The 57,671-nt window shown below is 68.9% G+C and carries 44 protein-coding genes (2 of these 44 running past the window's edge); 18 read left to right on the forward strand and 26 right to left on the reverse strand.

The window, feature by feature from the left end; all coding sequences use genetic code 11:
- Positions 1–1,960: the 3' portion of a UvrD-helicase domain-containing protein gene (locus tag KBX08_RS04350; protein WP_210781233.1), read on the forward strand. The gene continues 230 nt to the left of window position 1, outside the view; 1,960 of the gene's 2,190 nt are visible here — the last part of the coding sequence; its start codon lies off the left edge, out of view; it ends in the stop codon at positions 1,958–1,960.
- A gap of 733 nt (positions 1,961–2,693) precedes the next feature.
- Here the strand turns inward: KBX08_RS04350 and KBX08_RS04355 are convergent.
- Positions 2,694–3,449 (reverse strand): alpha/beta hydrolase, encoded by a 756-nt coding sequence (locus tag KBX08_RS04355; RefSeq protein WP_247668851.1) that lies wholly within the window; start codon positions 3,447–3,449, stop codon positions 2,694–2,696.
- Between the two features lie 103 nt (positions 3,450–3,552).
- Between KBX08_RS04355 and KBX08_RS04360 the strand changes: the two genes are divergently transcribed.
- On the forward strand, positions 3,553–3,690 hold the full coding sequence (locus tag KBX08_RS04360; protein WP_210781235.1) for a hypothetical protein: 138 nt from the start codon (positions 3,553–3,555) through the stop codon (positions 3,688–3,690).
- A gap of 99 nt (positions 3,691–3,789) precedes the next feature.
- A complete protein-coding gene (locus KBX08_RS04365; RefSeq protein ID WP_210781237.1) occupies positions 3,790–4,398 on the forward strand; it encodes a TetR/AcrR family transcriptional regulator in 609 nt (202 codons plus the stop codon).
- Positions 4,399–4,495: 97 nt separating this feature from the next.
- Here the strand turns inward: KBX08_RS04365 and KBX08_RS04370 are convergent, their stop codons facing one another.
- The 4 genes from KBX08_RS04370 to KBX08_RS04385 form a co-directional block, all read right to left on the reverse strand.
- Entirely contained in the window at positions 4,496–5,935 is a 1,440-nt protein-coding gene (locus KBX08_RS04370; RefSeq protein ID WP_210781239.1) for an NAD(P)/FAD-dependent oxidoreductase, read from the reverse strand.
- 1 nt (position 5,936) lies between these two features.
- Positions 5,937–6,494: a hypothetical protein gene (locus tag KBX08_RS04375; protein WP_210781241.1), complete on the reverse strand. Its 558-nt coding sequence runs from the start codon at positions 6,492–6,494 to the stop codon at positions 5,937–5,939.
- Between the two features lie 77 nt (positions 6,495–6,571).
- Positions 6,572–6,871, reverse strand: a complete 300-nt coding sequence (locus tag KBX08_RS04380) for a hypothetical protein (protein WP_208646694.1) — start codon at positions 6,869–6,871, stop codon at positions 6,572–6,574.
- 247 nt (positions 6,872–7,118) lie between these two features.
- Positions 7,119–8,354, reverse strand: coding sequence for a low temperature requirement protein A (locus tag KBX08_RS04385; protein ID WP_210781243.1), 1,236 nt, complete (start codon positions 8,352–8,354; stop codon positions 7,119–7,121).
- A gap of 236 nt (positions 8,355–8,590) precedes the next feature.
- On the opposite strand from KBX08_RS04385, the gene KBX08_RS04390 reads away from it, so the two are divergent.
- A complete protein-coding gene (locus KBX08_RS04390; protein WP_210781245.1) occupies positions 8,591–9,004 on the forward strand; it encodes a hypothetical protein in 414 nt (137 codons plus the stop codon).
- 44 nt (positions 9,005–9,048) lie between these two features.
- Here the strand turns inward: KBX08_RS04390 and KBX08_RS04395 are convergent, their stop codons facing one another.
- On the reverse strand, positions 9,049–9,558 hold the full coding sequence (locus KBX08_RS04395; RefSeq protein ID WP_210781247.1) for a hypothetical protein: 510 nt from the start codon (positions 9,556–9,558) through the stop codon (positions 9,049–9,051).
- Between the two features lie 229 nt (positions 9,559–9,787).
- Between KBX08_RS04395 and KBX08_RS04400 the strand changes: the two genes are divergently transcribed.
- Both KBX08_RS04400 and KBX08_RS04405 read left to right on the forward strand, forming a co-directional pair.
- On the forward strand, positions 9,788–11,032 hold the full coding sequence (locus KBX08_RS04400; protein WP_210781249.1) for a sorbosone dehydrogenase family protein: 1,245 nt from the start codon (positions 9,788–9,790) through the stop codon (positions 11,030–11,032).
- A 767-nt stretch (positions 11,033–11,799) separates the two neighbouring features.
- A complete protein-coding gene (locus KBX08_RS04405; protein ID WP_210781250.1) occupies positions 11,800–12,363 on the forward strand; it encodes a DinB family protein in 564 nt (187 codons plus the stop codon).
- 96 nt (positions 12,364–12,459) lie between these two features.
- Here KBX08_RS04405 and KBX08_RS04410 read toward each other — a convergent pair whose 3' ends face one another.
- Entirely contained in the window at positions 12,460–12,696 is a 237-nt protein-coding gene (locus KBX08_RS04410; RefSeq protein WP_247668852.1) for a VOC family protein, read from the reverse strand.
- A 132-nt stretch (positions 12,697–12,828) separates the two neighbouring features.
- Here KBX08_RS04410 and KBX08_RS04415 point away from each other — a divergent pair, with 132 nt between their 5' ends.
- The gene (locus tag KBX08_RS04415; protein WP_210781251.1) at positions 12,829–14,400 is read left to right on the forward strand and encodes an LPXTG cell wall anchor domain-containing protein; all 1,572 of its coding nucleotides are present in this window, start codon (positions 12,829–12,831) and stop codon (positions 14,398–14,400) included.
- 146 nt (positions 14,401–14,546) lie between these two features.
- Here the strand turns inward: KBX08_RS04415 and KBX08_RS04420 are convergent, their stop codons facing one another.
- The 3 genes from KBX08_RS04420 to KBX08_RS04430 form a co-directional block, all read right to left on the reverse strand.
- A complete protein-coding gene (locus KBX08_RS04420; RefSeq protein WP_210781252.1) occupies positions 14,547–15,368 on the reverse strand; it encodes an alpha/beta fold hydrolase in 822 nt (273 codons plus the stop codon).
- Between the two features lie 19 nt (positions 15,369–15,387).
- The gene (locus tag KBX08_RS04425; RefSeq protein WP_210781253.1) at positions 15,388–15,957 is read right to left on the reverse strand and encodes a DJ-1/PfpI family protein; all 570 of its coding nucleotides are present in this window, start codon (positions 15,955–15,957) and stop codon (positions 15,388–15,390) included.
- A gap of 89 nt (positions 15,958–16,046) precedes the next feature.
- The gene (locus KBX08_RS04430; RefSeq protein WP_247668853.1) at positions 16,047–16,790 is read right to left on the reverse strand and encodes a GntR family transcriptional regulator; all 744 of its coding nucleotides are present in this window, start codon (positions 16,788–16,790) and stop codon (positions 16,047–16,049) included.
- A 328-nt stretch (positions 16,791–17,118) separates the two neighbouring features.
- Between KBX08_RS04430 and KBX08_RS04435 the strand changes: the two genes are divergently transcribed.
- The 7 genes from KBX08_RS04435 to KBX08_RS04465 all read left to right on the forward strand — a co-directional run bounded on the left by KBX08_RS04435 (position 17,119) and on the right by KBX08_RS04465 (position 25,620).
- Positions 17,119–18,525: an extracellular solute-binding protein gene (locus KBX08_RS04435; RefSeq protein ID WP_247668854.1), complete on the forward strand. Its 1,407-nt coding sequence runs from the start codon at positions 17,119–17,121 to the stop codon at positions 18,523–18,525.
- 90 nt (positions 18,526–18,615) lie between these two features.
- Positions 18,616–19,440: a carbohydrate ABC transporter permease gene (locus KBX08_RS04440; RefSeq protein WP_247668855.1), complete on the forward strand. Its 825-nt coding sequence runs from the start codon at positions 18,616–18,618 to the stop codon at positions 19,438–19,440.
- Positions 19,440–20,351 (forward strand): carbohydrate ABC transporter permease, encoded by a 912-nt coding sequence (locus KBX08_RS04445; RefSeq protein ID WP_210781256.1) that lies wholly within the window; start codon positions 19,440–19,442, stop codon positions 20,349–20,351. The genes KBX08_RS04440 and KBX08_RS04445 overlap by 1 nt, the downstream gene beginning before the upstream one ends.
- On the forward strand, positions 20,351–21,418 hold the full coding sequence (locus KBX08_RS04450; RefSeq protein ID WP_210781257.1) for an ABC transporter ATP-binding protein: 1,068 nt from the start codon (positions 20,351–20,353) through the stop codon (positions 21,416–21,418). Before KBX08_RS04445 ends, KBX08_RS04450 begins: the two co-directional genes overlap by 1 nt.
- Complete coding sequence (locus KBX08_RS04455) at positions 21,418–22,494, forward strand: ABC transporter ATP-binding protein (RefSeq protein ID WP_210781258.1); 1,077 nt, start codon at positions 21,418–21,420, stop codon at positions 22,492–22,494. The genes KBX08_RS04450 and KBX08_RS04455 overlap by 1 nt, the downstream gene beginning before the upstream one ends.
- Positions 22,495–22,770: 276 nt before the next feature.
- Positions 22,771–24,231 carry an NAD-dependent succinate-semialdehyde dehydrogenase gene (locus tag KBX08_RS04460; protein WP_210781259.1) on the forward strand — a complete coding sequence of 487 codons (1,461 nt, stop codon included), beginning with the start codon at positions 22,771–22,773 and terminating at the stop codon, positions 24,229–24,231.
- Between the two features lie 135 nt (positions 24,232–24,366).
- The gene (locus tag KBX08_RS04465) at positions 24,367–25,620 is read left to right on the forward strand and encodes an iron-containing alcohol dehydrogenase (protein ID WP_210781260.1); all 1,254 of its coding nucleotides are present in this window, start codon (positions 24,367–24,369) and stop codon (positions 25,618–25,620) included.
- Positions 25,621–25,677: 57 nt separating this feature from the next.
- Here KBX08_RS04465 and KBX08_RS04470 read toward each other — a convergent pair whose 3' ends face one another.
- The 5 genes from KBX08_RS04470 to KBX08_RS04490 all read right to left on the reverse strand — a co-directional run bounded on the left by KBX08_RS04470 (position 25,678) and on the right by KBX08_RS04490 (position 31,279).
- Entirely contained in the window at positions 25,678–27,804 is a 2,127-nt protein-coding gene (locus KBX08_RS04470; RefSeq protein WP_210781261.1) for a radical SAM protein, read from the reverse strand.
- A 10-nt stretch (positions 27,805–27,814) separates the two neighbouring features.
- Entirely contained in the window at positions 27,815–29,209 is a 1,395-nt protein-coding gene (locus KBX08_RS04475) for a TfuA-like protein (RefSeq protein WP_210781262.1), read from the reverse strand.
- Entirely contained in the window at positions 29,202–30,368 is a 1,167-nt protein-coding gene (locus tag KBX08_RS04480) for a YcaO-like family protein (protein WP_210781263.1), read from the reverse strand. Before KBX08_RS04480 ends, KBX08_RS04475 begins: the two co-directional genes overlap by 8 nt.
- A 27-nt stretch (positions 30,369–30,395) precedes the next feature.
- The gene (locus tag KBX08_RS04485) at positions 30,396–30,770 is read right to left on the reverse strand and encodes a class IIb bacteriocin, lactobin A/cerein 7B family (protein WP_210781264.1); all 375 of its coding nucleotides are present in this window, start codon (positions 30,768–30,770) and stop codon (positions 30,396–30,398) included.
- A 146-nt stretch (positions 30,771–30,916) separates the two neighbouring features.
- Entirely contained in the window at positions 30,917–31,279 is a 363-nt protein-coding gene (locus KBX08_RS04490; RefSeq protein WP_210781265.1) for a hypothetical protein, read from the reverse strand.
- Positions 31,280–31,636: 357 nt separating this feature from the next.
- Here KBX08_RS04490 and KBX08_RS34345 point away from each other — a divergent pair, with 357 nt between their 5' ends.
- On the forward strand, positions 31,637–32,383 hold the full coding sequence (locus tag KBX08_RS34345; protein ID WP_210781266.1) for a MerR family transcriptional regulator: 747 nt from the start codon (positions 31,637–31,639) through the stop codon (positions 32,381–32,383).
- 8 nt (positions 32,384–32,391) lie between these two features.
- Here the strand turns inward: KBX08_RS34345 and KBX08_RS04500 are convergent, their stop codons facing one another.
- The 9 genes from KBX08_RS04500 to KBX08_RS04540 all read right to left on the reverse strand — a co-directional run bounded on the left by KBX08_RS04500 (position 32,392) and on the right by KBX08_RS04540 (position 50,700).
- On the reverse strand, positions 32,392–35,424 hold the full coding sequence (locus KBX08_RS04500; RefSeq protein WP_210781267.1) for an ATP-binding cassette domain-containing protein: 3,033 nt from the start codon (positions 35,422–35,424) through the stop codon (positions 32,392–32,394).
- A 24-nt stretch (positions 35,425–35,448) separates the two neighbouring features.
- Positions 35,449–37,629 carry an NHLP family bacteriocin export ABC transporter peptidase/permease/ATPase subunit gene (locus tag KBX08_RS04505; protein WP_210781268.1) on the reverse strand — a complete coding sequence of 727 codons (2,181 nt, stop codon included), beginning with the start codon at positions 37,627–37,629 and terminating at the stop codon, positions 35,449–35,451.
- Positions 37,626–38,435, reverse strand: coding sequence for an HlyD family efflux transporter periplasmic adaptor subunit (locus KBX08_RS04510; protein WP_210781269.1), 810 nt, complete (start codon positions 38,433–38,435; stop codon positions 37,626–37,628). The genes KBX08_RS04505 and KBX08_RS04510 overlap by 4 nt, the downstream gene beginning before the upstream one ends.
- Positions 38,432–39,895: a SagB family peptide dehydrogenase gene (locus KBX08_RS34585; RefSeq protein WP_210781270.1), complete on the reverse strand. Its 1,464-nt coding sequence runs from the start codon at positions 39,893–39,895 to the stop codon at positions 38,432–38,434. Before KBX08_RS34585 ends, KBX08_RS04510 begins: the two co-directional genes overlap by 4 nt.
- An 80-nt stretch (positions 39,896–39,975) precedes the next feature.
- On the reverse strand, positions 39,976–42,252 hold the full coding sequence (locus KBX08_RS04520) for a TOMM precursor leader peptide-binding protein (protein WP_210781271.1): 2,277 nt from the start codon (positions 42,250–42,252) through the stop codon (positions 39,976–39,978).
- A 151-nt stretch (positions 42,253–42,403) separates the two neighbouring features.
- Entirely contained in the window at positions 42,404–43,429 is a 1,026-nt protein-coding gene (locus KBX08_RS04525) for a hypothetical protein (RefSeq protein WP_210781272.1), read from the reverse strand.
- Between the two features lie 151 nt (positions 43,430–43,580).
- Complete coding sequence (locus tag KBX08_RS04530) at positions 43,581–46,460, reverse strand: AAA family ATPase (protein ID WP_247668856.1); 2,880 nt, start codon at positions 46,458–46,460, stop codon at positions 43,581–43,583.
- Positions 46,461–48,764: 2,304 nt separating this feature from the next.
- Entirely contained in the window at positions 48,765–49,160 is a 396-nt protein-coding gene (locus KBX08_RS04535; RefSeq protein WP_210781274.1) for a hypothetical protein, read from the reverse strand.
- A gap of 991 nt (positions 49,161–50,151) precedes the next feature.
- The gene (locus tag KBX08_RS04540; RefSeq protein WP_210781275.1) at positions 50,152–50,700 is read right to left on the reverse strand and encodes a hypothetical protein; all 549 of its coding nucleotides are present in this window, start codon (positions 50,698–50,700) and stop codon (positions 50,152–50,154) included.
- Between the two features lie 37 nt (positions 50,701–50,737).
- Here KBX08_RS04540 and KBX08_RS04545 point away from each other — a divergent pair, with 37 nt between their 5' ends.
- Positions 50,738–50,905, forward strand: a complete 168-nt coding sequence (locus KBX08_RS04545) for a hypothetical protein (RefSeq protein ID WP_210781291.1) — start codon at positions 50,738–50,740, stop codon at positions 50,903–50,905.
- A 954-nt stretch (positions 50,906–51,859) separates the two neighbouring features.
- On the opposite strand, the gene KBX08_RS04550 is transcribed toward KBX08_RS04545, so the two are convergent.
- The gene (locus tag KBX08_RS04550; RefSeq protein WP_210781276.1) at positions 51,860–52,351 is read right to left on the reverse strand and encodes a hypothetical protein; all 492 of its coding nucleotides are present in this window, start codon (positions 52,349–52,351) and stop codon (positions 51,860–51,862) included.
- Between the two features lie 5 nt (positions 52,352–52,356).
- Entirely contained in the window at positions 52,357–55,878 is a 3,522-nt protein-coding gene (locus tag KBX08_RS04555; protein WP_210781277.1) for a polymorphic toxin-type HINT domain-containing protein, read from the reverse strand.
- Between KBX08_RS04555 and KBX08_RS04560 the strand changes: the two genes are divergently transcribed.
- Together KBX08_RS04560 and KBX08_RS04565 are read left to right on the forward strand one after the other, a co-directional pair.
- Positions 55,816–56,994 (forward strand): IS701 family transposase, encoded by a 1,179-nt coding sequence (locus KBX08_RS04560; protein WP_247668857.1) that lies wholly within the window; start codon positions 55,816–55,818, stop codon positions 56,992–56,994. The genes KBX08_RS04555 and KBX08_RS04560 overlap by 63 nt on opposite strands.
- Positions 56,995–57,275: 281 nt before the next feature.
- A protein-coding gene (locus KBX08_RS04565) for a hypothetical protein (protein WP_210781278.1) crosses the window boundary here: on the forward strand, positions 57,276–57,671 show its 5' portion. It continues 153 nt past the right edge of the window; the window shows 396 of its 549 coding nt (coding positions 1–396); the start codon lies at positions 57,276–57,278; its stop codon lies beyond the right edge, outside the window.

Here is a 57,671-nt window from a genome sequence, read left to right on the forward strand (position 1 = left end):
GCTCCGCCAGCAGTACGACGAGCTACGGCGCGCAGAGGAAGGGCTGGTCTTCGGCCGCCTCGACGGCCTCGACGGCACAGTGCGCCACGTGGGCCGTATCGGTCTCCGTGACGACGGAGAGGGCAGTGAGCCACTGCTGGTGGACTGGCGCGCTCCGGCAGCTCGGCCGTTCTACACCGCGACGGCTGTCGACCCCCAGGGTCAGGCACGGCGCCGGCACATCCGTACGACGGGATCGGCCGTCGTCGGGGTGGACGACGAGCCACTGGACGGGAGCGCAACGTCGGAACTCGTCGGCGAGGGCGCTCTCCTGGCCGCCCTCGACCAGCGCCGCACCGGTCACATGTCGACGGCGATCTCCACCCTGCAACGCGAACAGGACGACATCATCCGGGCCGCGGCGACCGGCCCGCTGATCGTCCAGGGCGGTCCCGGCACGGGCAAGACGGTGGTTGCCCTGCACCGCGTCGCGTACCTGCTGTTCACCCACCGAAAGATGGCCGACCAGGCGGTCCTGGTCCTGGGCCCCTCACCGCGGTTCCTCCAGTACATCGCCCAGGTGCTGCCGGCGCTCGGTGAGACCGCCGTCGTCTCGGCGACCTGCGACACCCTGCTGGCCGACATCCACGTGGGCCGCGACGAGAGCCGACTTCTCGCCGAGATCAAGGGCCGCGCCCTCTGGCAGCCCACGCTCGAAGGCTACGTCGCGTCGCTGCTCCCCCGACCGCGCGAGCTGAAGCTGCGCTGGGAGGGCGATTTCTACGTCATTCCAGCCCCGACTGTGGCGCAGGCGTTCGCCTCGGCGGTGCAGGGACGCCCGTACCACCGTGCCCGCGCGGCGTTCGTCGAGCAGTTGCACCACCTCCTGGCCGATGTCGTCGCCGAGCAGCGCGAGGCGCTGATGGAGGAGATGGAGGAGGGCTTCGAGGACATCCTCGCCCGCGTCGACAAGAGCATGGCGAACGACCACTCCTCCACCCGGACGTCCACCGGCAGCGACATCGACGGGTTGCTGTCCGAGGAGGAAGTGGAGCAGCTTCGTTGTCGTATCGCCGAGAACGCCACCATCGCCCGGTTCATCGAGGCATGGTGGCCCACCCTCGACCCCGAAACCCTGCTGGGTGACCTCCTGACCGACCGCACCCTGCTGGCCAGGTTCGCCCCGCAGCTGTCCCCCGAGGAGATGACTGCCGTCGCCGCCGAGCCCACCCCATGGGCATCAAGCGACATCGCCCTGCTCGACGCCGTCGCCGACCTGCTCGGCGAGGTCGACACCCCGCAACCACAGGGCGAGTTCCTCGCCGAACGTGCTCGCCGCCAGCGCGGCTGGGTGTACGGCCACGTCGTCATCGACGAGGCGCAGGAACTGTCCGAGATGCAGTGGCAGATGGTCCTCCGGCGCTGTCCCAGTCGCTCCATCACCGCCGTCGGCGACATCGACCAGGCCGAGGCAGCCCACCGGCACACCAGTTGGGCGCAAGCGGTGCGGGCTGCCTTCGGAGACCGCTGGACCGCCGCGGAACTCACCATCTGCTACCGGACCCCGCGCGAGGTCATGGACCTCACCGAACCGGTCTTGAAGAAGGCTGGCAGCCGGAACACTCCGCCACGAGCGGTACGCTCCTCCGGCATCGCCCCCTGGGAGCGCACGATCACACACGCTGAGCTTGCCGGCACCGCCGTGGAGGCAGTGCGACAGTTACGGCAACGGTGGCGGGGCGGCACGGTCGGCGTCATCGCCCCCGCGGAGCGCATCGCCACACTCCAAGCCTTGCTGAGTGGTGTGCCAGTGCTCACCGCGACCCAGTCCAAGGGACTGGAATGGGACGCGACGCTCCTCATCGACCCTCAGGGCATCGCCGCCGAACCGCGCGGTTGGAACGGCCTCTACGTCGCGCTCACCCGATGCACCCAGGAACTCGGGCAGCTCACACTCACGCAGCAATCGGCACACCCATGACGGCTGTCGGATGCTGTTCGAGATGCGGGCTTTTCTGCTGAACCAGGAACGGTCGCTCACCTCCTGGCGAGCGTTCGAACAAGTCCGAACAGGCCGGTGAGCAGCCTGGACAAGCGCGCTCGTGTTCGGGACAGCCATCGGCGGTAGCGACCGCCTATTCAGCGCCCATACGGTGAAATCCCATCACCCGTGACGTTGGTCAATCGAAGCTGGGTAACCAGTTTCACCCACACGGGTGCGAACCTCGGACGTGTTCGGCAATCCGTCATCGCTGCCGGCTCATTCAAACGGCAGCCGCGCAGAGAGTGAGGCAAGATCTTGAGGAGATCACTGCTAGCGCTGGCAGCAGCCATCGTACTTCCGCTGAGCACGCTGGCCGTGCCGACTCCCGCGTTCGCTGCGGGTTGCACGACTACGAAGTACATAGAAATGCGGTTCGCCGAGGCCCCGTGGCGCTACGGCTACAGCAGTTCGTCCGGGGTGGCAGGATACGCGTACCCCGAATACACCTACATCATGGACGGACGCTGCGTCAGCCCAGCCGGCCTCTTGTGGTACCGAAGGGCTGCGGATCCAAGTGTGCTGTACATCTACAGCGCGCACCGGATCAACTAGCCTCGCACCTTGAGAGGGCATTCGGGGTGGTCACTGCGTTGAAGCGCGTCCGTGCCGGGATGATCGGGCCCTTCGCCCGGGCGGGCTACCCCGCAGCGGCCGATTCGGCGAGCCCTCGTCAACCTTGACGGCTCTTTGACATCTGCATCGAGCGGGCGGTGGCGCGGGCGGCGGTGTCGATGAGGTCTGCGACCGGGCCGGGTTGCGAGACTGCCACCGCGTGGGAAGCGGCGATCTCAACCGCCGTGGACCCCGCCCGGTCGGCCAGGAAGCGCTGCAGGTCCGGCGGAATGCCCTGGTCCTGGGTGGTGATCAGGGTCCAGGAGGGGATCGTCTTCCAGGCGGCCTTGGTCACGCTCTCCTCCTGGGCGCTCGCAGAGGCGGGCCGTTGCGTTGCCGCCATGACTTCGGCGGTGCCGCTGTCGACGTCGGCGGCGAACACCTCGGGGAACTTGTCCTGGAAGATGTACTGATCCATTGTCGTGCCGCCGTCGTCGGAGGGGATCGACACCATGTTGATGCTGGTGGCGAGCTGACTCCCGGGGTACTTGGTGAGCAACCCGATCACACTTTCGCCTACGTCCGGGCTCACGCTGGCGACGTACACCAGGGCCTTGACGTTGGCGGCACCGGCGGCGGCCTCGGTCATGACCAGCCCGCCGTAGGAATGGGCGGCCATCACCACCGGTCCGGGCAAGCTGTCCAGAAGGGCCCGAACGTAAGCGGCGTCCTTCTGCACACCGCGCAGCGGGTTGGCGACGGCAATGACCGGGTAACCCCGGCCCTTGAGGTTGGCAATCACCCCATTCCAACTCGACGAGCCGGCGAATGCCCCGTGGATCAGCACAACTGTCGGCATCTCCTGGGCAGACATGTCAGAAGCAGTGCTCATCTGGAGTTCCTTTCGAGAGGCCTCGCCATCCGCTGCCTGCGGTTGCAGGCCGGACGGACGAGGACGGTCGGCGGAGCATTTCCCCGTGAATCAGCCCGCGATCCCGATTCAGATGGGGTTGCAGCATCCAGAATTCAGCATTGATGAGGCCACTGTCAGCGAGATCGAAGAACGAAGCGCCTCGCCAAACGCCTGGCCGGTATCCGACTCGGACACGACCTGAGCTGTCGGTCGCTGTCCGCACGCTGGGCGGCCACCGGAGTGCCACGCCAAAACCCTCCGACAAGGGTAAGACCGAACGTTCTGTCGCTAAGATGGTGGGATGGCGAGCGACGAACCCACTGCCCGGCCCTCCGAGGCACGCCTGAAGCTTCTCCGCACGGCGACCAGGATCTTCTACGCGGAGGGAATTCACGCCGTCGGCGTCGACCGGATCATCGCCGAGGCGAAGGTGACCAGGGCTACTTTCTACCGACACTTCCCCAGCAAGGACGACCTCATCCTGGCCTACCTGCGTGAGGTGCATCAGCTGGAGCGCGGCATGGTCGACGAGGCCCTCGCCGCCAACCGATCGCCGGTCGATCCGCTCCTGGCCATCGCCAATTCCATCGCCCAGAACATCCAGTCCCCCGGGTTCCGTGGGTGCGCGTTCCTGAACGCCGCGGCGGAATATCCCGACACGAACCATCCGGTGCACCAAGAACTCGTGGCCCACCGGCAATGGTTCCTGGACACCATCACCACGCTCATGGCACAGGTCCACGAAGGAACGGCGGATCCCGCAGCGCGCCACTTCGTCATGCTCCGCGACGGCGCCATGGCAGCCGGATGCCTCTCCGACCCCCCAATGGTGTCCGAGACCTTCCTGCGCGGTATCGAAGGACTGCTCAGGATCAACTCGGAGCGTCAGTCGGCGGAGTCAGCCGGTTAGCCCCTGCGCGACCAGCCCGCACGACTAGAGCTGGGCCACCCCGGGTGAGGGATGACCCAGCTCGTCGGCGATGGCGCGGACGGCCGCACGGCTCAGATCAGCGGCCGTACGCCTCCAGCAGGCGCAGCCAGACCTCGCTGACGGTCGGGTACGCGGGCACGGCGTGCCACAGCCGCTCCAGGGGGACCTCACCGACGATGGCGATCGTCGCGGCGTGGATCAGCTCCGCGACGTCCGGGCCGACGAGGGTGAGGCCGACGATCACCCGCCGGTCCTCGTCCACGACCATCCGGGCCTGCCCCTGGTAGCCGTCGGCGTGCAGCGCGGCCCCGGCGACGGCGGCCATGTCGTAGTCGACGACCCGGATCCGCAGCCCGGCGGCCTCGGCGGCGGCTGCCGTCAGCCCCACCGACGCGATCTCCGGGTCGGTGAAGACGACCTGCGGCACGGCGCGCTCGTCGGCGGTGGCGACGTGCCGACCCCACGGGCGGTCGTCTGCCGCTTCTCCCCTGGCCCGCGCCACGATCACGTCGCCCACCGCGCGAGCCTGGTACTTGCCCTGGTGGGTCAGGAGCACACGCCGGTTGACGTCCCCGGCCGCGTACAGCCATCCGTTGCCGACCAACGCGCCGGCATCGTCGACCACCCGCAGGGTGTCGTCGACAGTGAGCCAGGCGCCCGGCTTCAGGCCGATCCGGTCGAGGCCGATGTCGTGCGTGTTCGGTGTGCGGCCGATCGCGACGAGGATTTCGTCGGCCTCGACCTGTGCGCCGTCGGTGAGCGTGAGGTGCACCGTGCCGTCGCCGTCGCGTTTCACCGACGTGACCTCGGCACCGAGACGCACCGAGACGCCAGCTTCCCGCAGAGACTGCGTGACCCGCTCGCCGACGAACGGCTCCGCCAGCGTGAGCACTCCGTCGCGCACCAGCACCGTCACCGCCGATCCGAGGCCGGCGTACGCGGTCGCCATCTCCGTGGCCACCACGCCACCACCGATGATGGCGAGCCGGCCGGGAACCGCGCTCGCGGCGGCTGCCTCACGGCTGGTCCACGGTGCCGCCTCGCGCAGACCGGCGATGTCCGGCACCAGTGCGCCACTTCCGGTCGCGATGACCACCGCGTGTCGGGCGGTGAGCGAGGTGGTGGCGCCGTCCGCGCCGGTCACCTCGACGATCCGGTCGGCGCCGATCCGCCCCTGACCCCGATACAGGGCGATCCCCGCGGAGTTCAGCCAGGACACCTGCCCGTCGTCCTTCCAGTGCGAGGCGAAGGCGTCCCGGCGGCGCAGCACGGCCGCCGCGTCCAGCTCGCCGGTCACCGCCTCCCGCGCGCCGGGCAGCTGACGAGCCGCCCGCAGCGCGGTCTGGCTGCGCAGCAGCGCCTTGGTCGGCATGCAGGCCCAGTACGAGCACTCGCCACCCACCAGTTCCCGCTCGACGATCGCGGCGGTCAGGCCGCCCTGCACGACGCGGTCGGCGACGTTCTCCCCCACCGGCCCCGCACCGATGACAACGACGTCGTACGTGGCGTTCTGCACGTCAGTTTCCCTTCGCGGCGCGGCCGAGGCGGATGGCCGCGATGAGGAAGAAGATCGCGCCGGGGATGGCGTAGCCGATCGCGTTGGTAAGCGCCGGGTTGTCCGCGGAGGCGGCCGCGACGAACGATCCGCCGGCGATGACGGAGATGCCACCGCTGATGATCATCGGCCATTGGCCACCCATCTTGCGGCGGGTGACGGCCACGATCAGCTGAACCAGTCCGGCCACGACCGCCCAGGCGCCCCAGACGCGCAGAACCGCAGGGATGCCGGACGCGCTGGCAACGCCCAGGCCCACCGCGGCGAGCAGGCTGATCGCGACGTTCACGTACAGCAGGGTGGGCGATCCGGTGGCCCGCGACGCTCGGACGTCGACGATGGCGGCGGCCACGTCGAACAGCGGGTAGAGCACCAGCAGCGCGGCGGTGAGGGGGTTGAGGTGCTTGGCGAGTGGGAACGTCACGGCAGCCCAGACGATTGCGAAGGCGAAGCGACCGAAGTACAACCGCCGCAGGGCAGCGGCCGTCGTCGAGATGCCGGGAACGGCAACGGTGGTCATGGTCATCCTCTCGGTGATTCCGGAGCGAAGGGACTCCCAGCGGGGGGCGAGCCACCGCTGGAAGGGGAAGGGCGGTGCTACTCGATGTTCGAGAACAGCCCCGTGATCTCGACCTGGGCGCCCTGGAGCCCACCGAAGACGGCACCGGCGGCGGGCGTCGCTACTGCGGCAGCGGCGTCCTCGTAGCTGGCGAAGTACAGGTCGAGCGTCCGGTACGCGGGAGTGGGCGTGCCGTCCTCCTTCGGCCACACCTTGGCCGACTCGACCCGCTGAAGCTTCGGGAACGTCTCCGCGGCCCGGCGTACGTCGGCGTAGACCTTCTCGAACTCGTCCGGGTCGGCGGGGTTACCGATGACAATGGTGATCTTGGTGGGCACGGTGCTCTCCTTCAGGCACAGTCGTCCACCCCGAATAGCAGCAGGTGGAACGAACGTTCTGTCTGCAAGAACCGTACCTGCACAGCTTTCCGCCGTCAAGACCGACCGTTCTATCTAGTCGGCGCGATGGCGATTGAACTCGCCGCCAGCCCGCGCAAAGAGGCACCCTTTCGACGCGAACGCGCAGTTCGTGCCTGGTCGGGCGGTTACGCGACGAAACGGGTTAGCGCGGAGACCGACCTCCGCGTCACGCCTCGGAGTCGCGATCTCCGGACGTCTCCCGTCCGATCGGCGAGGCGGAAACCTCCAGCGGCTGGCCCCGCCTTCGCAGCGCGTCCAGGAGCGCGACCAGGGCCAGCACTCCGGCCACCACGCTCAGCCCGGCCATCGGCGTCCAATGAGCCAACGCTGGCGTGAACAGCAACAGGGCTACCAAGCCGATGATCTGGGTTCGGGAGGCCTGGCCGAAGATCTCGTACTCCAGCCGCATCCGGGCGACGAGGAAGAGCATCGGACCGCCCACCACGAACAGCAGCCAACTGGGTCGAGGCTGCCCGAACGGATGATCGATCACCAGCTCGTATCCGACCGCCGTGACAAGCACGCTCAGCACAATCAACAGATGCGTCCGTTCCGACACCGCGCCCAGCCGGCCGGGCATACCCGCCCGATCGAACGCCTCGGTCAGCAGCAGACCGGCGCGGTGGAAGTAGATCCGCCAGAGCAGCGCGCTGGTGGCGAACGCGACCGCGAAGGCGGCTGCGCGCTCCGCCGAGTAATCCGCGCCGCTGAAGACCACGCCGATAACCAGAATCGACTCACCGAGCGCGATGAGGACCATCTGCTGATAACGGTCCGCGAGATGGGTCCCCGCGATCCGCCACCGACCCACCTTCGAGACCCCGAGCCACGGCAGCGGCCAGCCCAATATCCAGGCGAGGTAGTCGACAGCGAGGGCGACAACCCACAGCGGCAGGCGGAGATGATCCGGGCCCAACGCGCCGGCCAGCCACAGCGGGGCGCTCGCCAGAGCCCACACGACAAGCCGGAAGGGCACCAGCCGTCGCGGATGGCCACGCAGCGCGACGGCGACCACGAGCGGCCGCACCACCATCACCAAGAGGTACGCGACCGCGAACGGCAGTGCTCGCTCCTCCATGGCGCGGGGCAGCGTCACCGCCATGACCAGGCCGGCGAACATGGTGCCGACCACGACGGCCTGAATGATCGGCCGCTCCGGTTCGTACCGGCTGGTGATCCAGGCGGTGTGCGACCAGATCAACCAGAGCGCCAGAAAGAGCAGCAGGGTACGCCCGAACCCCGTGACGAGCGTCAAACCGGTGTCATCGCTCAAGCCGGCGAATCGTTGCGAGACCCGGGTGAGGGCCACAACGAAGGCCAGATCGAAGAACAGCTCCAGGAACGTCGCCCGACCCGAACTCCTTGGAGGGCGCAGCAGCTCGGCACCCCGCCCCGCCGCCATCGTCCGCCTCCGTCCGCCCCTCGCTACCAACGAGCCGGCCACCAGCGGAGTTGCGTCAACGCTCACGTGGTGTCTGGCGTGGCGCCCCACACGCTGCTGTCCCTGAGGCGCAGGTCGTGCGGCTGAGCGCGGATGACGAGCGCCGCCGGGAGGTTGCCTGCTCGATACCCTGCGTCTGTGCGCCGACCTCCACCTCATGACACAAACCGCTCGCATGGGACCCAGGTGCGCGGTGGATGAGGTGGAGGAGGTGTGGACGCACGCCGAGCTGGGATGACCTGAACATCATCTGGAACCACGCCGCTGACTACGGCGCTGACGGAGAGGCTCCCGACGGCACTCCACCCGGGATCGTGCAGCTGTCGTATCTGCTACGTGTCTACAACTCAGTGATGGGTGGTGGCCTGGGCTTCGCTCTTGAGGTGAACGAGCCCTTCCGGCTGAGACGGGCCATGGACGCGATGCGGTACTTCGGTTTGGCGGAACTCGCCGAGCTGCTAACAGACGTCATCGAGCACGACCTGGACGGTGACCGCGCCGATTCCCCGGACGACGACCTGGAGACCCTCCTCGGCCCTCGAGGCGAGCCCCTAGCGACTGCGTTCAGAGCCAGAGCTGCTGACAGCCCCGCCGACTTCGGCCTGGAATGACGGCGGCGCGTCTGGCGTGACCGTGACGGGCGGGCGTTGACCGGTCATGGCACGAACGCGGAGGGCAGCCCGAGTTCGGCCCGGGCCACCTCGATGAAGCGGCGCTCCGTCTCCCACAGGGCGTCGAACCGATCCGCGGGCAACGCCTGGGCCTCGCTACCCGCTCGTGTGGCCGCCAGGAGCCGGGCCTGGCGCACCAGCTCCGACGAGCCGCTCACCACCTCGACATTGCCGGCCACCAGCCGAAGCGCGGTCTTGGTGCTCTCCAGCCGCTCCCGGTAGCGGCTTCCCTCGTCGTCGAAGAACGGCATGAGATCACCCGGATCACGCGGGCGCGGTACCGCTGTGATGCGCGCCGCCGGGTTGAGGACGTGGGCCACGTACTCCCGGACGGCGCTGATGAAGTCGGTGTACGCGTTCAGCCGGATGTCTCGCCACTGTCGATCCTGGTCGCGCCGCCACAGCCGATCCTGGGCCCGGACGGTGAGCCACCCACCGATCAGGACGGCCAGCATTGTCGTCGTCGCGGTGACACCCGCCTGGATCAGACTCACCGGCACCACCGTTCGCATCGGTCGGTGACTCACCCTACCGCCCGTTGTCACCCGTCCCGCCGAAGGAATCCGTGCCGTCCTCCGCTCGCCGATTCCCAGGCCGTGGTGCAGGAATCAGTCACAAGATCGAACGGAACACGCAGACGTCGGTTTGATATAGATCTCAACCAATGTATTGTGGGAACGCTCCCAGACCGTGTCCACCACCCACCTGCTCGAGGAGCTGAACATGTCACGACGACGTCGTCGCCCGGCCGCCATGCTGGCCGGGTTGCTCGTTCTGGCCCTGGCTGCGTCTCTGTCGCCACCATCGCCGGTGGCCGGCACCGCCGCGGCCGGCCCATCCAAACCCCGTGCTGTGGCACTCGCTGAGCTGACCGTGGTCTCCGAACGGGTGGCTTTCGGTCTGCAGCGTCCGATCGCGATCACTGGCCTGCCGGACGGCCGGATGCTGATCGCGGAGAAGAACGGCACTGTCCGCGCCTACCACCCCGACACCGGCCTGGCCCCCGACCCGGTGATCGACCTGACCGCCCGGATCGACGCGTCGGACAACGAGCGCGGCCTTCTCGGCATCACTCCGGCGCCGAACTTCGCGCGGACCGGGATGCTCTACGTGGCCTACACGAGCCTGCCGGCCGGCGCGCTGACCCTGGCGCGAGTGCCCATCAACGCTCCTGATCGGGTGCAGGTGCTGCTCACCCAGGAGCACGCCGAGTACGGCAACCACAACGGCGGACAGGTGGCCTTCGGCCGCGACGGCTACCTCTACTGGTCCCTCGGCGACGGTGGCTTCGCGAACGACCCGTTCAAGAGCGGCCAGAACCTCGGCACCCTGCTCGGCAAGATTCTGCGAATCGACGTCAACCGCAGCTGCGGGGGAAAGCCCTACTGCGTGCCCTACGACAACCCGTTCGTCCGCACGGCGGGCGCGCGGCCGGAAATCTGGGTCTACGGGCTGCGCAACCCGTGGAAGTTCTCCATCGACCCGGCCGACAACTCGCTGTGGATCGGTGACGTCGGCCAGGGTCTGATCGAGGAGATCAACCACGTCCGCCCGTCGCAGCGTGGCGCGAACCTCGGCTGGTCCTGTCGAGAGGGCACGCCGGTCTTCGACGAGACGCAGTGCCGGCCGGGCGTGCGGCTCACCGACCCGGTCGTCGAGTACGACCACTACATGACGGAGAACTGCTCCATCATCGGCGGCCTGGTGTACCGGGGGTCCGTCACCCCGGAGGCGCGGGGTACCTACATCGCTAGCGACTACTGCTCGACCCGCGCTTTCGCCGTGCGTCCCAAGTCCACGGGTGGCTACGAGTCCGCTGAGATCGGCACCTTCCCCACTCAGCCGACGGCGTTCGGCGCCGACGTGAACGGCGAGCTGTACGTGCTCAGTGACCTCCCGGGGTGGCTGAGCAAGGTGCGGTTCGAGCGGGTCCAGCCGACCCCCACCGGCGGGGCGACGATCCGCTGAACCTCGGGTGACACCCGCGCTACCTCTGGGGACGGCCGCGTTCGGCGGCCGTCCCCAGGCTCACTCCGATGCAGGCTCGGGCGCCTCTGTTGCGGGATCCACATCCCGGCTTTAGCCACCCGTCGAGGCAATCCACGATGAGCCTGATGGAACATCACTGGGCTCCGCCCCAGCAGTACTGTCCGGCACCAGCTCAAGCAGACGGCGCGACCGGGGACCGCAGGCCGAGCCACTGCTCGGCGTCCCAGGCGTGGAACCGCTCCACCTCCACATGGCAGCCGGGCGATGGTGGCCCGTTGCTCTCCTGAGCAGGATCTGGCCGATCATCGCCCCGTCGAGATCAACGACGAAGCTCCCGGGCCACCGCTCGGGCACTCCGGGCATCTCGCGCTCAAGCTCTCCAGGCAGGCGCGGACCACCGAGGTAGGTGTTCACCTTTGGCGACGCCAGCAGCTCGATGAACGCAGCACGGTCCCGGGCCTCGGGCGCACGGAGCACGAGCCTCTCGGTCCTGATCGGAGCAGGCGGCCAATCGACCGCTCCCAGGTCTGCCATGCGCGTCATCGGTCGAGACTGGCACACCTGGGTCATGGAAACCCGACCCAGCCAGCCGGGTTGTCAATGTCAACAGTCACTCACGCGGCGCGGCCCGAAGGGCACAGCAGCCCCAGCGTCATCCCCTGGTGCGGTATGCGCTCGAGGCCCATGGCCGGCGACGGCGTCCGCGAGGGACGCAGTCAGGCTTCTGCTCCCGGTAACGTGCGGAAATGACAAGAAGCGAGCGAATCGCGGACCAGCTGGACCGGCACTGGCACAAGAACCTGCGGCCGCGGCTGCACGGTCTCGCCGATGAGGAGTACTTCTGGGAGCCGGTGCGTGGCTGCTGGAGCATCCGCCCACGTGGCACGTCGGCCGCACCGATGGCGGCGGGTTCGGGGGAATGGACGATGGACTTCGCGTCCCCAGATCCGGTGCCGTCGCCGGTGACCACGATTGCCTGGCGGCTGGCGCACATCATCGTCTCCTGCCTGGGCTACCGGGTCGGATGGCACTTCGGCGGCCAGGACGTCAACTCCCAGACGTTCGCCTACGCGGGGACCGCCGACGAGGCGCTGAAACAGCTCGACGAGATGTATGGGAGATGGAACGCGGGGGTCCGCGAACTCTCGGACGCCGACCTGGAGAATCCGCCCGCTGTGGGTCCCGAGCGGTTTCCCATGGAGGGCATCGTCCTGCACGTCAACAGGGAGCTGATCCATCACGGCGCCGAGGTCTCCCTGCTGCGCGACCTCTACCGCTGGCAGGACGGAGCCGCGCCGCGCCGTGTATGACTCTCGGTATCCGGCGACCACTTCGGAACCTGAGGGTGGTCCGCTGGTGGTCCGCCGGCACGGCCTGGTCGTGGTGGTGAACCACACGGGCCTCCGTCAGGCCGGCTCGCCGCCGATGCCGATCTCGTTGCCGTCCGGGTCGCGGAAGGTGGCCTTGCGGACGCCGTTGTCGTAGGTCTCGCGCCCGGCCGGCTCCAGGCCGCGCTCGGCGATCTGCGCGATGCGGGCGTCGAAGTCGCTGACAAAGACGGTGTGCATGGCGTGCCCGGCATGGTCGGGCCGCACCTCGATGAACACATACCGGTGCTCGGCGAGTTCCCACAGGTGCGGCACCCGACCTTCCGGCGATGCCGGCCCTCCGTTCGGCCCGTATCCGCCGCTGGCGCCCGAGCGGGGCGGCACCAGCCCTAACGGCCTCATAAGCTCCACGGGCTTGACTGATCAATCCCACGGAGGAACCCGGTAATGCCCAAGCAACTCGCCCGGCGCTGGCTTGCCGGGTTCGGGGTCGTAGGCGCGCTCATCGCCGTCTCCGCGATCCCCGCCTTCGCCGCCCCTGCCGCCGACGACCTCGATTTCTACGCCAGGGATGTGGTTGTCGCCCCCGGTGGTCCTGCTAAAGGATCGAACCTCTTTGCCCGTACCCGCACCAGCACCATGGAGTGGGGCGAATACACGGTCAAGGTGGACCGGAGCAAGGTCGCTGGCTTCGCCGACGTGAGGAACGACGGCAGTACTGACTCCTGTACCGAGTCTGGTGCGATCCTCACCTGCAAGGTGGTGGCAGAGGAAAACGACTACTACACGTACATGACCATGGTCAACCTGGTCGTGCGGGCGAAGAAGAGCGCCACGCCCGACCAGCAGGGCGATATCAAGTTCACCGTCACCGATGGCGACGGCGGTTCGGCCACCTACCACTCGAGCGTCAGCATCGGTGAGGGCGTGGATCTCGCCGGCATCGAGCAGGGGCTCCAGCTGACAGGCGTCCTCGGCGGCACGCTCGACGTCCCGCTCACAGTGGCGAACCGCGGCGAGAAAGCCGTCCACAGCGTGGTGCTGTTCTTCGAAGGCGGCTACGGTCTCGGCCCGTCGAAGCGGTACAAGAACTGCGAGTACAGCCCTGCCGACTCCTTCCGCCACGCCTTCGCCTGCCGGTTCCCCAACACCATCGCGCCGGGCGGCGCCGCACGGCTGGACTCCAGCTTCGGTTTCACAGTGCCGACCGACGATCCGGCCCCGAACGGTCATACCGGCGTGGCGCACTGGTACACGCCGGCAGACTGGGAGGAGTCCCAGTCCTTCAACCCAGCGCGACTTGGGCAGCAGGGCACCGAGGGGGAGCTGAGGCTTGAGCCGGTTGGTCTACAAAGCAGGTCGCGGCAGACAGACGTCAACGACCAGAACGGCACTACGGTGATGAGACTCCAGGTCAGCGGTGACCAGGGGGCTGAGGTGGCGGCGCTCGGGACGCCGGCGACCGTGACCGGAAAGGTCGGCGCCACGGTGCCGTTGAAGGTCGGCTACGTCAACAACGGCCCGGCGGCTGTCAACGTTGACGGAGCCAAGGATCTGCGGGCCCGTACCGTACTCTCGCTGCCGACTGGCGTCACGGCCGTACGCGTTCCGATGACCTGCTCGAGCTATGGCGACTGGGTGCCCGGAAAGCTCGGCGCCAAGGAGTACCGCTGCGGCGAGAACAGACGCCTGGCGCAGGGCGAGAAGATCGAGTACGAGTTCGAGCTGCGCCTCGACGAGGCCGGCGCCCGGGCCGCCCAGGTGCGGCTGACCTTCGACACGGGCGTGGACCTCAACCCAGCCAACGACAGTGCGACGATCACCCTCATCGCGAGCGCTGACGGTGGGAGCGAGATTCCCGGCGGGGATGACGGCCAGGGAGGCGGGGACACCGGCGGCTCGCTGCCGATCACCGGTGCCAAGGCCGGCCTGACCGCCGGCATCGGTGGCGTACTGCTCGCCGCCGGCGCCGCGGGCTTCGTGGTGGCCCGCCGCCGCAAGACCCGCTTCGTCGCCTGATCTACTCCCCTGCACCAACCGTGCCCCGTCGACCTCAGGGCGGCGGGGCACGGGTTCGCTCTCATGACCTGACGTGACTCCGCACGGTCGTCGTCCTGGCGCTCAGGAGCACCTGGGCCCTGAGGTCGTGCGGCCTGCCGCAGCAGTTAGTGACCTCGGTCCGGGCGGAGGAAGCACGACAGCAGTTGCCTGAACTCCTGCGGGTGCTCGATCGACGGCACGTGCCCGCATCGGCCGAACACGTGCAGACGGACGTCGGCCAGGTGGTCGAGCAGGGGCTGGGCTGCCGTCTCGGGCGGGGTGACCCGGTCCTCGGCGCCGTGAACGAGCAGCACGGGCGCGCGCACCGCTGCGAGCGTTTGCGCCGAGAGGGTGAGCTCGTCGACCCATCGTGCCCTGGGCGGCGGGAACAACGACGCGAATGCGGCCTCCCCCGCTCGCATCGCGGCTGCACGGGCCTCGACGGCCGAGTCGGTCACGAGAGCCTGGTCGAGGACGAGGCGACTCAGCATGTCCCGTGCCCCGATCGGGCCGGCGGGGGCGGCCCAGACCGCGTCGAGTTCGGCGGACAGCGGCGCCCCCGGGGCGCCCATCGTCGAGACCGCCACGACACGGGTGACCTGCTGGGGGCGCGCGGCCGCCAACGCCAGCGCCACAGCACCGCCCATCGAGTGACCCACCACGGCGTAGTGCTCGATACCGAGAGCATCCATCAGGCCCGCGGCCTGCTCCGTCCACAGCCGGAGCCCACCCCTGGCGCCCGCCGGGATGGGTGTACGGCCGAACCCCGCCTGGTCAGGAGCCACCAGGTGCCAGGACGCGCCCAGCGCCTGCGCCGTCGTCGCCCAGGCGCCGGACCCGGTCGTGCCGGGTCCGGAGCCGTGCAGCATCAGCACCGCGGGCCCCGTGCCGCTCTCCAGGACGTGGACGGGGGAACCGTCGACTGTGACGGTCCGAAGTGCCGTCACCGGGGCAGGCCAGGTGTGCTCATGCCGATGCGGGGTCGACAGACTTCGAAAAGAGCTCCATCATCGCCCTGCCGAATTGCGGCATGTCGGGCCACCCCCGGCAGGAGACGAGATTGCCGTCCACGACGTCGGGAGCGTCGATGACCGTCGCGCCCGCGTTCTCCATGTCACCGGTGATCGGGGGGAAGCACGCCGTCTTTCGACCCTTCAGCAGCCCGTACACCGCTGGCACCTGCGCGCCGTGGCACACCAGCGCGATGGGAAGGTTGCGCGCGAAGAAGTGCTCGGTGATGCGCCTGACGTCGGCGTCGACGCGGATCCACTCGGGGGCGCGTCCCCCAGGAATGATGAGGGCGTCATAGCGCTCGACGTCGACCTGCGCCCATGGCACGTCGACCGGCAGCTTGCGGCCGTTCTTCTCGACGTAGGCGTCGGAGTTGGGGTCGAACTCGTGGATGACCAGTTGCACGTCGCGCATCGTCCGTGACGAGACGTCGACGTCCCAGCCGCCCTCCTGCACGCGGTAGTAGGGATACATGGTGTCGAGCTCCTCGGCGGCGTCGCCGGTCAGGAGCAGCGCTCTGGGCACCTGCTTCTCCTCGCATCTGGGGGCGGGTGAGGTGGATCCAATCCGATCCGATCAGGATTGAGTCAGCATTCCTGGGCACAGCGCGCCCGTCAAGCCTCTACCGCCATTGCGCCCGCGCCTTCGATCTCGTCGAACAACCGTCGAAAACGCTCGCCGGACCGCAGGATGTGCCGACGCATCGCGTAGGCGGCGGCGTCGGGGTCACGCGCGGCGATCGCGGCGACAACTTCCTCGTGCTCGGCCATGGCGAGGTGGGTGACCTGGGTGTCGTGGTGCAGCCGGAAGAGGTGCACGTGGCTGTGCAGGCGAGCGAGCGCCTCACGGATGACCTGGTTCTCCGCGCTCAGGGCGACGAGATCGTGAAAGGCGGCGTCGCGCAGCCCGAAGGCGCCATAGGCCATGGGCCCGTTGCCCCCCTCCAGCTCCGCCATCTCCTCCAGCATCCGTCGCAGACCGGCCACCTGCTCCGAGGATGCGCGTTCAGCGGATCTGCGCGCCGCCGCCGGCTCGAGGAGCAGGCGGACCTCGAGCATGTCCTCGAATCGGTGGCGGGTTATTTGAGGGGGAATGCGGTAGCCAGCATGGGGTACGCGCACGACCAGGCCCTCGGCCTCCATGCGGTTCAGAGCGTCTCGGATCGGCGTCTGCGAGACCCCCAACTCCCGAGCCAGGACGTCGATCGTGACGCGGGAGCCAGGCTCGATCCGTAGCGACATCAGCTGTTCGAGCAGCGTGTCGTACACCTCGTCGGCAAGCCGGCCGCCAGATTTTCCCGGCAGCGTTGCGCCCGTCACGGCCCTGCGGCCCCGCGCGATCATCGCTTCGTCGTCCATCGTGACGTGAGGTCCCTTCTTGCACCTTCGGGAATCTGTTGACATCAGTCACAAGGCTGCGACATGCTGACGCCCCAACTCGATCGTATAGGAAAAGTGCCGGATGCTCGCCGTCCGGCACGATCGCGGAACCGCCCGCGATCGCTCCACTTCGATCACCTGGAGCTCCCATGGGCGTGCTCGAGCCGGTCCGCGGGTCGGCCCCCGCGCCAGCCCGGCGACACGCCTGAACAACCCAGCAACTGCTCGGCGAAGCACATAGCGAGGTTCTAGAAGTCCCCACCGAGAAAGCAGGCTTGAAATGCGCCATCCGAAGCGAATAGGAAGAATGTCCGCTCCCGGCCGAAAGGTACGGCTGGCGTCGGCGGCCATGCTGCTGGTGGCCACGACCATGACGGCTTGCGGCGAGGGCAAGGACGACGGCGAGAAGGCGAGCGCCCCCAAGGCGCCGGCGACCATCCCGGAGCTCACCAAGGATCCGCTGACCCTCAGCTTCATCTGGTTCGACTGGCCGCCCGCCAAGGCACTGGAAGCCTTCGCGAACGCGGAGTACAAGAAGGAACGGCCGAACGCGACCATCAAGGTCAACACCGTGCCGAACGCGAACTGGCACGACGCGATGTTCACCCAGTTCGCGGCGCGCAAGACCGACTTCGACATCGCGATCCTGGACTCGCAACACATCGGCGAGGCCGTGACGAACGGCAACATCCTCGACCTCACCGACTTCGTCAAGGAGAACATCGACGTCGCGGCCTACAACCCGTACCTCCTGGCGGCCTACGGCCAGTTCCCCCAGGCGGAGACCGGCAAGCGCGACGAGAACGCCAGCCTGTACGGACTGCCGCTGCTCGGCGACACCTGGACGATGATCTACCGCAAGGACCTGATCGGCGACAAGCCGCCGCAGACCTGGGACCAGATGATTGCAGCCGCCGAGAAGTGCCAGGCGGACAACCCTGGCGTCAGCGGGCTGGCTTTCCACCAGGCCAACGGCTCCGACGCCGCGGCCGTCACCTACAACACTGTCAACGGCGTCTACGGCGGTAACCTCTGGGACTCCAAGACGCGCAAGATCGATGGCGTCATCAACGACGCTGCGGGCCAGGAGGCGATGGACGTCCTGGTCAACAAGATGAAGCCGCTGACCGCCAAGGGCTCCGGCAACTGGTTCATCGACGAGGTGAACGCGGCTGTCGCCCAGGGCAAGGCCTGCATCGCGTTCAACTGGATCGCCGCGAGCGGCGGCCTGCTCGATCCGAAGCAGTCGACGCTCGGCACCAGCCGGGAGCAGATCCTCGACAAGCTGGGTTTTGCCACCCTGCCGAGCCAGAAGACGAACCTGGTCCCTCTCGGCGGTATGGGGATGCACGTGTCGGCCTACTCCGCCACGGCGAACCAGACCGAGGCCCTGAACTTCATGAAGTGGTTCGAGCGGGCTGACATCCAGAAGAAGTGGGCCGCGGCCGGTGGCGTGCCATCGCGTACGGACGCCCTGGAGTCGCCCGAGTTCCTCAATGCCGGGCCGTTCAACCAGGTGTACACCGACTCGGTTCCGCGGATGCGGGACATGTGGAACGTGCCCGAGTACGCGCGCCTCGTCGACATCGAGAACACCAACGTGAACGCGGCTCTCAACGGCGCGAAGAAGCCGAAGGATGCGCTCGACGACATCGCCAAGGAGCAGCAGGGCGTTCTCGACTCGAGCAGCCGCAAGGGTGGCGGCGGACTGTGAGTGACCCCGTCCCTCTGACGACCGACGATCCCGGGCAGGTCCCCTCGGCTGGGCGACCGGGGGCTCGCCGTGGCCTTCATCTCCCCCGCGATGCTGCTGTTGCTCGCCATGTCGGTGTTTCCGTTGCTGTGGGCGTTGTACCTGTCTTTCACCGACTACTCGGCCACCCGCGGAGGGCCCGCCAATTTCATCGGATTCGGGAACTACACCGCCATCCTGACGTCGGCGCAGGTCCACACGAGGGCTCTGACGACGTTGATCTACGTGGTCGGCGCGGTCGGCCTGCAGACAGTGCTCGGATTCGGCATCGCCTACCTGATCTCACGGCGCACACATGGGCGAGGAGTGCTGACCACTCTGTTCCTGGTTCCGATGATGCTGTCGCCGGTCGTGGTCGGGCTGTTCTGGCGATTCATGCTCGACGCGCAGTTCGGCGTGGTCAACAGCATGCTCGGCTCGGTCGGCCTGGGGCAGGTGGAGTGGCTCACACGGCAGCGAACGGCACTGCTCTCCCTGATCGTGGTCGACACCTGGCAATGGACGCCGTTCATCATGCTCATCGCGCTCGCGGGCCTCACCGCGGTTCCCAAGTACCTCTACGAGGCCGCCTCGATCGACCGGGCGTCCGAGTGGTTCCGGTTTCGTACCATCACGCTTCCGCTGGTATGGCCACTGCTTCTCATTGCCGTGATGTTCAGGGCCATCGAGGCGTTCCGGCTGTTCGACCTCGTCTACATCCTCACCAACGGAGGCCCGGGTGTCTCCACCGAGACGTTGTCGTTCCACATCTACAAGGTCGCGTTCCTGGGCTTCAACACGGGAACCGCTTCGGCGTACGGGATTCTCATGGTCCTCGTCGTCATCGTCCTCACGCAGTTCTACCTGCGCTACCTGAACAAGCTCAAGGAGGGCTGATGGCCGTCTCCGTCGACGAGGCCGTGTCCACAGGTCCTACCCGGGACCACACGCCCCCCGCGCGCCGCCTGGGCGGTCGAGGCCGCTCGGTGCTGGAGGTCGCGCTGCTGACCGTGCTGGCCGTCGTGATGCTCTTTCCGGTGTTGTGGATGATCGAGACGTCCATCAAGGAGAACCGGGACGTCTACGCCATCCCCGCCAAGTTCTTCGACTTCAAGATCACTCTGGAGCACTACAAGGACGTGTTCGTCGACCCCGACGGCGGTCGCTCGGCCTTGTCCGTCGCGTTCCTCAACTCCGTCGTGGTAGCCGGGGTCTCCACGGTGCTGGCCACCGTGCTGGGGGTCCCGGCGGCCTGGGCCTACTCACGTTTCGCCGTGAAGGCCAAGAAGGACCAACTGTTCTTCATCCTGTCCACGCGCTTCATGCCGCCCGTGGTGGTCGTGGTCCCGATCTTCCTCATGTACCGCCAGGTCGGGCTCATCGACAACAAGCTCGGCCTGATCCTCATCTACACCGCGTTCAACGTCCCGTTCACGATCTGGATGATGAAGGGGTTCGTCGACGAGGTGCCCGCCGAGTACGAGGATGCCGCCATGCTCGACGGCTACACCCGTTTGCAGGCGTTCCGGCTCTTCACCCTTCCCCTGCTCGTGCCCGGCATCGCCGCGACGGCGGTCTTCGCACTCATCTTCTCGTGGAACGAGTTCGTGTTCGCCACCTTCCTCACCTCCAGCGACGACGTCCGGACGGCCCCGCCCGCCATCGCCGGTCTCATCGGCGGCACCACTACGGACTGGGGCCTCGTGGCCGCCGCCTCCGTGGTGTTCGCCCTACCGGTGCTGGTCTTCGCGTACCTGGTGCGCAAGCACCTCATCGCCGGCGTGACGCTCGGGGCGGTGCGACGCTGATGGCGGGCATCGAGGTGACCGCCCTGCACAAGCGCTACCCGGACGGGACTGTCGCGGTTGAGCACGTGAACCTGTCCATCGGCCACGGCGAGTTGTTCGTGATGCTCGGCCCCTCGGGTTGCGGCAAGACGACCACGCTGCGGGCCATAGCCGGCCTGGAGAGGCAGACGACGGGCGACATCCGCATCGGCGACACGCTGGTCAACGACCTGCCGCCCGCCGAGCGCGACATCGCCATGGTGTTCCAGTTCTACGCCCTCTACCCGCATCTGAAGACCCGCGACAACCTGGCGTTCCCGCTGCGGGCAGAGGGACTGCCCAAGCCCGAGGTGCACGAGCGGGTCACCGAGGCCGCCCGGCTGATGCGGCTTGGTCCGCTCCTGGACCGGCGACCGCGTCAGCTGTCCGGCGGGGAGCAGCAGCGCGTCGCGCTCGCTCGCGCCCTGGTGCGACGACCGCGCGCCTTCCTCATGGACGAGCCTCTCACCAATCTGGACGCGGAGCTGAGGGCGGACATGCGCACGGAGATCAAGCACCTGCAGGGGGAACTGGGGGCGACGATGGTCTACGTCACCCACGACCAGGTCGAGGCGATGTCGCTCGGTCACCGAATCGCCATCCTCAACAAGGGCCGCGTCGAGCAGATCGGCACGCCGCTGGAGGTCTACGACCGCCCGGCGAGTCTCTTCTGCGCCGCTTTCATCGGCTCCCCGCCGATGAACCTCATCGAGGTGGAAGTGGCTGACGGGAAGCTGCGCGGTCAGGGCGGACTGGCCCTCGCGCCACCGCCGGGCCTGCCGCGCGACCGTCGCCTGATCGCAGGCGTCCGGCCGGAAGCGCTGGAAGTCACCGAAGCAGGGGCGGAACGTTCGGTCCCGGCCCGCGTGGTCTCGGCGGAGTGGCTGGGCGACGAGATCATCTACGTGGTCGACCACGGCGGCCAGCGCGACGTACGGGTTCGGATGCCACCGACTGTCCGTTTCGCCGCTGACGCAACGGTCGGGCTACGGCACACCGGCGGGACGCCGGCGGTCTACGACGTGAGCACGGAAGAGCTGGTGGCCTGATGGGAACCGTTGCCGCGCACGGGCTGCGCAAGTCCTTCGGAAAAGTCCAGGCCCTCGACGGGGTGACGCTGGACGTGCCGGACGGCTCGTTCTTCGTCGTGCTCGGGCCCTCCGGGGCGGGCAAGACGACGACCCTGCGAGCGATAGCCGGCCTTGACAAGCTTGACGCCGGGTCGGTGCATCTGGACGGCAGGGACGCGACCGATGACACCCCGGCCGCACGCGACCTGGCCATGGTCTTCCAGAGCTACGCGCTCTACCCGCGACACACGGTGTACGAGAACATCGCGTCGCCGCTGCGGGCACGCCGCTGCTCTTCGGGCGAGATCGCCACTGCCGTGGAGCAGATGTCGAGCCTGTTGCACATCGAACGTCTGCTGCAGCGTCGTCCCGCGCAGTTGTCGGGCGGTGAGATGCAGCGCGTCGCCCTCGCCCGGGCGCTGGTCCGTCGCCCGCGCGCGTTTCTCATGGACGAGCCGCTGACGAACCTCGACCTCAAGCTCCGCGTCGAGATGCGCACCGAACTCACCCGCATCCACCGCAGCCTCGGAGCGACCTTCGTCTACGTGACAAACGACCAGGTCGAGGCCCTGTCCATGGCCGACCAGGTCGCAGTCCTCAAGGAGGGGAAGGTGCAACAGGTCGGGACGCCGACCGAGGTGTACGAGCGTCCCGCCAACCAGTGGGTCGCAGGATTCGTCGGGAGCCCCCCGATCAGCCTGCTCGCCTGCCACACCGAGGGAGATCGTCTGGTCGGTGCGGCAGGCTGGACGCTGCCGCGGCCCCGCTGGACCACGGCTGAGGACGGTCGTGAGCTGCTGCTGGGCCTGCGGGCGGAGGACCTCTCCGTCGAGCAGCGTGGGAACGCGTCGTTGTCGGGTGAGCTCTACGGGCTTGAGCCGCTCGGTGACCGAACGGTGGTCGACGTCCGAGTGGGGACGGAGATCCTCAAGGTCAAGGCACGACCCACCGTCACCGGTACGCCGGGCGAGCGGCTGCTCGTCACTGTCGATCTGGATCGTGCGCACCTGTTCGATGCGGGCACCGGGCTGTCGCTGTCCGAGGCGGGGCGGTAACGGCGCCCGGCGGCGACGGCGACATGCGCCAGCACATGGCAATCGAGCCTCGGCGGACCGTCACCAGTGCCAACGGCCTGACGACGCGGGGACGGCCGTGGCCCGCGAAGGCGATCGGCGGCGCGGGGCGTCGCCCCGCAGACCGGGCCGGGGCCACATTCGACCCGCCCGGCAACCTCGCCCCCCGACGAGGGCGTGTGACCCGTCCGTCTCCGCGCGCAGCGCGACCGCTGAGGCACGCCGGACATCACGAAGAAGATCACAGGAGGCGACGCGATGAGTGACCCGATGAACGTGCTGGCCCCCGAGCATCGGCGGCTGCGGATCGGCGACGCCTGGCGCGACGCCGCAAGCGGAGCCACCTTTGCCGTCGAGGACCCGGCCACCGGCAAGACCATCGCCGAGGTGGCGGACGCCGATGTCGTTGACGGGCTCGCCGCCCTGGACGCGGCGAGCACGGCGATGGCGCAGTGGGCGGCGACCCCGCCGCGGAAACGGTCAGAGTTGTTGACCGCGACGTACCGGGCACTGACCGAGCGATCCGAGGAGGTCGCCCGGCTGATCACGCTCGAGATGGGCAAGCCGCTCGCCGAGGCTCGGGGAGAGGTGGCCTACGGCGCCGAGTTCTTCCGTTGGTTCGCCGAGGAGGCGGTGCGCGTCGAGGGGCGCTACAGCACCGCTCCCTCAGGTGGGTACCGCATCCTCACCGTGCCGAAGCCGGTCGGACCGTGCGTCTTCGTGACGCCCTGGAACTTTCCGTTGGCCATGGGTGCCCGCAAGATCGCTCCTGCGCTGGCCGCGGGCTGCACGACGATCACCAAGCCAGCAGGCCAGACGCCACTCACCATGCTGTTCCTGGCCCGCATCATGGAGGAGGTCGGCGTTCCCCCGGGCGTCGTCAACGTGGTGACCACCAAGCGTTCCGGCGAGGTGGTCTCCGCACTGCTGGCCGACGGTCGGACCCGCAAGCTCTCGTTCACCGGGTCGACCGAGGTCGGGCGCGTACTGCTTCGACAGGCTGCGGACAACGTGCTGCGCACGTCCATGGAACTGGGCGGCAACGCGGCATTGATCGTGTGTGCCGACGCTGACCTGGACGTCGCGCTCGACGGTGCCATGGTGGCCAAGATGCGCAACATCGGGGAGTCCTGCATCGCGGCCAACCGGATCTACGTCGAGGAGCCCGTACGCGAGGAGTTCGCGGCGCGCTTCGCCGAGCGGATGGGTGCGCTGTCGATGGGCCATGGTCTCGACGACGGCGTGAACGTCGGGGCGTTGATCGACGACGCCTCGGTCACCAAGATCGACGAACTGGTCGCCGACGCGGTCGATCGCGGCGCCCGGGTCCTGGTGGGCGGCGAGCGTCCGGACGGGCCGGGCCACTTCTACCCGCCTACCGTTCTCGTCGACGTGCCCGAAGACGCGCGGATGCTGAAGGCGGAGATCTTCGGCCCGGTGGCGCCGATCATCTCGTTCACGTCCGACGACGAGGTGATGGCGAAGGCCAACGACACCGAGCACGGCCTGGCCGGATACGTCTTCACCCGTGACCTCCAGCGGGCGCTCCGGTTCGCCGAGGGGCTGGACACGGGGATGCTCGGCATCAACCGTGGTCTGATATCGGATCCGTCAGCTCCGTTCGGAGGCGTGAAGCAGTCCGGGATCGGCAAGGAGGGGTCGCACGAGGGCATCCTCGAATACCTCGACCTCACCTACGTGGCGATCGACCTACCGTGACGGGCCTGCTGCTCCGGGCGCCCGCCGAGCATCACCGCGCCACCAGGGCGGCCAACCTTGCCGACGCCGTCCCGGTCTCGCAGGTGACCTGGACGTCCGCCCAGCACATCGCCGACGTTCCGGAGAGGCACCGACATGCTTGAGACCGTCCGTGGACCACGCCAGTTGATAGTGGGCGAAGGGGTCGCGCAGAACATCCCACGAGTGGTGGCCGAGAGCGGCTCGCGAGTCCTCATCGTGACCGACCAGGTTCTTCTGGGGCAGCCAGGCGTGGCCGAGATCGTGGCCGCCGTCCGGGAGAAAGTCACGGTCGTCGAGGTGTTCTCCGACGCGACTCCGGACGTGCCACTCTCCGATGTCGCAGTGGCCGTCTCGGCCGCCGCCGAGGTGGACGCCGACGTGATCCTCGCCATCGGGGGCGGCACGGTGATCGACCTCGCCAAAATCGTCGGCGTCATCCGGCGCCACGGTGGGAGCCCGCGCGACTTCTACGGCGAGTCGAGGGTGCCGGGGCCGACGCTTCCCCTCGTCGCGGTCCCGACGACGTCAGGCACCGGCTCCGAGCTCACACCCGTCTCGGTGTTGACCGACCCGGACCGCGAGCTGAAGGTGGGGGTTTCCAGCGTCCACATCGTGCCCGACTTCGCCATCGTCGACCCCGAACTCACCTACACCTGCCCCGCGACCGTCACCGCCCACTCCGGCATCGACGCGTTCTGTCACGCGGTGGAGAGCTACACCGCGCGACCCCGGGCCCACGGACCGCGCGACCCGGTGGAGCAGGTGTTCCTCGGCCGCAACCCGATCACCGATCACTACGCGCTCCGGGCCGCGGAGCGAATCGCCCGTAGTTTGCGTCGTGCTGTCACTGACGGAGGCGACACGGACGCGCGCGCGGACATGTCCTACGGGTCCATGCTCGCCGGGCTCGCCTTTTCCCACGCGGGCAACGCGGCCCCGCACGCTCTCCAGTACCCGATCGGCGCAGCCACGCACACGCCGCACGGCCTGGGCGTCGGGCTGCTACTGCCCTACGCGCTGGACGCGGCCAAGGATGCCATCGGTGACCGGTTGGCCATCCTCGCCCGGGTGTGCGGGCTCGACGTGACCGACGCCTCGGATGCCGAGGCCGCAGATGCGTTCCTCATCTGGCTCGACGGGCTCCTTGCCGACATCGGCATCCCTCGCACCTTGGCGGACATCGGCGTGGCACGCGCCGACCTCCCGCGCTTCGCGGAAATGGCCAGTGGCGTCACCCGCCTGATCCAGAACCATCCAGGCCCGACCGACACCGCCAGCCTGACCGCGATCCTCGAAGCGGCCTGGACCGGGGACCGGACCCGACACGCCCTGACTCCGAGCAGAGACAGTGACCGGCCTTTCACATGACGACGGCTGAGCCGAGCATTCCGACGCCCCGGGTGCGTGCCCTGCCTGGCAGTCGGTTCACCGCTCCGGATCGGCCGGGAGCCGATGCCGGCGGATCAGCCGCTGCCCGATGAAGGTTCGCCAGACCCGGTCCGCGACAGTCGGTTCGACGATCCAGAGCCGACGCTGCGCCTCGGCGAGGGTGAGCGGCGCGCTGAAGAGATCCAGGAACAGCCGGCTGCTGCGGTTGAGTGCGAACACCTGGCCGTCGACCCGGCGGAACAGGTGCCGGTCCGCCAGCAGGTCGCCGGGGACGCCTTCCTGCTCGTCGGATCGGATTCGCCGGTATGCGTCCCAGACCTGCTCGTCGTCGCGATCCACGAAGGCGCCGTTGGCGAGGAACTCGGTCTGGTCGTCGGTGTCGTGGCGTACCCGGTCGTGGGCGAGGAGGCCGCGTACCGCGGTGCCGTACCGGTCGTGGTAGAAGAACGTGTGCGGGGTGTCGGTGGCGCCCAGCCACGGACGGTGGTAGTGCCCGGGGTTCAGTCCAGCCTTTGCCTGGGCGACCTCGGCCTGCGCCGCCGCGGTGACCGGCTCGTCGTACTTGAGCATCCGGACGATGTCGGCTCCCTCCACCGGCCGCACGTTGGTGATGCCGAACCGGTCCGGCTCCTTGGCGACGATGGCGCCCGGCGTCAGCATGAAGTCGCCGAGCCCGCCGAGGGTCCACAGGTCCGGGTTGTCACGCAGGAAATTGACGCTGTCCAGTGCCTCGTCGCGGGTCTCGGTGGGGAAACCAGTGAAGCCCATCATCTGCACACCAATGTTCGCCTTGGTCATCGCCATCATGGTGCGTCGTGCCTGCTCCGGCTTCGTGCCCTTGTCGATCAGATCGAGGACGCGCTGGTTACCGGACTCGAAGCCGACTGAGATGGCCACGCAGCCGCTGCGCCTCAGTAAGTCGCAGCGCTCGTCCGACCAGTACTTCTCCAGCCGGATCTCGGCACCCCAGCGGAAGTCCAGCCCTCGCTCGACGACCTGCTCGGCGAAGCGCAGGATGGTCGCGGGAGCGAGCACATCGACCGAGAAGTAGATGAACTTGGCGAACTTCGACAGTTCGGTGACATCCGCGATCATGGTGCTCACCGTGTCCTGCCGCCATGGGCTGGTGGGACCGTCGGTGTTCAGTCCGTAGTCGCAGAACGTGCACTTGTTCCAGTAGCAGCCTCGGGTCGGCGAATAGTAGACGAACCGCTCCGGGCTGAGGTAGAGGTCCCAGGGCAGGCCGGAGAAGTCCGGGACCGGCACCTGCGCCAGGCGTTCATAGCGCAGGGGCAGTTGACGCTGGCGGCCGTACTTGGGGTGCAGCCGGACGTTGGGGTGCCCGGCTGGCAGCGTGCCCGCCGCCACCGCGTCCAGGATCTCGGTGTAGGCGCTTTCCCCCTCCCCGACCACGATCGCGTCGAAGTCGGCCAGCACCTGGAAGACGTACTCGGGTTTGCTGGCGCACTTCCAGACGTCGGAGATCTCCGTGCCACCCGCGATGAGGAAGACGTCCGGGCAGGCCTGCCGAACGAGTCGGGCGATCCAGAGCGCGAACGGCAGCTGCCACTGGTAGGTGGCGCTGATGCCGATCACCTGGTGCCCGCCAGCGGCCAGCCGTGGGATCAGCACGTCCTCGTAGTACGGCAGGAAGGGTCGGTTGAGCCGAGCGAGCAGCGCCTCGTCCGTCAGCGCGGCCACCGAGCCGATCGAGATCATCGGCGGTGGGTGGAGCCGGAAGCCGGCGTGGAACTGCCCGGGGAACCCGACCGTGCCGAGCGCGTCCATCCAGGAGATGACGCCCTCGACGGCGTCCTGGTAGTGCCGGTAGTCGTAGAACAGGGTCGGATCCTGCAGCACCCCGATCGACCGGCGCAGCCGCTCCGGATCGGGGTCGGGCAGGCCGAGCTGGTTCGCCCGGGCCATCAGCGCGTCCGGGCCGCTGAGGTTGTCGATCGAGAGCCGGGACAGCTCCCGCCGAAGCCAGTCGTACGCCGACGGGGTGTACGAGTGGTGGAACGCCTCGATGTTGGCGTCGATGATCTCCGCCGGCTGGTGTCCCTGTGCCCGGGCGTACGAATCGAGGTAGTTCAGGGAGTGGTATCCCGAGGTGGGATCGGTCAGCGGGGGGTAGATCAGTGCTGCCTTCACCGTGCCGCTCATCGACTCCTCCTCAGCCGACCCGGGCCGCGGAACCGGCCAGGGTGTCCTGCGTGCGCGTGCCCACCGCGGGCAGTCGCGGGCCACCGAACGCCTTGATGTACGCGACCAACGGTTCGGCGGCGTACCGGAACGCCGCAAGGTCGACGAAGCCCCGGTCCCACGCCGCCGCTTCCAGCCCGTCGGCGGCGCAGCCCCACAGCCTCGCGAAGCACGCGTCGACGATCTCGGTGCGGAAGTGCAGCCGAGCACCCGGTCGGCGATGCCCCGTCGTGCGCGGGACGAGCGTCTCGTTCAGCGACGCCGCGGTCGCCGCGACCTGCCGTGCCGCGGTGAGTAACGCGGGGGTACGCAACGGCGGCGCGACCATCCACAGAGCCAGGCTGCGGTGTGGCGTGGTGCCGAACGCCCGCACCAACACCCGCAGCACCGCCTCGCGGTCGTCGAGACCCCGTTCCCGGTCGGTCAGCCAGTCCCACCCGCTCGGCGGCGCACCGGTCAGCCCTCGCCGGTGGGCCACCTCGCCGGCGCGCTCCTCGACCATCGGGTCGTCGATGTCGACCTCTGCCAGCCCGGCCAGCACCCCTCGCCGGTGCCAGGTCGCCGACTCGGGATGTAGCAGCATCAGCACCGCGGCGGCCTCCCGGTCGCTGGCCCAGTGCCCGCCGACCGACTCGCCGGCGAACCGGGCGCGCCAGCTGTCGAGAAAGCGGGTGTGCAGGTTGTCGAGCGGCTGGTCGCCGGCGTGCGCCGGGCACAGCTCGGGCGCGTTGTCCGCCGCCATCGACAGCAGCATCCGCGCGTCGGCGCCCTTGGCGTCGCAGGGGTCGCGCCGGTGCCAGGTCAGGAACCGGCCCACCACGGCCGCCGCCTCGGGTGGCGCGCTGCGCTCCAGCGCCTGGTACGACCGCCGCCGGAAGGGCAGGTCCCGGCCGATGTCCAGCAGCAGCACCGCCTCGGCGTCGCTGAGTACGCCGGCTGCGACGGCGCGGCGCAGCGCGACCCGGATGTTCACCAGCGGGACGCTCAGGGCGCGGTGGCCTTCCTCGGCGGGCCCGTGCACGACGGCCACCTCGTCGTCGCCCGTGACGACCCCGTCGCGGTAGAGCCGGAACACCTCGCCCACACCCCGCATCCCGAACGGCCACAGCTCGGCGGCGCGCAGTGCGCCCATGCTGGCGGCGCCGGCCACGGTCACGCCACGGTCGAGCAGGTCGAGGATCTCCCGGTGGCGGACCGGCGGGTGTTGCAGGAAGAACCCGTCGATGACGAGGACCCGGTCGCCGGGGGCAACGTCCAGGCGGAGCAGGTCGCCGTGCGCGACGGGCGGCAGCACCACCGCGTCGGGCAGCAGCCGACCGACCTCGTCGGCGGGGAGGCTCGGACCGATGAAGACGACGTCAGTCACGGGGCACTCCTGGTCGGGTACTCAGGGCCCGCTCGTCGAACATCCGCAGGCCGGGGGCGAACACCTTGCTCACCGCAATGCCGATGTCGTCGTGCGTCAGGTCGACGCTGAACGGCTCGACGCCGGTGACCCGCTGCACCCGCGCCGCCAGCTCGCGCAGCACCTGGGTCACGTCCCCCACGGGTGGCGCATCCCGGCGGACCGGCCGGACGGGCCGGTCGACTGTGGGCGGCGGCACCGGCGGTGCGCCGACATCGTGGTAGGCGGTGGCGTCGATGTCATCACGGGCTCCGGAGACCATGACCAGCCGCGATTGCGCTGCCTCCGCCATGGCCCGACCGACGGCGATCTCCGGGTCCACGTGGCAGCCGAAGCCGCCGAAGGTGACCGGCAGGTCCTCCGACCAGATCGAGGCGGCGTAGCAGGGCACGCCGACCGCGTTGGTGATGTCGCAGACCTCCACCCAGCAACCGGCCGCCACCAGCGCCTCGTGCACCGCGCGGGTCATCACGTTGGTGACGGTGCCCGGGTCGGCGTAGGTGCGCTCGGCCAACGGTGAGGTGCAGTACGGGGCGATGCAGTCGCGCTCGACGACCTCCAGCAAAGCGTGCAGGCTGGCCTCGGCGAAGGTGTTCCCGGTGGCCAGCCCGTTGCTGCTGGGGGTGAACAGGGCGCGGTCCCAGCCCCGCCGGATGGTGAAGTCGAGTTCGATGGTGGCGCGGGGCACCAGGCAGTCCGCACCGGTCACCAGCCCTCGGCCAGCCACCCAGTCGAGCTCGACGGCGGGGGTCAGGGGTGACCGTTCCGCCAGGTGCAGCCACCGGACGTCGTAGGGCAGGTCGAGCGCCTCGGCCGGGGACCGGACGACGGTCCCCGGCCGGAGGTTCTCGGCATGCCAGGACTCGATGCTCTCCATGACCGCGCTGACCCGGGCCTGCGTCGCCGTGGCGCCGGTGCCGACGCTCACCGCCATGGTTGCTCCCACCGGCCGGTAGGCGACGTGCACCGGTAGGCCGATCTCGTCGAGCCGGGTGATGTCGGCGACCCGGGTGATCCGGAACCGGTCGAGCAGGCCCCCGATCCGCTCCCAGGTCTGCTCCACGGTGGCCGTCCGGTAGGTGCCGGATCGGAACGCGATGGTCTCGGTCGTGTCAGTCATCGAGGCTCCCGGCGAGGGGTGGGGAACTCAGAGGATGAGGACGGCGATGATGTTGACGTTGTTGTCGGCGATCGGGGCCACGCCGCCGGCGACCGTCTCCAACTCGGCCTCGGTCAGCTCGTTGAGGTCGACCAGCGGCACCTCGGGCACGTGCAGCACGTGCAGGCCGGGCGTGCCAGCCCAGTCGGCGACGACCTGGTCCTTGGTGTAGAGCGTGGCGGGCTGGGCGCGGTCGACCTCGACCCGGGAGCCGGCGGCTACCGGCAGGCCGGCCGCCGTCGCGTAGCCGGTCGGGTCGGCGAGCAGGCGCTGCAGTTCCTCGTCGCTGCGCCACACTGCGGTGACCAGTTCCGAGTACTTCGTCACGAACCTCGCGCCATATTCCTGTTCGTCGTTGCTCATCGTTCGGTCCTTTCCTCGGGTCGCTGCAAGACGGGGGGTGATCGCCGTGGCGAGAACGCTACGAAAATCGAGCTTCGACAATCAATGATTCGCTGTGACTGCCATCAGAATCTGCCGCGCCAGCTCATGCGCGGCAGACTTCGGTGTCAGGTGCAGCAGCACGGGCAGCAGCAGGCACAGCTGGGGTCCAGGCCGGCGACGACGCTGTCCAGTTCGTCCTCGGCCAACTCCGCCTGCGCCACCGGCAGCAGCGACGGCACGAAGAGCACGAAGGTGCCGCTGGTGCCCGCCTGCTGCCAGGACTCGACCTGCACCTCCAGATCCGGATCGGCGTCGGCGACGTCCCGGACTACCCGGACCTGCACATCCTCGGACAGTTGGAGCCCGTAGCCGGCGAGGAACCCCCGCGGGTCCCGGTCGAGCGCCTGCTCCTTGACCGGGTCGGCCCAGACGTCGGCGACCAGCCGGCTGTACGCGGCCACGAAGACCGCTCGATCGACAGGTGTCACACCCTGCTCCCTTCGATGGTCGGCCGCCGGAGGCGGCGACAGGCAGCGCGGGAGGTTCCGGGCCGCCGGTTTCACTTCATCGTGGGTCACCGGTGGATCCGGTCCGCCCGGAGAGCGGGAATTTCATCGAATGTGGCCGCGAAAAGGTCGCGCTGCGGCGAAAGCCGGGTAATTGGGAATCAGCGACTTGCGGCGGATGGCGATCCTAATCAATGTCACCACTGTGGACAAGTAGTAATTCCTCGCCTTTTACCCGCCCGGTGCCCACACCTACGCTGCGATCGGCGGACCGCACAGCGTGACAGCGGTTCGACGGGGTTGCCGTGTTCCGCTCACCGAGTGCTGCCGGAGGCCACCGTGACCATCGACGAGGTGACGACGACGCCCGGCGGCCCGATCGGGTACAGCGTGGACGAGCTCGCCCGCAAGGTGGGGATGTCGCCTCGCAACATCCGAGCCCACCAGGCCCGGCGGCTGCTGCCCCCGCCGGTGCGCCACGGTCGGGCCGCGCTCTACGACGACTCCCACGTCCGCCGACTGGACGCGATCCTCGCCCTGCAACGGCAGGGTTTCAACCTGGTGTCCATCGAGGCGATGCTCGGGGTCCGGGCCAGTGACGAGGCGCCCGACGGGCTCACCGCGATGCTGCAACGCCTGACCGCCGACCGTCCCGCGCTGGCCCACGCGCTGACCCGGCACGGCGTGATCGGCCGGACCACCGACGGCACCGTCCGCACCGTCCGGCCACGCCCGCTGCGCGCGGCCCTGGATCTGCACCGGGTACGGGTGGGCACGGTGCCGGCACTGCAGACCCTCAGCGAGGTGCTGGACAGCCTCCGGCCGGTGGCCGACGAGCTGGTCGCCGCCGTCACCGCCCGGCTGCTGACCCTCGCCCCAGAGCTGGTACGCGGCGGCGCCCGGTCGTCCTGGGCCGACCTCGACCGGGAGACCCTGTTGCTGACCCAGGGCGTGGTCAACGTGCTCACCGAGGCGTTCCGGCTCGCCGTGGAAAACCAGTCGGAGGCGCACATCGCCGAGCTGCTGGAGAAGCACCTCGACGCGGACGTGTGTCTGGAGGACAGCACGGTCATCGACAACGGCTGACCGGGTCGTCAGCTTGACGCGGGCTGCCCGTTCGCCTGTCGGCTCTGCGGCACGGTGTCGGAGGGTTCCGGATCGGTGAGCAGTTGCCGCCGCGCCAACCGGTGGAACAGCCCTTCCGGGTGCTCCATCAACTCGTCGAAGCTACCCCGCTGGACGATCTGCCCTGCTTCGAGGACCACGATGGTGTCCGCCGCCCGGACCGTGGACAACCGGTGGGCGATGACCACCCGGGTCGCGGCCAGGGCCGCGGTGCTCCGGCTGACCACCTCCTGGGTCCGGTTGTCCAGAGCGCTCGTCGCCTCGTCGAGGAAGATGATCCGGGGTAACGGGGCCAGCGCGCGGGCGATCAGCACTCGCTGACGCTGCCCGACGGAGAGCGTCCCGCCGCCGAACGGCACCATCGTGCTCATCCCCATCGGCAGCGCCTCCAGGTCATCGGCGAGGCCCGCCATCCGGGCCGCCTCCCAGACCTGGTCGAGTGGGAAGCTGCCGGCGCCGCAGATGTTGTCGCGTACCGAGCCGGCGAAGAGCTGACCATCCTGCAGCACCACTCCGCACTGCCGGCGGACCGCGTGGACGTCGAGTTCGGAGAGGTCCTGGCCGTCGTAGAGCACCGCGCCCTGCTGCTGGCGTTCAAAGCCGAGCAGCAACCGGAGCAGTGTGGATTTTCCGCAGCCACTCGGTCCGACGATGGCGACGAACTCACCCGGGCGGACGTGCAGGTCGATGTCGACGAGCACCGGTGGCTCGTCCGGCTGGTAGGCGAAGGTGAGCCGATGCAGCGCGATCTCGCCGCGCAACTCGCCCGGATCCACCCGGTCCGGCCGCGCCTCGGGCTCGGCGCGCAGGATCTCCCGCAGGCTGCCCAGCCGGGGCACTGCCGCGATCACTTCGACCCCCGCCGAGACCAGCACCAGCAGCGCGCCGAGCAGCATCGCGAAACCGACGTTGAGGATGAAGAAGTCGGCCGGCGTGACGCGGCCGGTCAGCGGCCCCATCAGCACGGCGAACAGGACCAGTTGGCCGGCGACCGGCAGCACGGTGCCGAAGGCGACCAGGCCCGCCTGACTCTGGCGGACCCGTTGCAGCGCCGCCCGGGCCGTCGCGGCCACCTCCGACCAGCGTGCGTGGGCGCGGGTTTCGGCCGCCGCCAGTTTGATCTTGACGATGCCGCCGAGCAGTTGATTGGTCATCGCCGCCGCCCGGTGCTCGGCCGGCAGCGCGGACCGTTGCTGACGGACGATGAGCACGGCGAACGCGCCGAAGGTCAGCATGGTGACGGCGACGATCCCCGCTCCCCACAGCCCGAGCACGGGCTCGACCACCAGGAGCATGCCGAGGGTCACCGCGACGGTCGCGGCCGCCGAGACGAGCTGCGGCAGCAGCGCGCTCAGCGCCTCACCGACGAACGAGATCCCCAACATCGAGTTGGCGATCTCACCGCTGCTGCGACCGGCGAAGAACCGGGCCGGTAGCCGCATCAGCCGGTCCCAGATCGCCAGCTGCGCGCCGGACTGCATCCGGCCGTCCAACCGCAGCAGACGCAGGTTCTGCACCACACCCACCAGCCCCGCGACCACCGCAGCGCTGAGCATCAGCGCGAGGAAGCCGCCAAGGCCGTTCACCTCGCCCTGCCGGGCCAGTTGGCCGAGCACCTCGCCGGTGGCCAGCGGCACGCCCAGGCCCAGCAGTGCCACGCAGGTGGCGGCGAACAGCAGACCCCGCACGTCGCGGGACGCACCGACCAGCCCGGCCCGCAGCAGGTGGCGCATCCGAGCGGTCGGCGGCAGCGGCGCCTGCACCTCGGTCGCCTCGGCGGCGAACGTCGCAGCCACGGTCGCGTCGATCGGCGCGTACGCTCGGGTGTCCGGGTCGACGTGGTGGTAACGGCCCCGGCGGAACACCAGCGGCACCGCGACGGCGCGCTCCGGATCATCGCCGGCCCGCCACCCCACCAGTGGCCCCAGGTCCCGCCGCCACCATCGGTCCGGCAGCCGCACCTCACGTAAGAACAGGCTGGAAGCTCGGGTCACCGCGTGCACCGCCGCCCGGTCGTCCAGCGGCGCGCGGCTGCGGTCGGCCGGCTCGTTGATCGGGCTGCCCATCCCCTCGGTGACCACCCGGAGCACCGAGGCCGCCCGCCCATACCGGTCGAAGCCGGCCTCGCCGTCGGGAACCGGAACCGCTCCGCCGGCGCCGATCACCCCGATCGACCGGCGGGCCGCCGCGGCGAGCACCGCCGCGTCGGTCTCCCGGCGCCGCTGCACGGCGCTCAGCAACGCCGCGTCGGCCTCCTCGATCCGGGTCTCCACCATCCGCAGTAGCCGGGCCACATGCTGGTCGACGGCCGACCGGAGCTGACCGTTGACCAGCAGGTCCCAGCTGCCGTGACTCTCCACCGCGCATGGCGACTCGGCCACCACCCAGTCCCGCTCGGCGACCAGCAGCAGCTCCCGCTCCCCCGACATCTCCGCCGGGCCACCGTCGTTGCGTCGCAGTTGTCCACCGGCGCTGCGCAGCCACCAGGCGCCGCCGGTGGAGGTGAGGGCACTCCCCTGCGCCAGCGAAATGATCTCGCGTCCGCGAAGGGTTGACGCCTCCCGGGGCGCCTGCCCGCGGCGCAGCGCGTCGGCGACGGTGACCAGCACCAGGTCAACCGCCGCGACCAGCTCAGTCGCGGCGGTCCGCGCCCGCAGCGACGCCCCGTGGTCCGCCACCCGGCCGAGCCGAACATGCCGCTCCAGCAGGGACAGGTGACGCCGGGACAGCCCACGCAGCTCCGTGCCGGGCAGCGGCACCAGGATCAACTGCCACGCGCCGATCGCGGTGGACGTCGGCACCAGGCCACCCGCGGGCAGCCGGGCCACATGGTGACGACGCGAAGGGCTCATCCCGGCCCGGCGCACCGCGAACAGGTCGGCCTCGCCGCCGGTCACCAGCCAGCCGGCCGTCGGGCCGTCGAGGCGGCAGACCTGGCGTACGCCGTCCGCGCAGAAGCCGATCAGGCCGCCGGCCGGGGGATCCTCCACCGCGCCACTCATCAGCGTCTCCTCGGATCGTCGTGGTCAGTGGTCCCGGACCAGGCGCGCGTACGCCCCGTCCCGGGCGACCAACTGCTCGTGGGTGCCGCGCTCCACCTCCCGGCCGCCGTCCAGCACGACGATCAGGTCGCAGTCGCGGACGGTGGACAGGCGGTGGGCCACGATCAGGCAGGTCGCCCCCCGCCGGCGCAGGTGCAGGTCGATCCGACGTTCGGTCTCGGCGTCCAACGCGCTGGTGGCCTCGTCCAGGACCAGCACCCGGGGATTGCGTACGAGCGCTCGGGCGATCTCCAGCCGCTGCCGCTGCCCACCGGAGAAGTTGCGGGCGTTCTCCCGCACCGGACTGCCGAGGCCACCCGGGCGGGCCGCGACCTCGTCGTAGAGGCACGCGTCGGTCAGCGCGGTGACGACGTCCTCATCGGCGACCGTAAGGTCCCACATGGTGACGTTGTCCCGGACCGTCCCCTCGAACAGCCGTTGGTCCTGGTCCACCATGGCGACGGTGGCCGCCCAGAGCCCGTCGTCGGCCGCGGCCCGCTCAAGTCCGTCCACGGTGACCCGTCCGGTCCAGGGGCGGTAGAGCCCGGCGACCAGCCGGCCGACCGTCGACTTGCCACTGCCCGAGCGCCCGACCAGCGCCACCCGGGCACCCGGCGGCAGGTCCAGGCTGAAATTCTCCAGCAGCGGACGGCCCAACGGGTTGTAGCCGAAGGTGACCTCCTCGATGCGCAGGTGCCCCTCCATCGGCGTCATCGGTCGGGCGGGTCGGTCCTGGGCCGACGGCAGTGGATACCGTTCCACGTCACGCAGCCGGTTGAGGTCGGCGCTCATGTCCTGCAACCGCGAGCCCAGCGCGGTCAGGTTGCCCAGCGGGCGGTTCATCGCCGCGGCCAGGCTCTGCATGCCGACCAGCACGCCGACGCTCATCGCCTCCGCCACGACCTGCCGGCTGCCCAGCCCCAGCAGCACCGCGGTGGTCCCGGAGGCGAGCAGCGCCGGCAGGACGGAGAGCACCGCGGTGGGCACGCCCAGCCGTTGCTGACGGGTGGCGACGGTGGCGTGGCGTGCCGCGAACCGGGCCACGGCGCGTTCCTCCTCGCCGCCGGCCTTCACCGTCTCGATCATCTGGACGGTGGTGTACACCGTCGTCACCAGCTTGCTGCGGTCCGCCTGAAGACCGGCGACAGCGGTGGACCGGGTCGAGGCGACATAGCGCAGCACGCTGACGTTCAGCCCGGCCAGGACCACCGCACACAGTCCGAGCAGCAGGTCGTAATGGCAGAGCAGAGCCCCGTACGCCAGCACCAGGCCGGTGTCCACCACCGTGGTGGCCGTCCTGCGGGTGAGCACCTCGGCGACCACCTCGTTGCCGCGGACCCGCTGGCTGAGGTCGGCGGCCTGCCGCTGGTCGAAGAAGGTCGGCGGCAGCCGCAGCAGATGTCGGAAGAACCGGGCGGCGCTGGCGAGGGCGAGCGCCGTCTCCGCACGTACGGTCAGGCGTTGCTGCAGCAGGCTGGCCAGGAAGGTCAACACGGTGGCCACCGCCACCGCCGCCACCAGACCGGCGAACGCGGCCCGATCCTCCTGCAACAGCACCCGGTCGACGAAGACCTTGGCCATCACCGGGATGGTCAGACCGACCACGGCGATCAGCAGGCCGAGCAGCAGCATCTGCGCGATCGCCGAGCCCGGCCCACGCCACCGCTCGGCCAGCGCTCGCAGCAGCCGGTAGCGGGTGCCGCCGGGCCGAAACTCGGGGCCGGGCTCCATGGTGAGCACGATGCCGGTGAAGGCGCCGTCGAACTCCTCCCAGCTCACCGCACGGGGACCGGTGGCCGGATCGTTGATGAAGACCTTGCGGCCGAGCCCTTCCAACACCACGAAGTGCTCGAAGCGCCAGAACAGCACCGCCGGTAACGCCACGGTGGCCAGGCCAGCCAGGTCCATCTGGAAACCCTTGGCCACCACGCCGTAGCGGCGGGCACCCTTGAGCACGGTGGCCGCGGTGGAGCCGTCCCGGCTGACGCCGCACACCCGGCGCAACTCTTCAAGGGGCACGTGCCGACCGTGGTGCGCGAGCAGGATCCCCAGCGCGGCGGCGCCGCACTCCACCGCCTCCATCTGGATCAGGGTGGGCGTACGGACCCGTCGACGCCGAATCCTGGGCAGCGCCGTGCCGCTGACGGCGGTCGTCGGCGCGCTCATCGGCGCAGCAACCAGTCGATCGGGTGTTCCTGGTCCACGGTGAACCAGGCGGTGACCTCGCTGGCCGAGTTGAGCTGGAACGGCGGCGGAGACTTGGTCCAGCGCAGGCCGCCCGGGGCGGCCGGGTCGGGCTCCAGGGCGACAGTCACCCGGACCACGCTGCCGCGGGCGAGCAGCCGCCGGACGTCCGACCCGGTGCCCAGGAAGGCGCGCAGCGAAGCCTCGGTCTCCGGGAAGGCGCCGACCGTGGTCACCTGGCCGGCCAGGGTGCCGAACACGTTGCGCGGCGCGGCTGCGGCGGCCACCTCGACGGTCACACCGGGTTGCAGCAGCGGGGCGGCGACCGCGGGGGCGTAGACGACTGCCTGCAACGCGTCCCCGGCGGTGTCGAGCCGTTCCAGGTCGGCCAGGTGCGTACCCGGGGTGACGATCTCGCCTTCCGAGACCAGCCAGGCGACGACGTAGGCGTCACCCGGCGCGGTCTCCACCCGCACCTTGCCGTCCGCCGTGCGCAGGCTGTAGAGGGGCGTGCCCTTCGGTACCCGCTGGTGCGGTGCCGCCCACACCTTGGTGACCTGGCCGCTGTCGAGCGCGTCAAGGGCCGAGATCCCGTTCGAGTGGATCAGCACCCCGGCCGCCTCGACGGTCCGGGGCACCACCGTGCGTACCGACCAGACACCTGCGGCGACGACGACGATGACCAGCGCGGTGGTGGCCAGCCAGTTCGGCACTGTGGTCAGCCGGACCGCCCGGTCCAGTTGCTCGGGCGCTTCCAACTGGCGTAGCGCCTGCCGCCGGAACTTCATGGCCGGCCCTGCGCCGCGGCCGGGCCGGGAGCGCGGCGGGAGCCGAGCAGGAAGTCGGCCACGCTCGGCTCGACCAGCGGGTCGAGCCCGGACAACTCGGCGAAGGCCTGGGAGTCCCCGGCGCCGAGGGCGCAGGGCGCCAGCCCCATGGCGGTGGCGACGAGGTACATCTGCTGGGTCAGCACACCCGCGTCCTTGAGAATCATGGCGTAGCTCATCCCTTCGTACTTCCACATGAGCCGCTGGACCCGGGCGGTGACCACCAGGACCGTCTGCGGCGGCCGAGGCAGGGCGCCGGACGCCCGGGCGTACGCCAGCAGCCGGTCCGCGGCCGGTCCCCAGCCGGCGACCGGCTCCAGCCGGTGCCCGACGGCGTCGTAGTGGTAGAGCCCGGGGTCGAGCCCGGCGCAGCGCGCGACCAGTGGGTAGATCTCCAGCTCGTAGACACCGCCGCCGCCCGGGTAGGGCCGGTGGCCGATCTCCTGCCCGCCGGCCTCGCCGACGGCGCTGGTGTGCTGCGACCGGTGCAGGAACTCCGCCAGCCGCTCCAGCGGCAGCGGCGCCGTGTCGTCGTGTTCGCGCACGCTGCGCCGGTCCGTGACGACCTGACTGAACGCGGGGTCCGCTTTGGCGATCGTCGCCAGGTCCGGCAGTGGCAGGTCCACCGCCCGGCCTCCGTCGTACGGGCGTCGCAGCGGTTGCGGGGTGAAGCTCCCCCGCATCCGGTAGGTTCCGCCCACCGGCAGCGCGTGTCGGCCGGCCCGGGATCGGTGGTGCAGCCGCAACTCCTCCGGCGACCAGTAGGCCAGCGGCGCGTCGTCGCACTCCGCCTCGAACTCGACGTCGGTGACCAGGATCCGGGCGGTGGCCAGCTCGTCGAGCACCCGTCCGGCGACGTCCGGCGGCACGCCCAGCGTGCGGGCCACCGTCTCGGGTCCGACGCCCGGCGCGGCGGCGGCCAGTACCGCGCCGAGGGCGGCATCGGCGCAGCCGACAACGAGGGTGCTCAGCGGTGATGCGGCCACCAGCATGCCCCGTTCGTGCTGAAGGGCGGCGAAGCGGGAGAGCCGGTAGCGGGCCCCGGGGGTGTGTGGGCGACCCTCCGGCAGACTGCCCCGGCCCAGGCCGGTGGGAACCAGGTCGAGCAGCGGCCGATCGTCGACCTGTACGCGGCGCTCCAGCCAGGAGTGGGCGAGCAGCCGGCGCAGCAACAACTGCGCGGGCAACACCCGGTTCTCTCCCTCCAGGCCGCTGATCAGCCGGCCGACCTCGACGTCGTTGACCCAGTCGGCGGCGAGCCGCAGCAGCAGCGCCCGCCGGCCCATGCCCGGTTGCTCCAGGGTGAGCTGGAAGCGGGTCTGCCGCAGCGTCAGCGAGCCGTCCTCGCCGAGCCGCAGCTCAGCGTCCCGGCGCAGCCGGTACGACTCCTGAATCGGCGGACCGCCGACGGAGCCGCTCACGATGACCGCCGAGCGACCGGGTCCACAACGGTGGCCATCCCCACATCCTTCCCACGGTCCCGGTGGCCCGGGAGCGCCGGCTAGAAGAAGACGTTCAGCGGATTGGCCGATGTCTCGTCGACGGCCAGTGGGCCCCGACCGAGGCGGGCCGGCACGTCCCACAGCCGGCCGGGACCGAGCCGGCGCCAGAAGTGGCGCAGGCCCGGCACGACGACTTTCACCACCGCCAGGTCGACATCCGGACGGGACTGGTCGACGACGATCACCTCCAGGCCGGCCCGTTCCACCCGGCGTACACAACGACGCACGTCATCTCCGACGTCGCCGGTGGTCAGCGTCGGGTGGTCGGCCGCGGTGCGCGACGGCCGGGTGGGATCCGGGGTCAGCCAGGGCTGGTCGGCCACCCGCACGGTGCCGAACCAACGCGCGGTGTCCGGGTCGTCGACGCCGTACCGGTTGCGGGCGGAGGTGGGACCGGCGACAGCGGGCAGGAACTGGTTCACCTCGGTGAGCGCCCGGGTCAGCGCGACCCGCGCGTCCAGGTGCGCGCCGAAGCCGACCAGGACGTCCTCCGGCCCTCGGTCGACCCGCCGGGACACCGCGGCGAACGTGGGTACGCCGAGGTCGGCGGTCAGGTCGAGGGCCCACAGTTCGCGGCCCAGCGCGGTGGTGTGATGGTCGACGCAGGCGGCCGTCCACGGGTCACCGAACGAGGCGAGGTCCACCCCGGGCATCCGGGATCGGTGGTACCACCACAGGGCCACGCTGTCCCGCTCCACGAGTTCGCAGATGCCCTGCATGATTGCCTCGGACAGGTTGCCGCCGGCCGCGCAGCCGTTGGAGTCGGCCGAGCACACCCCCAGCCCGGTCAGCTCCGGATGCCCGTACCAGCAGTGCGCGGCGGGCAGCTCGCGCGGTGTCTGCCGGGTCAGCGACCAGCCCGTGGTCCAGTCCAGCTCCACCTCGTCGGGCAGCGGGCGGGGAATGCGGTGCAGGTGGCCGAGGTCGCGGTTGAGCCGGTGCCGGTCGGCGTACTGGCGTTCCGAGAAGAGCAGCAGCTCCCGCAGGTGTACCGCGCGGTCCGGACCGAGCTGCCGGTAGGTCGCCCGGTGCACCGGGCGGTCGCCGCGCCACACCCCGCAGTAGCGTTCCACCGCCTCCCCGACCGCGCTCATCCGGGCCTGCAGGTCGGTCCGGCCCTTGCCGCCGCTCTGCCCGCGCAGATTGCGGCGCAGCGCGGCGAGCTGACGGGGCTGGGCGAAGTTGTGCCCGGCCGAGTAGGTGTGGGTGACGCCGTTGTCGGTCGTCTCCAGCGGGGTCAGCCGGCTCACCACGCCCAGATACCGGCTGACATGGTGGACGAGCGCGGCGTACGCCTCGGCGGGTTCCCGGACACGGGAGTCCCCGGCCCGACTGGGCTGGGCGCCACTCGGTGGCAGGTCGATCCGTGGCTCGGCCTTGCGGACGAGGTCCGGGTTACCGCAGGCGGGGCACTGCGGCTGGCGTACCAGTTGGTGGCTCTCCGTGCTCAGGTCCCGGGTGTCCAGGGCGACCATCCGGCCGGTGAGACGGGGTGACGCGCCCCGGACGGCGAGCACGGCGAACTCCGCAGCGAGCAGCCCGGCCGCCATGGTGGCCAGTCCGGGCAGGACCGCGCGGCCGGGCTGCGGCAGCGGAGCGGCCAGGTCCTGCCCGTCGAGGAAGGCGTTCACCTGTTCGTTCTCCTGCCAGCGTTGGCGCAGGCAGGCCCAGCAGCCGGTACGGCCCGGCACGAGGTGCGGGCCGAGGAAGACGACGTTGCCGTGTGGCCGGGCCAGCGTCCACGCGCGACCGGCGGCCAGGTGGCGGTCGTTGATCAGCGCCAGCCGGGAGTCGAGCATCGACGACGGCAGCACCAGCACCTGGGCGTTGCCCGGGCCCGGGTCCGGTGCGTCCGGCCCGACCACTGTCGGGGCGAGGCCTAGGGCACGCAGCGCGTCGGCGGTCTCGGCCACCCGCGGCGCCCCGAGGTCCACGATGGTGACCCGTCCCCCGGCCATCCACCGCCGCCCGACGTCGGGCGGCACACCCCGGGCGTCCCAGCCGGCGGCCTCGGCTGCCGAGGTGTGCGCCGGACCGGACACCAGAAGGCCGTGATCGCGCAGCCGGGCGAGGGCTGCGGCGACGGCGGTGACCGGGTGTCGGGTGGCCAGCCGGGCCACCACGTCGGCCAACGGGGCGGCACCGTCGAGCTGCTCGGCCAGGTCCGCGGCGACCGGGTCGTCGATGAGTAGGCTGCGGGTCTCCCCCAGCACCACGAGCGGACCGTCGGGCAGCCGCACCGGCACGTAGTCCGATCGGAAGCGCGGACGCCACATGGGTTCCTCCCGAGCTTCGTGGCCGGACCGCGGCACCGCCGGCCCCGCCGGCGATCACGGCTGCTGTCATCGTCGCGGTCCGGTGGCGTCCAATCCGAGTGATGCCACCGGTTTCTGCCGTCGCCGACGCCGTGGACGCTCGGCGGCAGGGTCAGTCGGCGGTGACGGTCAGCGCGGTGTCGTTGAGCCCCAGCACTGATGTGCCGACGGTCTGTGCCGGCACAAGCAGCACGAAGGTCTCCACCCGGGTGACCCGGATCGACTTTCCGCTGATCGCCTTGAGGTGACCGATGGCGATCAGGTCCGGGCTCTGCGGTTCCAATCGGACGGTGGCCGGACCGCCGGGCGCCGGGCGCAGCGTGTCGGTGGCGTGGATCGTCAAGAAGGTGAGTGTGCCGGTCGGCACCGCGACCGCGCAGTCGGACCACTCCACCCGGTCCATCGTCCGCTGCACGGCCCCGCCGACACCGGCGAGCTGCTGCCCGTAGACCTCCCAACCGCCGGCGAACTGGCCGTCGAGCAGCGGGCTCGACACGACGAGGGACCGGTTGCCCGTCGTGGACCCGATGCTGCGGGCGAACACCTCGGCGGCGAGGGCCCGACGGCTGGTCTCGTCCAGGGCGGCGCCGCCCGCGGTAGCCGGCCGGCCGTCGATGCTCCGGGCGACCACCAGCGAAGGTTGGGTGACCTGAACGTTGTGGCTGAGCTTCCACTGGCCGTCAGCACTGAGCACGAACTGGCTGACGTCCGTGGGCGCAAGCTCCGAGCCGGTCAGCCGGAGAGTCGCCGTGGCGAGGAAACAAGCCGGGTCGGCGGGTGGCACCGCGAAGACCGGGTTTATGTGCTGGAAGGACGGTTGCGCACGCTGGTTGTACGCGGCCCGACGTACTGCGGCGATGCTGAGGTCCAGCGAGGGCGAAACCTCCTGCGCCCGCAGCGCCTCGACGTCACCGGCCACCGAGGCGGCCGAGTCGGCCTGGTCGAAGGCGGTGAGCACGAGCGCGGCCCGGTCCCGACCGAAAGTGGCCGAACCGTGGGGCGCCGGGGTGGCCGCGTCCACTGGCTCACCACCACAGCCGGTCAGCACGAGCAGCGCCACCGTGGCGGCGGCGAACGGCATCGCCGGCACCGGCGCGGCGAGGGTACGCGGGCTCCTGACGGATCTTCTGCCCAGCATCTCGTCCTCCATCCACCACCGGTCCACGGGAATCGCGCCCGATGCAGTCGAGTATGTGAGCGGCTGTCCGGCTACGACGGTGGCGGCGCAGCCTCGTGCTGCCCGGCCTGTCGACGTTGCACCGAACGACGTCATCCGGCCTGGATTGCAGTCATCGATCGGTGTCATCGAGACGAGCGACCCAGGCGGCCAGGCCCGACCGGGACGCGACGCCCGTCTTGCGGTAGAGGCGGGTCAGGTGCGCCTCAACCGTGCGGGGGCTGATGTTCAGCTGCCGCCCGATCAGTCGGCTGGTGGCCCCGGTCGCCGCCAGCCGCGCGATGTGCCACTCCCGGTCGGTCAGGGCGGCGACCTCGCGCGGGCCGACCGGACGGGCCAGTCGCAGGCCGACCCGTTCCGTTCCGCACCACCCGGCCAGTTCCAGCGCCCGGCGGCGGGCCCGCGCCGCCAGGCCGGCCTGGTCGGCGGCTTCGGCTGCCCGGGCCAGGGAGGCCAGGGCAAGGCTGCGCCGTAGCACCATCCCGCCGGCGCGGAACAGGTCGGCCGCGGTCTCCAGGTGCAGCAGCGCCGCCCGGACCTCGCCGCGGGCGAGCAGCACCTCGCCGTACGCCGACTCGGCGAAGCCCCGCTGCCCGGGCAGACCGACCTGATCCGCCTCGGCCAATGCCAGCCGCGCCTGCCGCTCGGCGTCGGCCACGTCGCCCGCGACGAGCGCGGCGGCGCAGAGCAGCTCGTACCACCTGGGCCGGAGGGACGTCTGGAGACGGCTCAGCCGGCTGTCGCCGCCGGCTGAGCGCACCAGTTCGGCACAGGTCGCCGGATCACCCGACAGCAGCGCCGCGGTCGCCAGCGCCGTCGCGGCGGTACGACCGCACCAGGTGGCGAGGTCGGTGGCGATTCCGGCGGCGCTGCGGGCCAGCGCCACCGCCCGATCGTCGTCCCGAAGGCCACCACGCCACGCCGTCGCCTCCGCCTCGAACGCCAGGGCGAAGCTCAGCAGGTCGCGACTGCCGATGCGCCGGGCAACGATGCCCGCCTCGGTAGCCAATCCGATGGCGGCGTTCAGCTGCCCGCCGTGGTAGGCCACTTGACTACGACCGAGCAGCAGCTGGCACAGTCCGTCGTCGCGGTGCGAGGCGCGGACGAGCGTCAGCCCTCGGTCGAGGTGCCGCACCGCGTCGGCCTGCCGTTCGAGGTACAACTCGCTCAGGCCGAGTGCGGTGAAGCAGTCGGGGTGGTCCCGCACGTCCCGATCCGGCAGCGAGTCGACGATCCGGGCGCCGGCATCGAGCAAGCACTGGGCGGCGTCGAGTGCGCCGTCGAGAGCGGCGGCCAGACTACGCACCGCCAGCAGGCTGGCCCGGTCCGCGCCGGAGCCGCCGAGATCTCCGCTGAGCACGTCGGGCAGCCCGGTCACGGGGCGGCCGGCCAGGATGCCGGCGACGCCGATCTCGGTGGCGAGGCGGTAGCCGTCGCTAGGTCCAGCATCGGCTGGCAGGGCGGACAACTCCCGCCGGCTGATGGCCACCGCCTCCGCGTAGTTGCCGAGCAGACGTTCCACACGCGCCCAGAGAGCTACTGCCTGCGCCCGCCGTCCCTCCGGGTCGGCGGAGAACAGCGGCACGATCTCCTGGAGCAGGGCCCTGCTCTCGGCCAGATTCCCCGCCTCCCCGGTGATCTCGGCCAGCGCGAGCGAGACGTCCTGACGACGTTGCGTCAGACCGGCCGTCGGCCGCAGCGCACGCAGCGCCAGCCGCAGCCAGCGGATGGCCAGGTCCGGCGTCTCGCGCCGGACCTCCTGAGCGGCCCGGCAGAGCACGTTGACGCAGCGGTCGACCCAGCCGCCGTATGGCAGGGCGAGCAGGCGCTCCGCGTAGCGGGCCCGTTCCGCGGGTGGCGCGCCCAGATCGACCAGCGCGGTGAGCGCCCGCACACACGCCTCCACCTGCCACTGCGTGTCGGTGTCCTGAGCGACCGCCATCCGCAGCACCGGGTGTCGGGAGGCGAACCGTCCAGTGCCGGGGACGCGGCGGATCAGGTCAAGCCGGGCCAGCCGCCAGCAGGCCTCGACCGCCAGTGACGTCGGGACCTGCGCAACCTCGGCGAGCAGGTCCGCGGTGAAGGGCGCATCGACGATCGCCCCGGCCCGCAGACAGGCCAGCTCGACGGGGGGTAGGTCCGTCCACTCGCGGCGCAGCACGGCCACCGCCGCGTCGGACAGCCGGCCACCCTGTGCTTCACGGATCGGGTCTGCGCTGTTCGAGGTGGGGTCGCTCGGCAGCACCGCCAGGTAACCGGGGTTGCCCTCGGTCAGGTCGTACCGGGCGCGCAGCTCCACTTGGTCGGTGTGGGGGTGCAGGAGCGCGACCTCGGCGAGGCTGAGAGGGCGAAGTTCGATCCGGTCGTGTGACGTCGGTTCCGCATCGGCGTGCTTGTCGGGATCCGGTAGTCCGAACGGCATCGGAGTCGCCATCTGCCGCGGGCGGTAGACGAGCACGAGCAGCAGCGGGGCGGGCACCGGATACCGCAGCAGGTGGGCGATCAGACCGGTGGAGGAGGCATCTGCCCAGTGCAGGTCGTCGAGGACCAGCACCAGACCGTCCCGTGCCGCCAGGCCGATCAGCCGGCGGGCCAGCTGGTAAGTCCGGAACCGCCGGGCGTCCGATGCCCGCGCCGGCGCCGCTGGCACCGCGGCGACGGACTCCGCCCAGCTCTCCCCAGTGGGCCGTCCAGCACGCACCCCGCGTCGGAGTGACTGCCCCTCGGTGAAGGCATGTCGAAACACATGGAAGGGGACTCCTCGCTCATCCGGCGAACAGGTCCCGACGGCCCAGGGGACGGTGGAGTCGCACCGCTCCAGGGCCTCGCGGACGAACCGGGTCTTGCCGATGCCCGGCTCTCCGACCACCTCGCAAACCATCTGCCAGCCACGGTTCAGCACGGTGGCCTGGGCTCTCCCGATACGTGCCAACTCTGGTCGTCGCCCGACGAAGCGCGGGCTCGATGATGCGCTTTCCAGCCCAGGTGTCATCACGCAGACCAGACGCCTTCCGGCACACTCAATGGGAATTGGTCGCACTATACCGGAGCACCGCCAATTGTCGAAACAAACCGGCGCGGCCAACCCCTATTTGACAGGTGGCGTCGAGATGCAGTTCTTTCCGACATCGCACCACAACCGGCAGAAAAGGACCGGTAGCCAGAAGCGCGGAATGATGTCCATGAAACCCAATAAATCACCTGTCATCTACTGCGCCAGGACTATCGCCAACGAGCCTCGGGCCGCTGCCGAGCTCCGGGGGCTACGCCCAGCCCACCTGGACAATCATCGGAGGGCCGCGCCAAATCTGATATCGCCAAGATAATGGCCGTCCATATCGAATCGCTCGAAGCGGTCATATTCCCACCTTTGCCCCTCAGTCGTGACGCTCATCCCACACTATGAGCCGACGGCAAAGGATTCCCACAGCGCAATTGACTGGAATCCCACCGCCAGAACTGGCCTCCTGCCGCCAATTTTCAACATGCGAACAGCAAGATGCAGACGCAACAAGCACATAAGAGACGAGCACAGAAGGCCGCAGGCATCCAGCCGACGGAATCGGGCCGAGCGCCTGCCCCCTGCGCTACGCCCCCGTGACGAACCAGACGGCCTGAGCCGCCGCTTGCTGTCAGGGTGACCGGAGTTGCCCCATCACGGCCCACCTACGCCGCCGGCTGGTCCTGCCGATGTGAATCGCTGCCACAGAGCCCTCTGGCGATGCGAGCTGTCGTCGGCGCGTCAAGACTTTTCGGCCGTCGTTGACAATGAGCCGCGGCAGTCGCCGGGTGGGATCGATCGAGAGCTATTGAGCGACGTACGGCGGTACTCCGTCGACCTCCGGGACCAGGTCGGACATTAGCAACCGAGGCCGGCTCGGAAGGCGGACCAGCCCGGCCCCGTGGAGGGTGAACGCCAACAGAGAGGTCGCCCATGCCCATCCGATGCCTCCGCCGCTGGTGACGACGGTGCCGTCGTGCAGCGAAGTCGAACGCTGGCTCGACGACCACACCGACGCGGAGCGCTGAGCCCACGACCCGACCTGAACTACCCGTCGGCACCTGCGGCAAGATCCGCATTCAGAAGCTGGGGCCCAATCGGTTCCGCGGTTCAAAACCCCATAGACAAACTTAAAGCCCTGACCAGCGTTTCCGCCGGTCAGGGCTTTTTGTTTGTCGGGACGGCCGGATTCGAACCGACGACCCCTTGTTACCGACAGTAGCCGAATGAAGCTTGTCATTGCCTGCCAAAAGTGGTTGCTGAGCTGCAGAGACACCACCATGCGCTCATCGCTCCTTGTCACCCTTCGCCAACGGTTGGGCGGGATTTTCGGGGGGTAAAAGGGGGTCCCTCACAGACCCCGCCAGGTCTGATCGCCCCCGGCTGGCCCTGCCACCGTGCTGCCGCCCGCCTCACGGCATGCGTACTGGCCGAACCTGTGGCAGCCCTTCCTCAGCCAGTACAACCGTCACCGGAACCTCACCCGACGGCGGCCTCTCGATGCTGTCCCGCAACGACCGGTGCACGAGGCACTCGCACAACGGACGCAAGGGATCCGGACACCGGGCAAGAGCAGGCTTCAACCGTTGAACCCCGTCAACGGCGACCGGCCACGACCAGTCCATGTCCCACGGCTCCTCCCCGGGCTGGTGGAAACAATCATGATCGAAGTGCACGAGGAGGCCGGACTCACACAAGGGACAAGCGGACAGACTGCTCCAGCGGTAGTTGACCTGATGCCCGGGAGTACCGTGGGGCACGCCCCAACTGCCGATACGAACAACGGTGCCGTGGGTCGCCCGGCAGGCGATACAGATGCGCATGGCTAACTCTCCCCCGCCGTCTGGCGACATCCACCGTAGAGATCGACGCAATCACGGCCACCGTCCAGCAGCAACGCACAACGCGTCAAGGGACCGTCGTGAAGCCATAGTTTGCCGGCCGACATCAACTGCCCGAATCCAGAAGCCTGGAACAGGCTCCGCAGTTGCTTGTGCTGGCGGGCGGTGAGCCCGCCGTGCTCGGCCAGCCAGGTCAGCAGCGCCGACGTGATCCCATCTCGGGCGAGTTGTTCCGGCCGGCCGGCAAGATACTGGTCGGCGACCGCCCGGTCCGATGTGACTTTGAAAAGGGCAAGCGTCGCACCTTGCGTGGGGTACTGCCTCGGCAGCGCTGCCGCGGCTCCCGCTGTGGGGTCACGACGGCCGCCGGCCCCGGCAAGGCGGGGAACAGCGAAAGCTGGCCTTCTCGGAGGCCGCTCCAAAGGGCCGGGTGGACTCGCCCAGTATTGGGCGCTCAACACACCGTCCAGTCCTCGACGGCCAGGACCAGTTCTTCAACGCGGGCGGACGAGATGCTGTGCTGGTCGGCGATATTTGCCAGCACTGCTTCTTCGCTGACGTCGACGTCGTCTTCGGTTGCCTGGTTGAACTCGGCGTTGAGCACATAGGCCTGCTCCGTCGGCACCTGGCACTTGTCAGGCTGCGTCAGCTTGTCGCGGACGACAGCCTGATGGAGCCGGTAGCCCTGCCAGGAAGCAGGGTCTCCATCGGCGGCGTCCGTCCAGCGCCCCTCGGGCGCCCATTCGAACACCGCGTAGCTGGGCACCACCTCACGTCGGTCGTACGTGATCACGATCGACAGCGCCTGCCACCCCTGCCCTCGATGGCTCTCCACGACGTGCGTCGCCACGTCGACGACCTGCTGACTGTCGACGGGAAAGACGCGTAGTTCAACCCGCAGGGCTAGACGACGAGCGCCGGATCCAGAGCTGACGTCCCGACGCTCGAAGGCGTCGTAGGCAGGTAGGCGTTTTCCGGGCGTCGGTGGGCGAGTCGGCTGTGCGGTGGGCGTGGCAGGTTGGCTAGGTAGAGCGGTGGTGCGAGCCGGCTCGGGTGTTCGGGTAGTTGGTGACGGCGTCGGTCCGGCGGCAGAGACGGTCGGAGCGGATTGAGAAGGTGGCGCCTCGCCGATGATCAAACCGACAGTGACAAGAGCTCCTACACCGATGCAAAACATGAAGAGCCCACCGACGACTGCCACTGACAGGACGATTCCCACCCGCACGCCCGACCGGCCGCCCGCGCGAAGTTGAGCAGCCGGGGCCACAGGCTGCACCGAAGGCCGCCCTGCAGAAGGCGACGCGTCGGTCCCGGCCGGCTGCTGAGCGGATGGCTCCGACGAATCGGGTGTCTGCTGCACGGCTTCTCCAGTGAGAGGGCGTACGACAATTGTCGTGACCGCCGCGGCCACTTACGCTCGGCCGAACAGTGAAACCGTCAGCCCGGACGAACGACTCACTGGTCGTCGTACGGCTACTGCTGCGGCCCGCGCGGGACAACGCTGGCAGATCGACGACGATGCTCTACAGCCCGAAAAAATACTTACCGCTCGGTCAGACCGGGTAGCAGCTCTGCACCCATGGGAGCGGAAGGAGTCTGACACCGCCCCTGAGAGGGGCCACAGGCTTTGGCTCGAAGCTCTCGCCCTGACGGTCCTCGCCGTGGCCGAGCAGCTTCAAGGCATTCACGAGCAGCTCAAGACGCGCAGCTCGGTGGATTGACCGCCCGCCCACACCGCTTACGCCCCTCGATCGAGCTCTCCCGGTTACCGAGGGCGCCACCGCTATGGTGGCGCCCTCGGCGCACCCTGGCAGTCGTTCCGATAGGCAGCGCCCTGGCGATCAGCGATACAGCTTGCCGGGACAGCGCTCGGCAACGTATCCAATATCGCTTCCCTCGGTGACCATCGTCCCGCCACCCGCCAGCGGCACCCCCACGTACCAGGCCCAGCAGTTGGAATCTCCCGCCCTCCGCAAATCGCGAGCCTTGTAGTCAACCTCGGTGCCGAAGACCTTGCAGAACGCCGCCTGTTGCTCCTGCAGAAAGACCTCGACGCACTCCCGGCCGACGCGCTCAAGCGTCTTCAGGTCGTTGCTACCAGCGACCAACTCGACGTTCGCTTGCCCACCCTTGTTCTGCTTGTTGACCTCATTGCTGCGCACCATCGACTTGCTGAAATGGAGTTCAGGAGGCGCAGGCGCAGCCGTGGCTAGAGCCGACGGAGTTGCCGGTATGCTGGCCGACGGCTTCACCACCTCAACGGTTGAAGGCGTGGGCCCGAGAGGCGAGCCCGAACTGTGCTCGGCCTGGTCGCCGCAAGCACTCAACCCGGACACCAACATCGGAAAGATGAACGCCGCGAGCAGCAGCCGGGAAGAGGATCGTCGCATGCGACGTATCCTGCCACCACCGCAGACAGCCGAGTAGGTGGCAGTCAATGTCAACGCCGCCCCAACCCTGACCACTGTGGTTCGGCTGAAACTGGACCACCTCGGTTGCCACCCCGACGTCCTGGCCGCCCAACGCCGCGAACGAGCCCGCATCCGCAGCGAACGACAACGACGCTGGGGCCAACCCGACGCCCGCGCAGCCTGACCCCAACACCGTGAACGTTCGTGGTCACGGCACTAGCGGTGTCGTGACACAGCAGTAGCGAAGTCGTCGTAGTCGACGCTGGCGAGGCCACCTTGGTGAGTCGGTCGCGACGTCTCGCCAGGCCAACCCGCAGTGGCGCAGTAGTTTCTCGACGTGGCGAACCGCAGTCCCGGTTGGTGATGTTGAGCGGTACCGGCCAGCGTCTCGTCGGCGACAGGATCCGGGCGACCAAGTCGGTCGGCGGATTGGCCAGGTCGCGAGTCAACAGTGCTACCGCCTGCACGGCGGGCATCGGGCCGACCCAAACCCTCGATCTCACCAGTGCCAGGCTGCGGTGACGGGGCGCGACCTTGGCAGCCGACCCCTACGACGCCGACACCGAGAACGGCCACCAGAACGCCGGTCCTTCGAAGACGGCCTGCTCACGCTAATCGAGGACCTCGAGCCCGAACACCTTCGGCACCATCACCCCGACTGGCAGCAGCGGCTGGTACGCCTCGATTTCACTGCTCGATGACGGCGGCTTCGAAGTCGAGTGGTGCAACCTCCGCCACCGCGTCCATGAGCTCACCATCACTGCCTAAGCCGCAGAAACCGCCGACGACCTCACCCGATGACTGGTCGGCCGCGACTACCCGGCCGACCAGCCCTTCAACTTTGATTTCTAAAACAGGCCCTAGCCGCGCGCACCCAATACTTGAATATGTGAGGCCTAATGCGAGGTCTGCGTAGCCTTCAACGGCTGAACCTATTTTAGAGACCTAAACAAAAACGGCGCTCGGTAGGCCCTGCGGATTAACGAAGAATCCACCACAAACTCGAATGAATCTCCTCAAGCTATACCACACTTCTGGTAGAAGTAGCTTATCAACCCTGCAACCCAGGCCACCGACTACAACCGTCAACGCACGACGCGCACGAGCCATAAACCTTCATAGTCGGCGCGACATCCCGCTACTGAGCGGGAAACCAATCCGCGAAGGGCGCCATTTTCGCGCACTGCGGCCAGACCATCCGCAGAAATTTGGCAAACTCAAAGGCAACGGCTTCAATCATCGCCAATAGCTCAGCAAGTTCGATTTCCTCCACATCCGGATTGGGAATCCATCCGGTACGGGAGGCACAGGTAGCAGTCACGCGATCACCCGCAACTACGAAACTTAGTGTGCGCTCGACGCCCTGCCCATACAGATCCACCTCCACCGGACCGTTGGACCGCAAGCCATTCAGCAACTCTGGAAGCTGTTCGATTAGGGTAGATAAGTCGTACCGGATATCAACAGGCCACTGCTCTTGGCCGAAGCCAGCCATTCTGAACACGCAATCGGTTTCGGCGAGTCGACTGCACAACTCCATGACGACCGACTCATAGTCCAGCTCAGACGGCCCCCCGACCGCCGGTTCAGCGGCCGAGGGCACGGCAAGCACGATGTTAAGCGACGTCATAACAGTTACCCTACAGCAATCGGGAATGCGGACTTATAGAGGCCGCTCCGACCTGGCACGAGTTGTGCATGTGTTGCCGAAGCCACTGAACCGTCGGGCCTAATAACGCTGCCCATTCCCGCTGGAAGTGGCACCTGTCGCGGCCCAGCACCCGGAATGTACTGATCGCGCAGCCAGGCAGCGGCATTATCGTTATTTGCCCACTGACCCTGGTCATTGCCGGTACTTCTTGCGCGATCCGTCAAACTCCTAGTGTTCCGGGACCCAGCACCATGCTCACTGAACGTATGACCAAACGTCGGCCGGCTATTCGGAGTCCAGTTCGTCGGATTCTGCGCCGCACAACTACACGGGTTGCCCTTAGCATCAACACCGCCGCCGCAGTTGTGCACAAGCACTGGAGTTGTGCCGGCGAGCACGTAGTACGTGTGGATTTCGGCAACGGTGAGATCGCGCATAGCGCGCGAGCCGAGGTGGTTGTGAACTTCAACTACCCGGATCGGAGTACGGTCGTCGGAAAGGAGTCCTTCGCCGGCACGCAGGTCTTTCGCTTCTACCCAGTCGCGGCGGTCGACGCTCCAGAACGGATGGTTTTGGGTCGTCTCCAGAACTTCTACGGGCTGGCTCGCTGATTGAACAGTGACGTTGGCCAGTTCGGTGTCTTGGTTGAGATGTAGCTGTTCGACCTGCTCGGTGTCGGTTTCACCGGTCTCCGGGTCGTAGGCGAGCACTTCGTCGCCGATTTTGACGTCGCCGATCGCGCGGGTCGTGCCGTCGGCGAGGAGGACTGGCGTCTGCGGGGCGAAGCTGTGACAGGCCCTTCCGGGCGCGGGTATGCCGCCCGACATGGCGGTCTTGGCCGCGTCCCTCCCTGCTTGAGCCGCCAGTTTGGGCCCTGCGCCTCGGGCAATCGCGACCGTTGCAGCGACGGCTGCCGGCGCGGCAACTGCCGTCACTGCGCCGACGATGGCGCCTTGGACTGCACCAAGGAATGCGCCCGAAATTACCTCGACGGGGGTTTCTTCTTCGCGGTCGAGGGCGTCTTCGGTCAGCGCTCCGATGGCACCGCCGAAGGCAGCACCGAGCGCGAAGCAGGCGACAGAGCCAGCGCCGAGCGTGCCCCCCAAGCAGACGCTGGTGGCCCAGACCCCGGCGCCGACACCGGCCACGACACCGACAACCTGAGCGTTGTCACGGGCTAGTTTGACGGCGCTATTGAAGGTCTTCTTCGCGTTGCATACGGAGAAGAAGCCGCACTTGCTCTTCTTCGGAGGCTTCGGCGCGGATCCCGACGAGGTCGAGGTACCCGACGTACCTGATGTTCCCGCGGTTGCTGGGGCAGAAGCGGTGGGCGCGGGGCTGCCACCAGCACCGCCGCCACCGTCAGCGATGATCATTTCGCCGGTGGGGTCGGAGAAGGTGATGGGGCTGTAGGAGGAGTAGGAGTACCCCTGCATCTGCTGCGGGTTGGTGAAGTCGATGAGGGGATCGACGCTGACGAACTGTCCGGTGCTCGGGTCGTATGAGCGGGCACCGATATGAGTTAGTCCGGTGGGGTCGCTTTCACCGTCGATGTTCCCGCCCACGAATCCCTTGTCGTTGAGCCAGGCCGGGTTGGTGCCGCGGGGGGCGCCGTAGGGGGTTTGGCGGCGCTTGGTGATCGTCTGGTTGGCGGCATTGATAGCGGTCTGTTGGGTGCCTTGGTGGTCGCTGACGAGCCAGGTCACCCCGGTACTGGTTTGCCGCATCGCGCAGGTTTGGCCAGCGTAGGTGTAGTACCGGGTTGCGGCCTTCTGTTGGGTGGCGGTGGTGTAGCGGATTTCTGTGCCGGGGAGGTAGAGGGTCGCTCCGGTGGGGTCGCGGGCGACGAGCCTGTTCCCATCACCGCCGTAGAGGTAGGTGTGGTTCTTGGTGCCTTCGGTGAGGCCGGTCAGCTGACCCTCGGCGTCCCAGGTGAGATTCTGGCTTCCGGCACCGGGCGGGCAGGTGTTCGTGGTGGCGGTGTTGGTCGGTCGGCAGGTGGTACTGCCGTTCTCGTCGTATCGGTAGTTCTTTGTGCCCGCACCGACGCCAGTGGTCGCGATGTTCGTAACCGCGTGGGGACGGCTAGCACCCGGGTTGGGGTAGGTGAAATTGCGGTTGGTGGTTCCGCCGGCGGTGATGGTGCGGTCGCTGCGGAGGTTGCCTGCGGTTGGGGTGCTGGGGGCGTCGAACGTCCAGGTCGACCAGTAGGGTGCTGGTCCGCCGAGGGCGTTGGCCTGCGGGGTGGCGTTGCAGTCGCCGGACGTCGGCGTCCACGCCTGGGTCAGGCGTCGGAGGTAGTCGTGGTCGAAGCATTGGACATCGGCAGTCGCGCTGGCGGGGGTGTCGGCGATCCGTTCGATGTTGCCAGCGTCGTCGTAGTCGTAGTGGACGTCTGAGACGTACTGCGGCGCGATCTGACGGGCGGTCGTCGCCTGCGTGAGCCGACGGGTCGCATCGTCGTATTTGAAGGCGCGGTCGACCCAGTTTTGGGCGGTTTGTTGGTAACGAACGAGCCCGAGTTCGCCGTACTCGGTGTACCCGGAGTCGACGACGTACGCGCCAGTGTTGGGGTAGTTCGTCAGGAGCTGTTCGGGTTGGCCGGTGACCGAGTCATAGGTATGCGTCACGGTCTCACCGCCGAGGCCACCCGCGTTGGGGTAGGCCTCGGTGTCGATGCTGCCGTCCTGCTTGTACTGCCGCGTGAAAATGTAGGTGCCGGCGAGCCCGGTTTCCGAGCTGGGGATGACGTAATCCTCGCCCGTGGACTGGTAAAGCGGGCTGTAGCCGCGGATGCGGACCTTGTATTCCTGCGTGCGGTTGGTGCCGGTCCATCGGCTGGTGGAGGCGAGTTGCCCCTTGGCGCCGCTCGGGTCGTATGCCCAGGTGATGCGTCGGGTGGAGTCGGAGATCGTGTTGTCGTAGAGGCCGGTTCGGCGGCCCAGCAGGTCGTATTTGTAGACCAGCTTCTCGCCGCGGGCTTTGGCGCGGGCGTCGACGACTTCGGTGACGTCGCCGTAGTCGTTGTAGGCGGTGGTGGTGAGGCCCTTGTCGGGGTCGGTCGCGGAGGTCTGCCGGCCGCGGATGTCGTAGCCGTAGCTCCAGGCGTTAGTGGCGGTGGCGTCCATGACCGTGGTCAGCTGGTTCTTGCGGTTGAAGGTGTAGGAGGTGGTGTCGAAGGCCCCGTCGGTGGTGCCGCCGGCATGCTGACGGAGTTCCACAGTGTTGCCACGAGCGTCAACGATCGTCGTGGTGGGCGTACCGCCTAGTACTCCAGCCGCACTTGCCTGATCTACGTTTCGGCAGCTCACCGGTTTGATCGACGTCGTGGTTGAGCCTGCCATGTAGCTGCGAATGTCGATGCTATTCGGTGGGTGGGTTGCGTGATCGCACCCTCTGTCTGTTGTGGTCTGTCGCAGCGCGGGCAGGCTCCCGTGCGTGTGTTGATCGATGAGATTGTGGGCTGGCGAGCGGGTCTGGATGATCTGCTGGCGCGATTCGCGCACCGGTTCGGGCGTGCGGAGCCGCGCCGGCAGGCGCTGACTTACCTGGTTGGGTTGCTGTCGCCGCTGGCGAGCAAGAACGGTTGGACCCTGGCCGAGGCCGCCGGCGACACCACGCCGGACCGGATGCAACGGCTGCTCAACAAGTCAGCGTGGGACCCGGACGCTGTTCGCGACGACCTGTTTGCCTACGTGGTGGAACATCTCGGTGACGACGACGGGGTGCTGATCGTCGACGAGACCGGATTCCTGAAGAAGGGCATCAAATCCGCCGGGGTGCAGCGTCAGTACTCGGGCACGGCCGGGCGGACGGAGAACTGCCAACTCGGGGTGTTCCTCGCCTATGCCAGCCCACACGGGCGCACGCTGATCGACCGGGAGCTGTATCTGCCCCGCGGCTGGTGCGACAACCTCGCCCGCCGTGAGGAAGCCGGCATCGCAGCCAGCGTCGGGTTCGCCACGAAACCCGCGCTGGGCCTGCGGATGCTCGAACGCGCCATCACCGCCGGACTGCCGGCAAGGTGGGTCACCGCGGACGAGGCATACGGGCAGGACTCGAAGTTCCGGACGTGGCTGCAGCAGCAGCGCATCGGTTACGTCCTGGCCGTGCCCCGCAACCAGCGGGTCCCGACCACGGTGGGCAACTCCCGCCCGGACGTCCTCGCCGCCAACGCGCCGGCCCTGGCATGGAAGCGGCGCAGCTGCGGCGACGGCGCCAAAGGGCCACGACTCTACGACTGGGCCGTGGCCTCCCTGCCCGGTACGGTCGACGGGTACGGCCACTGGCTGCTGATCCGACGCAGCATCACCGACCCCACGGACCTGGCCTACTACCTGTGCTTCGGCCCGGCCGGGACGCCCGACGAGGATCTGATCCGGGTCGCTGGGACCCGTTGGGCGATCGAGGAGTGCTTCCAGACCGCGAAGACCGAGGTCGGCTTGGATCATTACCAGGTGCGTCGCTACGACGCCTGGTACCGCCACATAACGCTCGTTCTGTGCGCCCACGCCTACCTCGCCGTCACCGCCGCCCACGCCAAAAAGGGGGTGCCGGATTCGAGCAAGAGGGTCTCATTCCTCTCACGCTCGGCGAGGTCCGACGTCTCCTGGCACACCTGATCACCACCATCCGACCCTTCGACCACATCCATCGATGGTCACGATGGCGACGCCGACACCAGTACCGCGCCAAAACAGCCCACTACCAGCGAAGACTTCAACTTCAGCAGGTGCGGCTGGAGTACTAGGGCCGGCGGCGTTGAGCTGGCCAAGCACGAACTATCACCCTCAGACTGACTACTTCTGGGCAGAGTAGGCGTACACACGCATGCTCACGTGTTTACAGAATGCTCACGCCAAAGTAGACTCTTACCGTCGCCGCTATGCGAGAGTGGAGAGTCATGAGGATCATCGAAGGCACCGTCGATGAGATCATCGAGTACCAAACCCGCACCAACCATGTCCCGCCAGCAGAGGACGACGGAACCGCAGCTCCGGAAAAGGAGGCGCTCCCGACTCGCAGCACGTCGGCGCTCGACTCCGACGACGAGGAAGCGTTCTTCATCAAGCAGTTCGTCTACACCCGTGCGAACGACGGCGGCACGGCCAACAGGGTGCTGACGTTCCTCAACCGCGCCTTGGAGCTCAAGACTGTGGTCGCCATTGGGGAGTCCGACCGCACCCACGACGGCTACACCGACTACATCATGGTCCGCGACCAGGGACCGAAGAAGTACGGGGCCGTCGTCTACGTCAAGCCGGGCAACGGAGGCCTCACGCTGCGACTGCGCCCCGAG

The organism is Micromonospora sp. H61, from assembly GCF_018070325.1.
In the GTDB taxonomy this organism is placed as follows: domain Bacteria; phylum Actinomycetota; class Actinomycetes; order Mycobacteriales; family Micromonosporaceae; genus Micromonospora; species Micromonospora salmantinae.

Coding starts and splice junctions, on each gene's coding strand:
- KBX08_RS04365 (WP_210781237.1), top strand. CDS start 3,790: ATGGCGAGCGACGAACCCACTGCCCGGCCCTCCGAGGCACGCCTGAAG.
- KBX08_RS04550 (WP_210781276.1), bottom strand. CDS start 52,351: ATGACGTCGCTTAACATCGTGCTTGCCGTGCCCTCGGCCGCTGAACCG.
- KBX08_RS04415 (WP_210781251.1), top strand. CDS start 12,829: ATGCCCAAGCAACTCGCCCGGCGCTGGCTTGCCGGGTTCGGGGTCGTA.
- KBX08_RS04465 (WP_210781260.1), top strand. CDS start 24,367: ATGCTTGAGACCGTCCGTGGACCACGCCAGTTGATAGTGGGCGAAGGG.
- KBX08_RS04470 (WP_210781261.1), bottom strand. CDS start 27,804: ATGAGCGGCACGGTGAAGGCAGCACTGATCTACCCCCCGCTGACCGAT.
- KBX08_RS04435 (WP_247668854.1), top strand. CDS start 17,119: ATGTCCGCTCCCGGCCGAAAGGTACGGCTGGCGTCGGCGGCCATGCTG.
- KBX08_RS04445 (WP_210781256.1), top strand. CDS start 19,440: ATGGCCGTCTCCGTCGACGAGGCCGTGTCCACAGGTCCTACCCGGGAC.
- KBX08_RS04500 (WP_210781267.1), bottom strand. CDS start 35,424: ATGAGTGGCGCGGTGGAGGATCCCCCGGCCGGCGGCCTGATCGGCTTC.
- KBX08_RS04440 (WP_247668855.1), top strand. CDS start 18,616: ATGCTGCTGTTGCTCGCCATGTCGGTGTTTCCGTTGCTGTGGGCGTTG.
- KBX08_RS04450 (WP_210781257.1), top strand. CDS start 20,351: ATGGCGGGCATCGAGGTGACCGCCCTGCACAAGCGCTACCCGGACGGG.
- KBX08_RS04460 (WP_210781259.1), top strand. CDS start 22,771: ATGAGTGACCCGATGAACGTGCTGGCCCCCGAGCATCGGCGGCTGCGG.
- KBX08_RS04485 (WP_210781264.1), bottom strand. CDS start 30,770: ATGAGCAACGACGAACAGGAATATGGCGCGAGGTTCGTGACGAAGTAC.
- KBX08_RS04375 (WP_210781241.1), bottom strand. CDS start 6,494: ATGACCACCGTTGCCGTTCCCGGCATCTCGACGACGGCCGCTGCCCTG.
- KBX08_RS04510 (WP_210781269.1), bottom strand. CDS start 38,435: ATGAAGTTCCGGCGGCAGGCGCTACGCCAGTTGGAAGCGCCCGAGCAA.
- KBX08_RS04525 (WP_210781272.1), bottom strand. CDS start 43,429: ATGCTGGGCAGAAGATCCGTCAGGAGCCCGCGTACCCTCGCCGCGCCG.
- KBX08_RS04385 (WP_210781243.1), bottom strand. CDS start 8,354: ATGGCGGCGGGGCGGGGTGCCGAGCTGCTGCGCCCTCCAAGGAGTTCG.
- KBX08_RS04505 (WP_210781268.1), bottom strand. CDS start 37,629: ATGAGCGCGCCGACGACCGCCGTCAGCGGCACGGCGCTGCCCAGGATT.
- KBX08_RS04390 (WP_210781245.1), top strand. CDS start 8,591: ATGAGGTGGAGGAGGTGTGGACGCACGCCGAGCTGGGATGACCTGAAC.
- KBX08_RS04530 (WP_247668856.1), bottom strand. CDS start 46,460: ATGACACCTGGGCTGGAAAGCGCATCATCGAGCCCGCGCTTCGTCGGG.
- KBX08_RS04405 (WP_210781250.1), top strand. CDS start 11,800: ATGACAAGAAGCGAGCGAATCGCGGACCAGCTGGACCGGCACTGGCAC.
- KBX08_RS04400 (WP_210781249.1), top strand. CDS start 9,788: ATGTCACGACGACGTCGTCGCCCGGCCGCCATGCTGGCCGGGTTGCTC.
- KBX08_RS04430 (WP_247668853.1), bottom strand. CDS start 16,790: ATGGACGACGAAGCGATGATCGCGCGGGGCCGCAGGGCCGTGACGGGC.
- KBX08_RS04480 (WP_210781263.1), bottom strand. CDS start 30,368: ATGACTGACACGACCGAGACCATCGCGTTCCGATCCGGCACCTACCGG.
- KBX08_RS04540 (WP_210781275.1), bottom strand. CDS start 50,700: ATGCGACGATCCTCTTCCCGGCTGCTGCTCGCGGCGTTCATCTTTCCG.
- KBX08_RS04355 (WP_247668851.1), bottom strand. CDS start 3,449: ATGTCTGCCCAGGAGATGCCGACAGTTGTGCTGATCCACGGGGCATTC.
- KBX08_RS04520 (WP_210781271.1), bottom strand. CDS start 42,252: ATGTGGCGTCCGCGCTTCCGATCGGACTACGTGCCGGTGCGGCTGCCC.
- KBX08_RS04455 (WP_210781258.1), top strand. CDS start 21,418: ATGGGAACCGTTGCCGCGCACGGGCTGCGCAAGTCCTTCGGAAAAGTC.